Annotated in this window: 48 protein-coding genes (1 of these 48 running past the window's edge); 34 read left to right on the forward strand and 14 right to left on the reverse strand. The window is 68.1% G+C overall.

Annotated elements, in window-relative coordinates; translation table 11 throughout:
• The 9 genes from ACLSSQ_RS05220 to ACLSSQ_RS05260 form a co-directional block, all read left to right on the forward strand.
• On the forward strand, window positions 1–467 hold the 3' portion of the coding sequence (locus tag ACLSSQ_RS05220) for a FadR/GntR family transcriptional regulator (protein ID WP_130458994.1). It extends 343 nt beyond the left edge of the window; the window shows 467 of its 810 coding nt (coding positions 344–810); its start codon lies beyond the left edge, outside the window; it ends in the stop codon at window positions 465–467.
• Window positions 460–1,920 (forward strand): FAD-linked oxidase C-terminal domain-containing protein, encoded by a 1,461-nt coding sequence (locus ACLSSQ_RS05225; RefSeq protein ID WP_205230789.1) that lies wholly within the window; start codon window positions 460–462, stop codon window positions 1,918–1,920. The genes ACLSSQ_RS05220 and ACLSSQ_RS05225 overlap by 8 nt, the downstream gene beginning before the upstream one ends.
• Window positions 1,917–3,017: a glycolate oxidase subunit GlcE gene (glcE, locus tag ACLSSQ_RS05230; protein ID WP_416243980.1), complete on the forward strand. Its 1,101-nt coding sequence runs from the start codon at window positions 1,917–1,919 to the stop codon at window positions 3,015–3,017. Before ACLSSQ_RS05225 ends, glcE begins: the two co-directional genes overlap by 4 nt.
• A gap of 1 nt (window position 3,018) precedes the next feature.
• Complete coding sequence (glcF, locus tag ACLSSQ_RS05235; RefSeq protein WP_152089641.1) at window positions 3,019–4,281, forward strand: glycolate oxidase subunit GlcF; 1,263 nt, start codon at window positions 3,019–3,021, stop codon at window positions 4,279–4,281.
• A gap of 6 nt (window positions 4,282–4,287) precedes the next feature.
• Window positions 4,288–5,184 (forward strand): HDOD domain-containing protein, encoded by an 897-nt coding sequence (locus tag ACLSSQ_RS05240; protein WP_014238421.1) that lies wholly within the window; start codon window positions 4,288–4,290, stop codon window positions 5,182–5,184.
• A gap of 61 nt (window positions 5,185–5,245) precedes the next feature.
• Window positions 5,246–5,557 (forward strand): hypothetical protein, encoded by a 312-nt coding sequence (locus ACLSSQ_RS05245; RefSeq protein WP_014238420.1) that lies wholly within the window; start codon window positions 5,246–5,248, stop codon window positions 5,555–5,557.
• A 21-nt stretch (window positions 5,558–5,578) separates the two neighbouring features.
• Window positions 5,579–6,319, forward strand: a complete 741-nt coding sequence (locus tag ACLSSQ_RS05250; RefSeq protein WP_416243981.1) for a PP2C family protein-serine/threonine phosphatase — start codon at window positions 5,579–5,581, stop codon at window positions 6,317–6,319.
• 68 nt (window positions 6,320–6,387) lie between these two features.
• Window positions 6,388–6,954, forward strand: a complete 567-nt coding sequence (locus ACLSSQ_RS05255; protein ID WP_416243982.1) for a hypothetical protein — start codon at window positions 6,388–6,390, stop codon at window positions 6,952–6,954.
• A 133-nt stretch (window positions 6,955–7,087) separates the two neighbouring features.
• Window positions 7,088–7,498, forward strand: coding sequence for a hypothetical protein (locus ACLSSQ_RS05260; protein WP_014238417.1), 411 nt, complete (start codon window positions 7,088–7,090; stop codon window positions 7,496–7,498).
• Between the two features lie 83 nt (window positions 7,499–7,581).
• Here ACLSSQ_RS05260 and ACLSSQ_RS05265 read toward each other — a convergent pair whose 3' ends face one another.
• Window positions 7,582–8,730 carry a methyltransferase gene (locus tag ACLSSQ_RS05265; RefSeq protein WP_416243983.1) on the reverse strand — a complete coding sequence of 383 codons (1,149 nt, stop codon included), beginning with the start codon at window positions 8,728–8,730 and terminating at the stop codon, window positions 7,582–7,584.
• 106 nt (window positions 8,731–8,836) lie between these two features.
• Complete coding sequence (locus ACLSSQ_RS05270) at window positions 8,837–10,261, reverse strand: DEAD/DEAH box helicase (protein WP_014238415.1); 1,425 nt, start codon at window positions 10,259–10,261, stop codon at window positions 8,837–8,839.
• A gap of 487 nt (window positions 10,262–10,748) precedes the next feature.
• On the opposite strand from ACLSSQ_RS05270, the gene ACLSSQ_RS05275 reads away from it, so the two are divergent.
• From ACLSSQ_RS05275 to ACLSSQ_RS05285, 3 genes are all read left to right on the forward strand, one after another.
• Window positions 10,749–11,156, forward strand: coding sequence for a hypothetical protein (locus tag ACLSSQ_RS05275; protein WP_416243984.1), 408 nt, complete (start codon window positions 10,749–10,751; stop codon window positions 11,154–11,156).
• 86 nt (window positions 11,157–11,242) lie between these two features.
• Window positions 11,243–12,055 (forward strand): HNH endonuclease, encoded by an 813-nt coding sequence (locus ACLSSQ_RS05280; RefSeq protein WP_416243985.1) that lies wholly within the window; start codon window positions 11,243–11,245, stop codon window positions 12,053–12,055.
• A gap of 74 nt (window positions 12,056–12,129) precedes the next feature.
• On the forward strand, window positions 12,130–12,771 hold the full coding sequence (locus tag ACLSSQ_RS05285; RefSeq protein ID WP_416243986.1) for a hypothetical protein: 642 nt from the start codon (window positions 12,130–12,132) through the stop codon (window positions 12,769–12,771).
• A 139-nt stretch (window positions 12,772–12,910) separates the two neighbouring features.
• Here the strand turns inward: ACLSSQ_RS05285 and glnE are convergent, their stop codons facing one another.
• Entirely contained in the window at window positions 12,911–15,694 is a 2,784-nt protein-coding gene (gene glnE, locus ACLSSQ_RS05290; protein WP_416243987.1) for a bifunctional [glutamate--ammonia ligase]-adenylyl-L-tyrosine phosphorylase/[glutamate--ammonia-ligase] adenylyltransferase, read from the reverse strand.
• A gap of 158 nt (window positions 15,695–15,852) precedes the next feature.
• On the opposite strand from glnE, the gene ACLSSQ_RS05295 reads away from it, so the two are divergent.
• The 6 genes from ACLSSQ_RS05295 to ACLSSQ_RS05320 all read left to right on the forward strand — a co-directional run bounded on the left by ACLSSQ_RS05295 (window position 15,853) and on the right by ACLSSQ_RS05320 (window position 24,657).
• A complete protein-coding gene (locus ACLSSQ_RS05295; RefSeq protein ID WP_416243988.1) occupies window positions 15,853–19,830 on the forward strand; it encodes a YhdP family protein in 3,978 nt (1,325 codons plus the stop codon).
• Window positions 19,811–20,644, forward strand: coding sequence for a carbon-nitrogen hydrolase family protein (locus ACLSSQ_RS05300; RefSeq protein ID WP_014238411.1), 834 nt, complete (start codon window positions 19,811–19,813; stop codon window positions 20,642–20,644). Before ACLSSQ_RS05295 ends, ACLSSQ_RS05300 begins: the two co-directional genes overlap by 20 nt.
• Window positions 20,645–20,743: 99 nt before the next feature.
• Window positions 20,744–22,183, forward strand: a complete 1,440-nt coding sequence (tldD, locus tag ACLSSQ_RS05305) for a metalloprotease TldD (protein ID WP_416243989.1) — start codon at window positions 20,744–20,746, stop codon at window positions 22,181–22,183.
• 212 nt (window positions 22,184–22,395) lie between these two features.
• On the forward strand, window positions 22,396–22,899 hold the full coding sequence (locus ACLSSQ_RS05310; protein WP_014238409.1) for a hypothetical protein: 504 nt from the start codon (window positions 22,396–22,398) through the stop codon (window positions 22,897–22,899).
• A 642-nt stretch (window positions 22,900–23,541) separates the two neighbouring features.
• Window positions 23,542–24,180 (forward strand): hypothetical protein, encoded by a 639-nt coding sequence (locus tag ACLSSQ_RS05315; protein ID WP_416243990.1) that lies wholly within the window; start codon window positions 23,542–23,544, stop codon window positions 24,178–24,180.
• A gap of 84 nt (window positions 24,181–24,264) precedes the next feature.
• Window positions 24,265–24,657 carry a hypothetical protein gene (locus ACLSSQ_RS05320; RefSeq protein ID WP_416243991.1) on the forward strand — a complete coding sequence of 131 codons (393 nt, stop codon included), beginning with the start codon at window positions 24,265–24,267 and terminating at the stop codon, window positions 24,655–24,657.
• A gap of 519 nt (window positions 24,658–25,176) precedes the next feature.
• Here ACLSSQ_RS05320 and ACLSSQ_RS05325 read toward each other — a convergent pair.
• Entirely contained in the window at window positions 25,177–26,049 is an 873-nt protein-coding gene (locus ACLSSQ_RS05325) for a LysR family transcriptional regulator (RefSeq protein ID WP_014238406.1), read from the reverse strand.
• A gap of 134 nt (window positions 26,050–26,183) precedes the next feature.
• Here ACLSSQ_RS05325 and ACLSSQ_RS05330 point away from each other — a divergent pair, with 134 nt between their 5' ends.
• From ACLSSQ_RS05330 to ACLSSQ_RS05350, 5 genes are all read left to right on the forward strand, one after another.
• Entirely contained in the window at window positions 26,184–27,389 is a 1,206-nt protein-coding gene (locus ACLSSQ_RS05330; RefSeq protein ID WP_416243992.1) for an MFS transporter, read from the forward strand.
• Between the two features lie 64 nt (window positions 27,390–27,453).
• Entirely contained in the window at window positions 27,454–30,201 is a 2,748-nt protein-coding gene (locus ACLSSQ_RS05335; protein WP_416243993.1) for a cation-translocating P-type ATPase, read from the forward strand.
• Window positions 30,202–30,387: 186 nt separating this feature from the next.
• Window positions 30,388–31,632 carry a cation:proton antiporter gene (locus tag ACLSSQ_RS05340; RefSeq protein ID WP_416243994.1) on the forward strand — a complete coding sequence of 415 codons (1,245 nt, stop codon included), beginning with the start codon at window positions 30,388–30,390 and terminating at the stop codon, window positions 31,630–31,632.
• Window positions 31,625–32,749 (forward strand): YbdK family carboxylate-amine ligase, encoded by a 1,125-nt coding sequence (locus ACLSSQ_RS05345; RefSeq protein ID WP_130458975.1) that lies wholly within the window; start codon window positions 31,625–31,627, stop codon window positions 32,747–32,749. The genes ACLSSQ_RS05340 and ACLSSQ_RS05345 overlap by 8 nt, the downstream gene beginning before the upstream one ends.
• 134 nt (window positions 32,750–32,883) lie before the next feature.
• Window positions 32,884–33,663, forward strand: coding sequence for a gamma-glutamyl-gamma-aminobutyrate hydrolase family protein (locus ACLSSQ_RS05350; protein ID WP_130458974.1), 780 nt, complete (start codon window positions 32,884–32,886; stop codon window positions 33,661–33,663).
• Window positions 33,664–33,699: 36 nt separating this feature from the next.
• Here the strand turns inward: ACLSSQ_RS05350 and ACLSSQ_RS05355 are convergent, their stop codons facing one another.
• The 3 genes from ACLSSQ_RS05355 to scpB are packed head-to-tail and all read right to left on the reverse strand — an operon-like array spanning window position 33,700 to window position 35,350.
• The gene (locus ACLSSQ_RS05355) at window positions 33,700–34,098 is read right to left on the reverse strand and encodes a hypothetical protein (RefSeq protein ID WP_416243995.1); all 399 of its coding nucleotides are present in this window, start codon (window positions 34,096–34,098) and stop codon (window positions 33,700–33,702) included.
• 33 nt (window positions 34,099–34,131) lie between these two features.
• Window positions 34,132–34,524, reverse strand: coding sequence for a VOC family protein (locus tag ACLSSQ_RS05360; RefSeq protein ID WP_416243996.1), 393 nt, complete (start codon window positions 34,522–34,524; stop codon window positions 34,132–34,134).
• A 46-nt stretch (window positions 34,525–34,570) separates the two neighbouring features.
• Complete coding sequence (gene scpB / locus ACLSSQ_RS05365; protein WP_152089618.1) at window positions 34,571–35,350, reverse strand: methylmalonyl-CoA decarboxylase; 780 nt, start codon at window positions 35,348–35,350, stop codon at window positions 34,571–34,573.
• 135 nt (window positions 35,351–35,485) lie between these two features.
• Here scpB and ACLSSQ_RS05370 point away from each other — a divergent pair, with 135 nt between their 5' ends.
• From ACLSSQ_RS05370 to ACLSSQ_RS05390, 5 genes are all read left to right on the forward strand, one after another.
• Complete coding sequence (locus ACLSSQ_RS05370; RefSeq protein ID WP_130458970.1) at window positions 35,486–36,853, forward strand: citrate transporter; 1,368 nt, start codon at window positions 35,486–35,488, stop codon at window positions 36,851–36,853.
• Between the two features lie 303 nt (window positions 36,854–37,156).
• A complete protein-coding gene (locus tag ACLSSQ_RS05375) occupies window positions 37,157–38,713 on the forward strand; it encodes an ATP-binding protein (protein ID WP_416243997.1) in 1,557 nt (518 codons plus the stop codon).
• Complete coding sequence (locus tag ACLSSQ_RS05380) at window positions 38,710–39,369, forward strand: response regulator transcription factor (RefSeq protein WP_014238396.1); 660 nt, start codon at window positions 38,710–38,712, stop codon at window positions 39,367–39,369. Before ACLSSQ_RS05375 ends, ACLSSQ_RS05380 begins: the two co-directional genes overlap by 4 nt.
• Before the next feature lie 196 nt (window positions 39,370–39,565).
• Window positions 39,566–40,834 (forward strand): putative Na+/H+ antiporter, encoded by a 1,269-nt coding sequence (locus tag ACLSSQ_RS05385; protein WP_014238395.1) that lies wholly within the window; start codon window positions 39,566–39,568, stop codon window positions 40,832–40,834.
• Between the two features lie 36 nt (window positions 40,835–40,870).
• Window positions 40,871–42,835 (forward strand): monovalent cation:proton antiporter-2 (CPA2) family protein, encoded by a 1,965-nt coding sequence (locus tag ACLSSQ_RS05390; protein ID WP_014238394.1) that lies wholly within the window; start codon window positions 40,871–40,873, stop codon window positions 42,833–42,835.
• 21 nt (window positions 42,836–42,856) lie between these two features.
• Here the strand turns inward: ACLSSQ_RS05390 and ACLSSQ_RS05395 are convergent, their stop codons facing one another.
• Complete coding sequence (locus ACLSSQ_RS05395; protein ID WP_416243998.1) at window positions 42,857–43,558, reverse strand: Crp/Fnr family transcriptional regulator; 702 nt, start codon at window positions 43,556–43,558, stop codon at window positions 42,857–42,859.
• A gap of 386 nt (window positions 43,559–43,944) precedes the next feature.
• On the opposite strand from ACLSSQ_RS05395, the gene ACLSSQ_RS05400 reads away from it, so the two are divergent.
• Entirely contained in the window at window positions 43,945–44,856 is a 912-nt protein-coding gene (locus ACLSSQ_RS05400; protein WP_014238392.1) for a universal stress protein, read from the forward strand.
• A gap of 399 nt (window positions 44,857–45,255) precedes the next feature.
• Complete coding sequence (locus ACLSSQ_RS05405) at window positions 45,256–45,831, forward strand: hypothetical protein (protein ID WP_416243999.1); 576 nt, start codon at window positions 45,256–45,258, stop codon at window positions 45,829–45,831.
• A 79-nt stretch (window positions 45,832–45,910) separates the two neighbouring features.
• Here ACLSSQ_RS05405 and ACLSSQ_RS05410 read toward each other — a convergent pair whose 3' ends face one another.
• Both ACLSSQ_RS05410 and mtnA read right to left on the reverse strand, forming a co-directional pair.
• Window positions 45,911–46,561, reverse strand: a complete 651-nt coding sequence (locus ACLSSQ_RS05410) for a class II aldolase/adducin family protein (protein ID WP_416244000.1) — start codon at window positions 46,559–46,561, stop codon at window positions 45,911–45,913.
• The gene (gene mtnA / locus ACLSSQ_RS05415; protein WP_152089613.1) at window positions 46,551–47,642 is read right to left on the reverse strand and encodes an S-methyl-5-thioribose-1-phosphate isomerase; all 1,092 of its coding nucleotides are present in this window, start codon (window positions 47,640–47,642) and stop codon (window positions 46,551–46,553) included. The genes ACLSSQ_RS05410 and mtnA overlap by 11 nt, the downstream gene beginning before the upstream one ends.
• A gap of 196 nt (window positions 47,643–47,838) precedes the next feature.
• Between mtnA and ACLSSQ_RS05420 the strand changes: the two genes are divergently transcribed.
• The 4 genes from ACLSSQ_RS05420 (at window position 47,839) to ACLSSQ_RS05435 (ending at window position 51,446) form a co-directional block, all read left to right on the forward strand.
• Window positions 47,839–48,774, forward strand: a complete 936-nt coding sequence (locus ACLSSQ_RS05420) for a hypothetical protein (protein ID WP_416244001.1) — start codon at window positions 47,839–47,841, stop codon at window positions 48,772–48,774.
• A gap of 245 nt (window positions 48,775–49,019) precedes the next feature.
• A complete protein-coding gene (locus ACLSSQ_RS05425) occupies window positions 49,020–49,748 on the forward strand; it encodes a hypothetical protein (protein ID WP_416244002.1) in 729 nt (242 codons plus the stop codon).
• 186 nt (window positions 49,749–49,934) lie between these two features.
• Complete coding sequence (locus ACLSSQ_RS05430) at window positions 49,935–51,089, forward strand: pyridoxal phosphate-dependent aminotransferase (protein WP_416244003.1); 1,155 nt, start codon at window positions 49,935–49,937, stop codon at window positions 51,087–51,089.
• 180 nt (window positions 51,090–51,269) lie between these two features.
• Complete coding sequence (locus tag ACLSSQ_RS05435) at window positions 51,270–51,446, forward strand: hypothetical protein (protein WP_172974716.1); 177 nt, start codon at window positions 51,270–51,272, stop codon at window positions 51,444–51,446.
• A 144-nt stretch (window positions 51,447–51,590) separates the two neighbouring features.
• Here the strand turns inward: ACLSSQ_RS05435 and ACLSSQ_RS05440 are convergent, their stop codons facing one another.
• Genes ACLSSQ_RS05440 through ACLSSQ_RS05455 form a run of 4 tightly spaced genes read right to left on the reverse strand, consistent with a single transcriptional unit; the run spans window position 51,591 to window position 56,527 of the window.
• Window positions 51,591–52,283, reverse strand: a complete 693-nt coding sequence (locus ACLSSQ_RS05440) for a DUF2026 family protein (RefSeq protein WP_416244004.1) — start codon at window positions 52,281–52,283, stop codon at window positions 51,591–51,593.
• An 8-nt stretch (window positions 52,284–52,291) separates the two neighbouring features.
• Window positions 52,292–52,657, reverse strand: a complete 366-nt coding sequence (locus tag ACLSSQ_RS05445) for a Crp/Fnr family transcriptional regulator (RefSeq protein ID WP_416244005.1) — start codon at window positions 52,655–52,657, stop codon at window positions 52,292–52,294.
• A 20-nt stretch (window positions 52,658–52,677) separates the two neighbouring features.
• Window positions 52,678–54,366, reverse strand: a complete 1,689-nt coding sequence (locus tag ACLSSQ_RS05450) for a Na/Pi cotransporter family protein (RefSeq protein WP_416244006.1) — start codon at window positions 54,364–54,366, stop codon at window positions 52,678–52,680.
• Window positions 54,367–54,382: 16 nt separating this feature from the next.
• Window positions 54,383–56,527, reverse strand: coding sequence for a hypothetical protein (locus ACLSSQ_RS05455; RefSeq protein ID WP_416244007.1), 2,145 nt, complete (start codon window positions 56,525–56,527; stop codon window positions 54,383–54,385).
• Window positions 56,528–56,647: the final 120 nt, after the last annotated feature.

Genomic DNA, 56,647 nt, shown 5'->3' on the forward strand with positions numbered 1-56,647 from the left:
TCGAGCTGCGGGCCCTGGTGGAGACCGGGGCGGCGGAACTGGCGGCGCGGCGCCGCACCCCGGCCGACCTGGCGGCCATGTACGCGGCCCTGCAGGCCATGGGCGAGGCGGTGCGCCAGGGCGACGACGGCGCCGAGGACGACGACGTCTTCCACCAGGCCATTGCCGCCGCCACCCACAACCCGGAAATCCGCCGCTTCGTCAGCTTCCTTTCCGCCCAGTTTTCCGAAAGCCGCCGTCCCACCTGGGACGCAGCCGGCCATGCCACGGGCCGGGCCGCGGCGGCCCAGGCCGAACACGAACGGCTCTACGCCGCCATCGCCGCCGGCGATGCAGCGGCGGCGCGCCAGGCGGCGGCCGGCCATCTCTATCAGGCGGCGGCCCGGGTGGGCGCGGCGCCGCAAGCAACCTGTCTTGAAGCCAAGCTGGCCGTGGGTCCAGCGCACGAGGAGAACGACCATGGGTGACCGTCTGCCGGACAGTCCGGATTTCGCCGTGGACCAGGCGGCCCTGCTGGCCGCCCTGGGGCGCATCCTGCCCCCGGGCCGGGTCTACGGGGAGCCGGAGGACCTGCGCCCCTACGAATGCGACGGCCTCACGGCCTACCGCAACCTGCCCCTGGCGGTGGCCCTGCCGGAGACGGAGGCGGAGGTGCAGGCCATCCTGCAGCTGTGCCACCGGCTCCAGGTGCCGGTGGTGCCCCGGGGCGCCGCCACGGGCCTTTCCGGCGGCGCCATGCCGCACCACCAGGGCCTGCTGCTGTCCCTGGCCAAGTTCAAGAAAATCCTCAAGGTGGACCCGGTGGCCCGCACCGCCCTGGTCCAGCCCGGGGTGCGCAACCTGGCCGTATCCGAGGCCGCCGCGCCCTACAACCTCTACTACGCGCCGGACCCTTCTTCCCAGATCGCCTGCACCATCGGCGGCAACGTCTCGGAGAACTCGGGCGGCGTGCATTGCCTCAAGTACGGCCTCACCGTGCATAACGTGCTGCAGGTGCGGGGCTACACCATGGCCGGCGAGGCGGTGACCTTCGGCAGCGCGGCCCTGGATGCCCCCGGCTTCGACCTGCTGGCCCTGCTCAACGGCTCCGAAGGCATGCTGGCGGTGATCACCGAGGTGCTGGTGAAGCTGACGCCCAAGCCCCAGGTGGCCAAGGTGGTGCTGGCCTACTTCGATTCCGTCACCAAGGCCGGCAACGCGGTGGCCGAGGTCATCGCCGCCGGCATCATTCCCGCCGGCCTGGAGATGATGGACAAGCCCGCCACCCACGCCGTTGAGCCCTACGTCAAGGCGGGCTACGATCTCGACGCCGAGGCCGTGCTGCTGTGCGAATCCGACGGCACGCCGGAGGAGGTGGAGGAGGAAATCGCCGCCATGCGCGCCGTGCTGGAAAAGAGCGGCGCCACCTCCCTGCGGGTCTCCGCCAACGAGGCCGAGCGCCTGCGCTTCTGGGCCGGGCGCAAGGCCGCCTTTCCCGCCGTGGGCCGCATCACCCCGGACTACCTGTGCATGGACGGCACCATTCCGCGCAAGCGGGTGGCGGAGATGCTCACCGCCATCGCCGCCATGGAGAAGAAATACGGCCTGCGCTGCGCCAACGTCTTCCACGCCGGCGACGGCAACCTGCACCCCCTGATCATGTACGACGCCAACCAGCCCGGCGAACTGGAGCGGGCCACCGCCTTCGGCGCCGAGATCCTGGAGCTGTCCGTGGCCCTGGGGGGCTCCATCACCGGCGAGCACGGCGTCGGGGTGGAGAAGATCACCCAGATGTGCGCCCAGTTCACGCCGGAGGAGCTGGCCCGCTTCGAGGGCGTCAAGCAGTCCTTCGACCCGGCCGGCCTGCTCAACCCGGGCAAGGCCATCCCCACCCCGGCCCGCTGCCGGGAGTATCGCCAGACCCGTGGAGAAAAGGCATGAGCCAGGTTTTCGAACAACAGTGCCGGGAGCGCATCCTGGCCGCATCCGCCGGCGCCCCCCTGCTGCTCCGGGGTGGCGGCAGCAAGGACTTCTATGGCCGCCCGGTGCAGGGCGACATTTTCGACACCCGCAGCCATCGCGGCGTGGTGGCCTACGAGCCCACCGAACTGGTGGTCACGGTGAAGGCCGGCACGCCCCTGGCCGAACTGGAGGCGGTGCTGGCGGAAAAGGGCCAGTACCTGGCCTGCGAGCCGCCCCATTTCGGCCCTGATGCCACCGTCGGCGGCATGGTCGCCGCCGGCCTCTCCGGCCCCCGCCGGGCCCAGGCCGGGGCCGTGCGGGACTTCGTCCTCGGCGTGCGCCTGATGGACGGCCAGGGCCAGGTGCTCGACTTCGGCGGCCAGGTGATGAAGAACGTGGCCGGCTACGACGTGCCCCGGCTCCTGGCCGGCAGCCTGGGGCAGCTGGGTCTGCTGCTGGAAGTGTCCCTCAAGGTGCTGCCCCGGCCCGTGGCCGAGGCCACCATCCGCCTGGAAACCTCCCAGGCCAAGGCCCTGGCCCTGATGAACCAGTGGGGCGGCAAGCCCCTGCCCATTTCCGCCACAGTGTGGAGCGACGCCGGGCACCCGGACGGAGAGGCAATCACGGTGCGCCTTTCCGGCGCCCGTGCCGCCGTCGCCGCAGCCCAGGCCGCGCTTGGCGGCACCCTGGTGGAGGCCGGCGTCGCGTCTGCCTTCTGGGCCGGGGTGCGGGAACAGACCCATCCCTTCTTCGCTGGCGCCGGCGGTGCCAACGAGCCTGCCCTGTGGCGCCTCGCCGTGCCTTCCACGGCGCCCCAGCTGGACCTGCCGGGGCGCACCCTGGTGGAGTGGGGCGGCGCCCAGCGCTGGCTGGTGTCCGACGCCGAGGCCCGCCACGTGCGGGCGGTGGCGGAAAAGGCCGGCGGCCACGCCACCCTGTTCCGCGGCCCGGCGGCGGCCCGGGACCAGGCCTTCCACCCCCTGGCCTCGCCCCTGCTGGACATCCATCGCCGCCTGAAAGCCACTTTTGACCCCCGCGGCGTCTTCGCCGCCGGGCGCCTCTACGAGGGCCTCTGAGATGCAGACCCAACTCGCCGATTTCATCAAGGACACGCCGGCCGGCAAGGAGGCGGACGCCATCCTGCGCACCTGCGTGCACTGTGGCTTCTGTACCGCCACCTGTCCCACCTATCAGCTGCTGGGGGACGAGCTGGACGGCCCCCGGGGCCGCATCTACCTGATCAAGCAGGTGCTGGAGGGCGGCCCGGTGACCGAGCGCACCCGCCTGCACCTGGACCGCTGCCTCACCTGCCGTTCCTGCGAGACCACCTGCCCCTCCGGCGTGAAGTACCACCGCCTGCTGGACATCGGCCGCCAGGTAGTGGAGGAACGGGTGCCCCGGGGCGGTCTGGAAGCCTTGACCCGCCTGGCCCTCAAGGAGGTGCTGCCGCGGCCCTGGCTGTTCAACCCGGCGGTGGCCGTGGGCAAGGTGTTGAAGCCCTTCCTGCCCTCCGTCCTCGGCGACAAGATTCCCGCGGCCGCCGGCGGGCCGGCCAAGCCCCGGCCCACGGCGGTGCGCCAGCGCAAGGTGCTGGCCCTGGCCGGCTGCGTGCAGCCCGGCCTGGCGCCCAACATCAACGCCGCTGCGGCCCGGGTGCTGGACCGCCTGGGCATCCAGATGATCGAGGAGCAAAAGGCCGGCTGCTGCGGCGCCCTGCGCTTCCACCTCAATGCCCAGGAGGCGGCCCTGGACGACATGCGGCGCAACATCGACGCCTGGTGGCCCCATGTTGAGGCCGGCGCCGAGGCCATCCTCATGACCGCCTCCGGCTGCGGCGCCCACGTCAAGGAATACGGCCACCTGCTGCAGGACGATCCGGCCTACGCCGCCAAGGCGGCCCGCATCGCCGAGCTGACCAAGGACGCGGCCGAACTGGTGCTGGCCCAGAAGGAAGCCCTGCTGCCCCTGCTGGCCCACCAGCCGGCGGCCGGGCGCAAGGTGGCCTTCCACTCGCCCTGCACCCTGCAGCACGGCCAGGGCATCCGCGGCGTGGTGGAGGAGCTGCTGGCCGCCGCCGGCTTCACCCTCACCCCGGTGGCCGACAGCCACCTCTGCTGCGGCTCGGCGGGCACCTACTCGATCCTGCAGCCGGAACTGTCCAAGCAGCTGCGGGACAACAAGCTCTCGGCCCTCGGTGCCGGCCTGCCGGAAGTGATCGCCACCGCCAACATCGGCTGTCTCACCCACCTGCAGAGCGGCGGCGCACCTAGGGGGACTCCTAGTGCCGTGCCGGTGCGGCACTGGGTAGAATTGCTGGAAGAGCAATTACCCCAGACTTAAGGCCCCATGACCTCCTCTGCCTCCGCCGCCGCAACGGTCGAATCCGTCCCTGAAAGCCGTCTGCAAAAGGACGAGAAGACGCTGCAGCGGCTGCTGTCCCAGGGCGTCAAGCTGCCGCCCCAGCCCAAGGTGGTGGAGGAACTGGAGCGGTTGCTGCGCAGCGACGAGGCGGACCTGCGGGCCCTGGCCAGGGTCATTTCCCAGGATGCGGGCATCACCGCCATGCTCTTCAAGGCGGTGCAGTCCTCCGCCTACCGCCAGCACCAGCCCTTCGACAACCTGGAGAAAATCCTCCAGGCCATCGGCCTCAAGCAGACCCTCAACCTGGTGCAGGCCATCGCCCTCATGGGCGCCAACAAGGTTTCCAAGCACCGCAAGGCCTACGAGCGCTTCTGGAGCCGCTCCCAGACCATCGCCCAGCTGGCCATGCTGATCGCCGACGAGCGGGTCATGGTGTGCAACGTCTTCCCCGACCAGGCCTACCTGGCCGGCATCTTCCACGACTGCGGCGTGCCCCTGCTGATGGAGCGTTTCCCCTCCTACTGCCGGGCCATGCACCTGGAGGAGAACGACACCTGGATCGACCTGCTGGAAGAGGACAAGAAATACCAGGCGGACCACTGCGTCGTCGGCTATTTCGTGGCCCGCCACTGGCACCTGCCCGAGTTCATCTGCGAGGCCATCCGCTTCCACCACGACCTGCCCCAGCTGGTGCCGGGCGACTCCCGCAGCCTGGCGGCCATCATCCAGCTGGCCATCCACGCCTACCACCAGTATCTGCACCTGGACGACCCGGACTGGGGCCGGGTGGTGGAGGACGTGCAGGAGGAACTGGGCATCCATGCCGACGACCTGCCCGAATACCTGGACGTGCTGCTGGAGCGCTTTCAGCACCAATCCTGACTCGGGGCCGGCCCCGGCGCTATAATCGTCCGGAAAAACCATCCCTTGAAGGACAGCACCCTTGAATACGGCCACCTTTATCGACGCCAACGGTCAGGAACGCCCCGACCGCCGCGGCAACAGCAAACTGCGCAATGTATTCGACGCGGTGTATGTGCAGATCGAACCCTTCTTCGACCCCAAGAACACCTGGGGCGGCCACTCCCTGGAACACCTGGCCTTCCGCGTGGTGCGTGACAGCCACCCGGAACTGACCCAGCAGGAAGTGCATCAGGTCATCGTCGCCGCCACCCGGGTCTTCCACAGCCGCAATCCCCACATGGCGGGCAAGGTGCCCAGCGCCGAGGAAATCAAGGACAAGCTGCTCGGCTAGGCACGGCCCCGGGAGCCTCTCATGGCGCTGACCCTGGATGCCTGCGTCGCCCAGCATCAGGGCGACCGCAAGGAACAGCAGGACCGGGTGGGGCTGATGGCCCATCCCTGGCTCAAGGGCACGGTGCTGGCCGTGCTGGCCGACGGCATGGGCGGCCACACCGGCGGCGCTCTGGCGGCCGAGCAGGTGGTGCATACCGCCCAGAACAACTTCTCCAGCTACGCCCCCAAGGATGAGGCCGCCGGCGACCTGCTGCGCACCGCCATCCACGAGGCCCACCTGCTGATCCGCACCAGCCGCTTCCTCAACGAGAAGGACCCCCACAGCACCGCCGTCATGCTGGTGCTGGAGCCCGGCGGCGCCACCTGGGCCCACTGCGGCGACTCCCGCCTCTACCACTACCGGGGCGACCGGCTGCTGCAGCACAGCGCCGACCATTCCTACGTCGAGCATCTGGTGCGGGCCGGCAAGATCACGCCGGAGCAGGCCCTGATCCACCCCAACCGCAATGTCCTGCTCACCTCCCTGGGCGACAAGGACGATCCCAAGATCGACGTGGGCCAGGCCGAAGTCCAGCCCGGCGACAACTTCCTGCTCTGCTCCGACGGCCTCTGGGCCTATTTCTCCGACGCGGAGATCGGCGGCGTGCTGGCCGCCTTCCCGGCCCGGGAAGCGGCGGAAATCCTCATCAACCGGGCCCGCCAGCGCTGCCAGGGGGAGGGCGACAACTGCTCCCTGGCCATCCTCCGCCTGCTGCCCTGAGCCGTCCGCCGCCAGCCCTCTGGCATGGAAATCGCAAATGCATGGCCGTCATCCCCCCGGAGCCGGTCATGAACATCGCTTCCCTCAACAGACTCTACGCGACCTACAGCACCGCCTCGGCCACGCCGGTAAAGGCCGCCGCCACTGACGGCAGCAGCACTGCCACCCAGACGGCGGCCGCCAGCAACCTGCCCAAGGAGTTGCCGCCCCTGGAGTGCCCCACGCCCGCATCGGTGGCTGCCGCCAAGGAAAAGTTTGCCGCCAATGCGGCAGAGAAGTTCCGCCAGGCCGGCATCCAAGTGCCGCCCGAGCCCGTGCTGACGCCGGATCGCATGGGCTACGCCAGCGTCGCCAACGATCACCCGGACAAGGCCAGGATCGAGCAGTTGTTCCATGAAGACACGGAGCTGCGGGACCAGTTCGCCGAGGTGGCTTCCGGCGAAGAGATGCTTCATGCCGTTCAGGGTTACGAGGAATACGCCGCCCGCTATGCCGCGCTGCAGGGCAATCCCACGGCCCAGGCCGCCCTGGTGGAAGCCCGCATCGCCTACAACAACCAGAGTTTCTACATCACCCTCAAGGGCGACGGCGGTACCGAGACCTTCTTCGGCGGCCTGCAGGGCGTAACGGCCTGAGCTTTGGTCAGCCCGGGGATTCGAGGTTTATCAGCGTTTCTTGATATTGATTCTGGCGTTACGGGGTTGGACGGCCTAGATTGAGCACAGGAACAGCCGTGTCATGCCAACCTAACCGTGGAAGGATTCGATCATGAAAACTCCGACTCTCTGTGCCGTTTCCGCCCTCCTGGGCGCCCTGCTGCTGCCCGGCCTGGCCCAGGCCGCCGATACCGCTAAACAGGCGGCGCCGGCCAAGCAGGAGCAGATTTACGGCAGCCAGCTGATGACGCCCCAGGAGCGCCGGGAACACCGGGCCAAGATGCGCAGCGCCAAGACCGCCGAGGAGCGGGAAAAGGTGCGCCTGGAACACCACGAGGCCATGCAGGCCCGGGCCAAGGAAAAAGGCGTGACCCTGCCCGAGGTGCCGCCGGCCCGGGGCGGCGGCATGGGCCCGGGAGGTGGCATGGGTCCCGGTGGCGGTGGCATGGGTCCCGGCGGTGGCGGCATGGGTCCGGGCGGGGGCGGTATGGGCCCCGGCGGCATGCGCAACGCCAATCCCTGAAACAGTCTCCCCTCAAGGCAAGGGCCGCGTCACGATGCGGCCCTTTTGCGTTGACCGGCCCGGGGCGGGCCCTGCTGCCGGCGCTAAGCGGCCCGCAGGCGCCACAGGGAGGTGACTTCGGCGGCCCGGGCGGCGTGCAGGGGATCGTCGGCATCCCGGGTCTTGCCGTGGCTGGGGCGGATGTCGTGGCGGGCCGCCACTTCCAGGCCGGCGGCGGCGATCCAGTCGAGCAGCTGCTGGCGGGAGCGCAGGCCCAGGTGCTCGGCCAGGTCGGAGATGATCAGCCAGCCTTCGCCGCCGGGCGCCAGATGGTCCTTGAGGCCGGCCAGGAAGCCGCGCAGCATGCGGCTGTCCGGGTCGAAGACGGCGTATTCGATGGGGGAGCTGGGCTTGGCCGGCACCCAGGGCGGGTTGCACACCACCAGGGGCGCCCGCCCCTCGGGAAAGAGGTCCCGCTGCTGCAGTTCCACCCGGGCGGAGAGGCCCAGGCGTTCCAGGTTTTCCCGGGCGCAGGCCAGGGCCCGCGGGTCCAGATCCGTCGCCACCACCCTGGCCAGGCCCCGCTTGGCCAGCAGGGCGGCGATGACGCCGGTGCCGGTGCCGATGTCGAAGGCCAGGTCCGAGGCAGGAAGGGGGGCCTGGGCCAGCAGTTCCAGGTATTCGCCGCGCAGGGGCGAGAAGACGCCGTAATGGGGGTGGATGGTGGCGCCCAGGGCCGGGATGGAGACGCCCTTGCGGCGCCATTCGTGGGCGCCCACCAGGGCCTGCAGTTCCCGCAGGCTGACGACGAAGGGCTCACCGGCCGGGCCGTAGGCCTCAGTGCAGGCGGCGCTGAAATCCGGCGCCCGGCGCAGGTTCACCCGGTAGTCGGCGTCCACGGCGATGAGCAGCATGGCCAGGATACGGGCCCGCTGGCCCTGGGCCTGGCGGTGCAGATGGAAGGCCTGGGTCAGGGAGGCCGGCGCGGCGTCCTTGCTGGCCTTGCCTTTGCCCTTGGGCTGCTTGCGCTCGATGCGCCGGGCCAGGGCCTGCAGCAGCTGGCGGCCGTTGTGGAAGTCGCCGCGCCAGAGCAGGGCCGTGCCCTCGCAGGCCAGGCGGTAGGCCTGGTCGGCGTTGAGGGTGTCGTCGGCCACCAGCACCCGCTTCGGCGGCGGCAGCCCGGCCTCGGAGCGCCACAGGGCGGTGTGGTCGGTGCCGTCTTCGCTCCAGCGGATCATCGGTGCGTCGCTCATGCTTGCTTTCTTGGCCGGCCCCGTGGGCGGCCCGCTCGGTTGATTCGGATGCCGGGAGTAAAAAAGGCCACCGGGAGGTGGCCTTTTTGCTGCCCGCAGGCTTGCCTTACTTGCGCCCCAGGCCGCCCAGGAGGGCCGCCACCATGGGCTTCTTCGGCTTGTGGGGATCGGGCTTGCCGACCGGGGTGTGGGCCGCTTCCTCCTTGCTCGGCACCGTGGCCGGGGCGGCCTTGGGCTCGTAGGGCTTGGAGAAGTCGAAGCCGTCCTTGGCGATCATGTTGTTGCGCTTCACCGGGGGCTTGCTGCGGCCGGCCACGGGCTGGGACGGGGCGTGGGTCTCGTGGGCCCGGCGCTTCTTGCCGCTGCCGGGGGGATATTCGTAATCCATCTCCGGCTCGAAGCCGGCCACGGCCACCTGCTCGATCTGCATCTTGATCAGCTTTTCGATATCCGCCAGATAGCCGACCTCGTGGGCGCAGACCAGGGAAATGGCGTTGCCCTGGCGGCCGGCGCGGCCGGTGCGGCCGATGCGGTGCACGTAGTCTTCCGGCGTGTGGGGCAGCTCGAAGTTGATGACGTAGGGCAGGTGGTCAATGTCCAGGCCGCGGGCCGCCACGTCGGTGGCCACCAGCACCTTGCAGCCGCCGTTCTTGAAGGCGTCCAGGGCCTTGATGCGCTCGTTCTGGGACTTGTCGCCGTGGATGGAGTCGGCGGCGATGCCGGCCCGCTCCAGTTCCCGGGCCAGACGGCCGCAGCCCTGCTTGGTGCGCATGAAGACCAGGGTCTGGGTGATCTCGCCGGAGCGCAGCAGCTTGATCAGCAGGTCCTTCTTGCGCGTCTCGGCCACCGGGTGCACCCGGTGGGTGATGGTGTCGTTCACCTGGTTGCGCCGGGCCACTTCCACCAGGATCGGCGACTGCAGCATGGTGTCGGCCAGGCGCTGGATCTCGTTGGAGAAGGTGGCGGAGAAGAGCAGGCTCTGCCGGGTCTTCGGCAGCATGTTGAGGATGCGCTGGATGTCGGGGATGAAGCCCATGTCCAGCATGCGGTCAGCTTCATCCAGCACCAGGGCCTGGACCTGGTTGAAGGAGACGCTCTTCTGTTCCACGTGGTCCAGCAGGCGGCCCGGAGTGGCGACGACGAACTCCACGCCCTTCTTCATCTCGGCGATCTGGGGCTTGATATCCACGCCGCCGAAGAGGCAGATGGAGCGGAAGTGGGTGTACTTGGTGTAGGACTTCACCGACTCATACACCTGCAGCGCCAGTTCCCGGGTGGGGGCCAGCATCAGGGCGCGCACCGGGTGCTTGGCCGGCGACGGGCTGGCCGTATCGAGGTGCAGCAGGCGCTGGATCAGGGGCAGGGTGAAGGCGGCGGTCTTGCCGGTACCGGTCTGGGCGCAGGCCTTGAGGTCCTTGCCCTGCAGGACCAGGGGAATGGCCTGCTGCTGAATCGGGGTTGCTTCGGCGTAACCCATCTCGGTCACGGCCTTAAGAATTTCGGGCGCCAGGCCCAGTTCGTCAAAACGCAAAGGGGGCGTCTCCGCAGAAAAGTAAATGTGGCATCAAGGACATAGGGCCGGGATTATACACCCATGCGAGCCGGAGGCCGGAATGGGGGAAATGGGTCGTTTGCGGAGGCCGGCCTGGGAGGCAGGCGGGATGGGCTTCTCCGGCATGGCGTGGCTGGGAGGGGCGTGGGGATTGGGTTGTGGGGCAGGGGTCTGGGGCGATTCTGGCATGGCCGGTGGCCGACCTGGTGCCCAGGTTCTCAGTGGGCTGGAAGTGCAGCGTTTGGGTCTAGTCACTCGACATAAATCGAGCGGCTGATTATGCTCTCGGCCTGATGTTTTCTGGCCGCTGCCATGCTATTTTCCACCGTTTGTTATCAGTCAGGAATTATGAGTTATCTAGTCAGATGCCTTATCGGAAGCAGGATTCTGTCGTCTAGTCGGGGGCGTTCAGGATTTTCTTTTCCGGCTTATACGTCAGATATGCCGTCTACTTCACGTTAGACATATGAATCCCAAATACGCCCATCTCTACGACAAAGACATTCCGGCTGAAATATCCGTCGGTTTGGCATTGCACCTTGATCCGGACACCCTAGAAAAGGAGGGCGGCACATACACTTGCACCGCTCATCTTCGGGTTACAGATCAGCATTTTTTTGTTTGCATTAGCGTCAACGGCGATCTGTCACGCTGGCTTCCGCTATACACGGAGGACGGGCTTGGCCGAACGAAAATAACTCCAGCAGAGAAACAAGGTCACCCCAAATGGGCGGCCGGTAGTAGCTACTGGCACAAGGACCAAATTTGGGAGGTCTGCTCAAATGCGGTCTACCTAGCCGCTGGCAGGGCACATGATAAATCGCGTAAAGGCAGTCGCAATACAGTCGCGGCAGCCAGTGTGCCAAATGTCTAATATTCCGCTCCAGCGGGATGCTCCGCCGGCAAGCCGGCTACGCGCCCCTGAGTTTGCACGTTATGTTTCATCGGAGCCCGTCGCCCATGACTATCAATCAAGCTGAACGAGCCTATCGAGCATGGCCCATTCTTACAAAACGGGCGGCTGATGGAAGGACCATCACCTACGGTGAGTTGGGCACCCTTCTTGGCGTCCATCATCGAGCATTACGGTATGTACTTGGCTTGATCCAAGATTACTGCCTTGAGGAAAAGCTTCCTCCGCTGACCATTCTCATAGTCAACCAAAGCGGGAAGCCTGGCACAGGGTTCATTGCATATGATGTAGACAAATTTGAGGAAGGAGAAGCACTTGTTCGTTCCTACAACTGGAACGCTATCCCGAATCCATTCGCCTTCGCGTCTGACGGAACGACGTATGAGGAGATTGTTACCGAACTAGCTGGCAATCCCAGTAGCGCGGCCGATATCATGCGGATGGTTAAGACGCGAGGCATCGCACAGTCCCTGTTTAGAGACGCACTGCTCATGGCTTATCAATATCGCTGTGCCTTCACTGACATCTCGTTCCCGTCCGTACTCGAAGCCTGCCACATCGTCCCTTGGGCCACTTGTAAGCCCGAAGAAAGACTAGACGTCCGAAATGGATTGCTGCTGAACAGCGTACACCACAAGCTGTTTGACGAAGGACTTGTTACTGTGACGAAGGACTACCGAGTTTGGTATTTCGATCCTGAGTTGAAAGATGGCCCATACACTGAGTATGACCTTCTTCTGTCAGCAAAACTCCACGGGAAGGTGATGAAGATGCCCGTTCCAAGCTCCATGCGCCCCGCCCACGCGTACCTCGATCGAAGCCACCAGCTGCATGAATGGCAATCGCATCTACCCAAATGAAACATAACCCTGCGGTTCACTGGACGCTGCGCGATAAAGTCGCGTAGCGTTGGTGACCTCCACGTTAGCACTCAATGGAAGACGCCCGCTCGTACATGGTTAGCACAGCTCCAGCGGCGGAGGGGCTCTTCGGCCTGCTTAACAATTACGGTTGGCGCAAGATGCGGGCACTTGTAGACATAACTAAGTCACGGTCGCGTGAAGAACTCGACACGCACAAGGAGCATTTCTCTAGCACTGACGTAGCGCGCGAAGTCATCGCGGGTTCGATTCTTCAGATCGCGTACATTGCCATAGAACGCTATGCAGTCCCTAAGGGAAAATCCGAGAACGCTCGTCACTTCGAATCTGAAATTAATCGACTAATACGCGAAAGTTCCAAGGCTCGCCTAAAAGGTACCTTTTCGCTTCCGGAACAGTTCTGTGTTGGCAGAGACATTGGTCACCTACCAATGGGCATGATCGTGTATGCCGGACGAAACCAGTACAACCATTTCGCCGAAGACAGGCTGAGAGTCTTGAACGAAGTTGTCTTTAACCACCTGCACAATATCTGGCCTACCCCGAGAAACGGTCTTTCGTTCAACCTTTACGACGGCAAACACTTTCATTCGTACTCAGTTCTTGCAGCCCTCGGGTGGACCGATAGCGCAAAAGAGCTGGGGTACCTTGCATATAAGCGAGACCTATCAGATGTGCTTCAGATTGAGTGCTAACCCTTCGCTCCAGCGGACCGTCAAAAGGCGGTACCTTTTTGCCGTCAGCTGAGTTTCCACGTTAGCACTCCCCCAAAAAGCCGCCGGATTCCCGGCGGCTTTTTCATTTCAGGCCCGCGGCATCCGCCGCCCCTAGCCCTTACCCCTTGAACACTTCCTCCCACAACGCCCGTACCGCGGCGATGCGCTCGGCTACCGACTCCCTTGCCACCCGGCTCTTGGGGCTGCCGTTGAGGCGTTTGGCGTGTTGCAGGCGGCGGTAGTCGCGGTAGGCGTTTTGCACCGGCTCGGCCAGGGCGGTGGGGATCAGGCCGAGGCGGGCGGCGATGCCGAGGAGGGCGATGTTGCCCAGGTTGCCGGTGAGTTCCGGGTGCTCGTGGGCGTGGCCCAGCACCAGGTACTGGATGATGAATTCCACGTCGATGATGCCGCCCGGGTCCTGCTTGATGTCGAATTCGCCCCGGGCCACGGTTTCGGCATCCGAGGCGTTGGCGTCGATCATCTTCTGGCGCATGGCCAGCACTTCTTCCTTGAGCTTGGCCCGGTCCCGGGGCTGGCGCAGGATTTCCTCCCGGATGGCGTCGAAGCCCCGGCCCACGTCCGTATCGCCGGCGACGAAGCGGGCCCGGGTGAGGGCCTGGTGTTCCCACACCCAGGCGCTGTGCAGCTGGTATTCGCGGAAGGAGGCGAGGGAGGAGACCATGAGGCCGGAATCGCCGTTGGGGCGCAGGCGCAGGTCGGTCTCGAAGAGCAGGCCGGCGGGGGTCTGGGAGGAGAGCCAGGTGTTCACCCGCTGGGCCAGACGGGCGTAGACCTCTTCGGCCTCCTGGGCGGTGTCCTTCTTTTCGTCGAAGAGGAAGATGATGTCCAGGTCCGAGGCGTAGCCCAGCTCCTTGCCCCCCAGCTTGCCGTAGCCGATGACGGCGAAGACGGGCTCCTCCCGATGCCGGGTCTTCAGCTTGCCCCAGCACAGGCGCACCGTCTCGGCCACCATGATGTCGGCCAGCTCGGTCAGGTGGTCGGAGATTTTCTCGATGCTGTGCAGGCCGGCCAGGTCCTGGGCCAGCAGGCGGAAGACCTGGGCGTGGTGCATTTCCCGCAGCAGGTCCATTTCCCGTTCCGTGTCGCCGGCGCATTCGTCCAGGGCCCGGCGCAGTTCGCGGCGGAAGCGCTGCCAGTCGGTGGCTACTTCCAGCAGGCGCGGGTCCAGCAGTTCATCCAGCAGGATGGGGTGGCGGGTCAGGTATTCGGCGGCCCAGCTGGAGCCGCCGATGAGTTCGGCCACCTTCTTCAGGGCCTGGGGATACTGCTGCAGCAGGGCCAGATAGGCGCCGCGGCGGCCGATGGCCTCGAGGAAGGCGAGGCAGCGGGAGAGGGTCAGGTCTGGCGTCGGCGTCGCCGCGGCGGCTTCGATCAGGCGCGGGCCCAGGGCGTCCATGCGTTCCCGGTTGCTGGCGGGCAGCTGCTGGTAGCGGGCGCCGTCACGGAAGGCCTGCAGCCGTTCCAGGGAGTCCTGCACGTCGGCAAAGCCGAGGCCGGCGAATTTTTCCTGGGCGCCGTCGCATTCCAGGGCGCCCTGCCACAGGGCGGTGAGGGTTTCGCTCTGGGAGCTGGGTGCCTCCGGTTCGGCAAAGACGGCCTCGAAGTGCAGGGAGACCCGCTGGCGATGGCCGTCGAGCACGGCCAGCAGGGCAGGGTAGTCGGCAAAGCCCATGGAACGGGCGATGCGGGCCTGGCCCTCCGCATCTTCGGGCAGGCTGTGGGTCTGCTGGTCGGCCACGTATTGCAGGCGGTGTTCCAGGCGGCGCAGGAAGTCGTAGGCAGTGCTCAGCTCGTCCACCGCCTCCTGGGCCATCAGGCCCCGCTCCGGCAGCAGGGCCAGGACCTGCAGGGTGGGGCGGATCTGCAGGGCGGTGTCGCGGCCGCCGCGGATCAGTTGGAAGACCTGGGCGATGAATTCGATTTCCCGGATGCCGCCGGGGCCCAGCTTGACGTGGTTGGCCATGTCCTTGCGCGCCACCTCGCGGCGGATCTGGGCGTGCAGGTCGCGCATGGCGTTGATGGCGCCGAAGTCCAGGTACTTGCGGAAGACGAAGGGGCGGCCGGTCTGGCTCAGCACCGGGCCCCAGTTGTTCACGTCGTTGGCGCCGGCGTTCATCACCCGGGCCTTGATCCAGGCGTAGCGTTCCCACTCCCGGCCCTGGGTGATGAAGTAGTTTTCCAGGGCGTCCAGGCTGCACACCAGGGGGCCGGAATCGCCGTTGGGGCGCAGGCGCATGTCCACGCGGAAGACCTGGCCGTCGGCGGTGAGGTCCCCCAGGGCGATGATGAGGCGCTTGCCCAGGCGGTGGAAGAAGTCGTAGTTGTCCACCTGGCCGCCGCCGTCGGCGCGGCCGGCGGTCTGGCCTTCTTCCGGATAGACGAAGATGTAGTCCACATCGGAGGAGACGTTCAGCTCCCGTCCGCCCAGCTTGCCCATGCCCACCACCAGCAGGCGCTGGGGCCGGCCCTGGCTGTCCAGGGGTTCGCCGTACTGCTGCACCAGGCTGCGGTGCACGAAGTCCAGGGCGAAGTTGGTGGTGATGTCGGCCAGCAGGGTCATGGTTTCCACCACCTCCTGCAGGGGCGCGGCGGCGGCCAGGTCGCGGATGATGAGATGGGCCATGACCCGCTGGCGCAGGCGCCGCAGCACCGGTTTCAGGGCTTCCTCGTCGGCCGGGGCGGCCTGGGCGATCCACTCCTCCAGGTCGGCGGCGGTGAGGGGGCGCTGCCAGGATTCAGCCAGGATCGGCACCAGTTCGCCGCGGCAGGAGAGCAGCTGGCGCAGGTAGGCACTGTGGTCCAGGGCGGGTTGCCAGGCGGCGGGAAAAGTCGTGTCGGCGGCGGGGGCGGGAGCGGCGTTATTGTTGGAATCGTTATTCATCAGGGAATCATCCGGTTATATCCGGGGTTTCCGGGGGTGGCTGGGTTAAAATCCACCCCTTCGCCCAGAACTTGCCATTGTAGTGACCCGCCCAATACCTTTGCAAAGCGCCGCCGCCATCGTTGCCGCCGCCTCCGCCCTGTTGCCGGCCGAGGCCCATGACTGATTCCGTCCTGCGGTCGGCCCTTTACCACCGCCTGCACGCCCTCCTGCCCTTCCTCGTCAGCCCCCGGGCGCGCCAGTTCTGGCGCCGCGCCGGCCGCCTGGCCCTGGTGGCGGGGGTGGTGGTCTATTTCGTCTTCGCCTTCCTGGTGCTGGCCCTGCGCTACTGGGTGCTGCCCAACGTGGGCAACTACCGGGCCGACATCGAACAGGCAGTGAGCCAGGCCGTCGGCCTGCCGGTCACCATCGGCCACATCGACGCCGGCTGGCGCGGCCTGCGCCCCGAGCTGACCCTGGCCGACGTGCGGGTGGCCGACAAACAGGGCTATCCGGCCCTGGCCTTCGAACGGGTGGAGAGCGTGCTCTCCTGGTGGAGCGTGCCCCACCTGTCGCCCCGCCTGCACCTGCTGGAAATCAACGAGCCGACCCTGCTGGTGCGGCGCCTTACCGACGGCCGCTTCGAGGTGGCTGGAATTCCCCTGGAAGACGGCAAGAGCGACGGCAGCGCCCTGCACTGGGTGCTGAGCCAGGAGCGCATCCACATCAAGGATGCCACCATCGTCTGGGAAGACCTGCAGCGGGGCGCCCCGCCCCTGACCCTGGAGGCGGTGAATTTCCTCCTGGAAAACCGGGGCCGCCACCACCGCTTCGGCCTCTCTGCCCTGCCGCCGGCGGAGCTGGCTTCCCGCCTCGACCTGCGGGGCGACCTGCGGGGCTCCGATCCGCAGCGGCTGGAGGACTGGAGCGGCGAGCTGTACACCGAATTCGTGCACACCGACCTGGCGGCCTGGCAGGCCTGGGTCGATTACCCCGTTTCCCTGCCCCAGGGCAGCGGCGCCCTGCGCCTGTGGCTGGAGGTGGAAAAGGGCCAGCCGGTGGCGGCCACCGCCGACGTGGGCCTGCAGGACCTGCGCCTGAAGCTGGCCAAGGACCTGCCGGAACTGGACCTGCTGCGCCTGGCGGGCCGCATCAGCGGCGAGCGGCGCAACGGCGACACCCGCTTCTCCGGCAAGCGGGTCGGCCTTGCCACCCGGGACGGCACCCGCCTGGAACCCACGGATTTCGCCTTCTCCTGGCAGGAGGGCGGCCTTTTCTCCGACCGCCGCCGCGGCAGCGCCGCCGCCACCACCCTGGACCTGGGCGCCCTGGCGGCCCTGGCCGAGCACCTGCCCCTGGGCGCCGAGGTGCGCCAGTGGCTGAATGACTACGCCCCCCGGGGCCTGGTGCGGGACCTCAAGGCCAGCTGGACGGAAAACGAGGGCAAGCCCCAGGACTACAACCTCAAGGCCCGTTTCGACGGCCTCGGCATCAAGGCCAGCAGCCGCTTCCCGGGCTTTGCCGGCATGAGCGGCACGGTGGACGCCGGGGACCGGGGCGGCAGCCTCACCCTGCGCTCGGCCAAGGCCCAGCTGGAACTGCCCCAGGTCTTCCCCGATCCGCGCCTGGCGGTGGATGCCCTCAACAGCCAGGTCAGCTGGAAGATCGACGGCAGCCGCCTCGACGTCAGCCTGGACAGCCTCACCTTCAACGGCCCCGACGCCACCGGCTCGGCCCAGGGCACCTACCGCCTTAGCGGCGACGGCCCCGGCAGCATCGACCTCACCGCCGGCATCAGCAAGGCCGACGGCACTGCCGTCTGGCGCTACATGCCCAAGGTGGTGTCCCAGGATGCCCGGGACTGGCTGAAGAGCTCCATCACCGGCGGCACCGCCTCCGAGGCCAAGCTGGTGCTCAAGGGCGACCTGGCCCGCTTCCCCTTCCTCGACCCCAAGGACGGCCAGTTCCTGGTCACCGCCCGCATCAACGGCGCCACCCTGGAATACGCCTCCGGCTGGCCCCGCATCGACGACATCCAGGGCTCCCTGCGTTTCGAGGGTGCCCGCATGCTGATCGAAGCCAAGAGCGCCAAGCTGCTGGGGGCCCGCCTCTCCGGCGTCAAGGCCGAGATCGCCGACCTGGAGGCGCCGGAGGAGCTGCTCAGCATCACCGGCAAGGCCGAAGGCCCCACCGGTGAATTCCTCAAGTTCATCGACCAGAGCCCGGTGGGGGACAAGATCGACAACTTCACCGACGGCATGAAGGCTCAGGGCGAAGGCCGCCTCAACCTGCAGCTGGAACTGTTCCTGCGCCGCATGGCCGACAGCCGCATCAAGGGCGACTACGAATTCCTCAACAACCAGGTGACGGTGGAGCCGGGCCTGCCGCCCATCACCCAGGCCAACGGCCGCCTGCACTTCACCGACGCCGGCATCAGCGTCAAGGAAATCACCGGCCAGTTCCTCGGCGGCCCCATGAAGCTCTCCGCCAGCAACGAGGGCGACAAGGTGTTGGTCAATGCCTCCGGCAGCCTCACCGCTGCTGCCCTGCGCCGCCAGCTGGACCTGCCCCTGTTCGACAACGTCTCCGGCAGCGCCGCCTGGAAGGGCGAGGTGCGGGTGCGCAAGAAGACGGCGGAGCTGGTGGTGGATTCCGACCTCAAGGGCCTGGCCTCCAGCCTGCCCGAGCCCTTCAACAAGAGCGCCGCCGCCGCCCTGCCCCTGCACCTGGAGCGGGGCGCCCTGGCCGAAACCGCCCCCCGCAAGGGCGCGCCGGCGTCGGTGGCGAGGGAACAGGTGAAATTCACCCTGGGCAAACTGGCCAGCGCCCACATCATCCGCCGCCGGGAAGCCGCCGGCCCGGTCACCGAGCGCGGCGCCATCGCCATCGGCGAAGGCCTCAGCCTGCCCGAGCGGGGCCTCGCCCTGACGGTGAACCTGCCCAGCGTGGATGCGGATTTCTGGCGCAAGGCCCTGACCCCGGTCAACGGCAACGGCACTAGCGCCAGTAGTGGCGGCAGCGCCGCCGCCGGCGAGTCGGCGGCGCCCCTCTCCCTGGCGGTGCTGAAGACGCCCCTGCTGGACATCTCCGGGCGGCGCCTGCACGACGTCACCCTGAAGGCGGCGCCCGCCGGCAACAGCTGGCAGGTGGAGGTCAACGCCAAGGAAGCCGCCGGCCAGATCAACTGGGACGGCGCCGGCCAGGGCAGGGTCAAGGCCCGCCTCAAATACCTGACCCTGCCGGAAAGCACGCCCCAGCAGGAAGCCATGCAGCGCCTGGGCGAGGCCGAGAGCCAGGACGAACTGCCGGGCCTGGACATCGTTGCCGACAGCTTCACCCTGGGCAGCCGCCGCTTCGGCAAGCTCGAACTGCTGGCCCGCAACGAAGGCCGGGTATGGCGCCTGGACAAGGTGCTGCTCTCCAGCCCGGACGGTTCCATCAACGGCAAGGGCCTGTGGCGCACCGATCCCCGGGGCGCCCACCGCACCGACGTGGAATTCAAGCTGGAAGCGGGGGATGCCGGCAAGTACCTGGACCGCCTGGGCTTCCCCGGCACCCTCAAGCGGGGCAGCGCCACCCTGGCGGGCAAGCTGGCCTGGAACAACACGCCCACCACCCTGGACATTCCCAGCCTCTCCGGCGAGGTCAAGCTGACGGCGGAAAAGGGCCAGTTCGCCAAGGTGGAGCCGGGCATCGGCAAGCTCATCGGCCTGCTTTCCCTGCAGTCCCTGCCCCGGCGCATCACCCTGGATTTCCGCGATGTCTTCTCCGAAGGTTTCGCCTTCGACAACGTGGAGGGCACCTTCAAGGTGCAGAATGGTCTGATGAAGACCTCGGACCTCAGCATCGACGGTCCGGCGGCCAAGGTGGGCATCAAGGGCGACATCAACCTGGACAACGAAACCCAGAACCTGCGGGTGCGGGTGCAGCCGGCCCTGGGCAGCTCCGTGGCCCTGGGCACGGCGGCCCTGGTCAATCCGGTGGCCGGCGTGGCCGCCCTCATCGCCCAGAAAGTGCTGCAGAATCCGGTGGACCAGATTTTTGCTTTCGAATACGCCGTCACCGGCAGCTGGGAAGACCCCAAGGTGGAAAAAGTATCCGCCGCCAAAGCCGATAAATCCGAGAAGGCCAAGACCGATGAATCCGCCAAGCCCTGAGCGCCAGAAGACCGAAAATGCCCTGATCGCCGCCGTGCAGCTGGTGTCCGGCCCCCGGGTCGCCGACAACCTGGCGGCCGCCGCCCACGGTGTCGCCGAAGCGGCGGCCCAGGGCGCCCGCATCGTCGCCCTGCCCGAGTACTTCCCCATCATGGGCATGGCCGAGGGCGACAAGGTCAAGGTGCGGGAAGCCGACGGCCACGGCCCGATCCAGGAATTCCTCGCCGCCACGGCAAAGCAGCACGGCATCTGGCTCATCGGCGGCTCCATTCCCCTGGAGGCGAAGGACGCGGCCAAGGTGATGAATTCCACCGTGGTCTACGACCCGGCCGGCCAGCGCGTGGCCCGCTACGACAAGATCCACCTGTTCGGCTTCCAGAAGGGCCTGGAGCGTTACGACGAGGCCGCCTCCATCGAGGCCGGCAGCGAGCCGGTGGCCTTCGACACGCCCTATGGCCGCATCGGTCTTTCCATCTGCTACGACCTGCGCTTCCCCGAGCTGTACCGCCGCCTGGCGCCGGTGGACCTGATCGTGGTGCCCGCCGCCTTCACCGAGACCACCGGCCGCGCCCACTGGGAAATCCTGCTGCGGGCCCGGGCCATCGAGAACCAGTGCTACGTGCTGGCCGTGGGCCAGGGCGGCAAGCACGAGAACGGCCGGGAGACCCACGGCAACAGCATGATCGTGGACCCCTGGGGCACCATCGTGGACCGCAAGCTGAAAGGTCCCGGCGTGGTCCTGGGGCTGCTCGACCACGGCTGCATCGCCGAGACCCGGGCCAACCTGCCGGCCCTCAAGCACCGGGTGCTGTGACCCTTCCGTTATCCACGCAGAGCCAGGACTCGACCGCTAAAAACTCTGTGAACTCTGTGCCCTCTGTGGCAAAAGTTTTTTAAGGCTTTAGGTTTCCCCATGAGCAAGATCATCAAGCAAGCCGAATCCCTGTTGCTGACCCCCTACGGCCTGGACGACAAGCGCCTGTCCGAGGTCTTCGGCCAGATCATGAAGAACGACGTGGATTACGCCGACCTCTACTTCCAGTACAGCCGGGCCGAGGCCTGGAGCCTGGAGGAGGGCATCGTCAAATCCGGCAGCTTCAACATCGACCAGGGCGTCGGCGTGCGCGCCATCTCCGGCGAGAAGACCGCCTTCGCCTACTCCGACGACATCAGCCGCAACGCCCTCGGCGACGCTGCCGCCGCCGTGCGCGCCATCGGCGCCGCCGGCCAGTCGGGCACGGCGCCCAAGCTGAAGGGTCGCAAGGGCCACGGCCTCTATCCGGCCCAGGACCCCATTCCCTCCCTGCAGGCCGCCGACAAGGTGAAGCTGCTGGAACGCCTGGAAGGCTACGCCCGGGCCATCGATTCCCGCGTCACCCAGGTCATGGCCTCCCTCGCCAGCGAATACGACGTGGTGCTGGTGGCCGGCAGCGACGGCCGCCTGGCCGCCGACGTGCGGCCCCTGGTGCGGGTCTCCGTCACCGTCATCGTGGACGGTGGCAAGGGCAAGCGGGAACAGGGCTCCGCCGGCGGCGGCGGCCGCTACGACTACGGCTACTTCAGCGAGGAAGTGCTCAAGCGCTACGCCGCCGAAGCCGTGCATCAGGCCGTCACCAACCTGGACGCCCGGCCCGCGCCGGCCGGCACCATGACCGTGGTGCTTGGCCCCGGCTGGCCCGGCATCCTGCTGCACGAAGCCATCGGCCACGGCCTCGAGGGCGACTTCAACCGCAAGGGCTCCTCCGCCTTCTCCGGCCGCATCGGCGAGCGGGTCGCCGCCAAGGGCGTCACCGTGGTGGACGACGGCACCCTGCCGGACCGTCGCGGCTCCCTCAACATCGACGACGAGGGCAACCCCACCCGCCGCACCGTGCTGATCGAGGACGGCATCCTCAAAGGCTACATGCAGGATTCCCTCAACGCCCGCCTCATGGGCGTCGAGCCCACCGGCAACGGCCGCCGCGAATCCTTCGCCCACCTGCCCCTGCCGCGCATGACCAACACCATCATGCTGGCCGGCGACAAGTCGCCGGAGGAAATCCTCAAGTCGGTGAAGAAGGGCATCTACGCCGTCAATTTCGGCGGCGGCCAGGTGGACATCACCAGCGGCAAGTTCGTCTTCTCCATGTCCGAAGCCTACATGGTGGAAAACGGCAAGATTCTCTACCCGGTGAAGGGCGCCACCCTCATCGGCAACGGCCCGGACGCCCTGACCCGGGTGAAGATGATCGGCAACGACCTGGGCCTGGACCCGGGCGTCGGCACCTGCGGCAAGGACGGCCAGTCCGTGCCCGTGGGCGTGGGCCAGCCCACCCTGCGCATCGACGGCCTCACCGTCGGCGGCACCGCCTGAGCGTCAGGCCCGGGGTCGCGGGCGTTGTTGTGTCGCCTTGCCTTAGTTGCGTACTGTAGGCGGCAACACGCCTGGCCCGCGGCCCCGGGCCTGACGCTCAGGCTGCGTCCCCGGGGTTCCGCCGCCTGGTGTTCGCCGGGCCGCTTCCGGAACCAGGGGGCCGGCCGTGGGGTCTCTCCCTGATCCGGCCCCGTAATGGAGGAGAAAGCATCATGACCGTGCATCGCCGCCTATTCCCGCTCCTGCTGCCCCTGGCCCTGCTGGCCGGCTGCGCCAGCGCCCCTCCCGACGGCACCGCCACCCCCAAGCTGGCCCGCCTCACCCCCGAACAGATGCAGCGCCTGGCGCCCGACACGCCCAAGCTGGGCTTCCCCGAACTGGTGGCCATGGCCAAATCCGGCATGAAGGCCGACGCCATCATCGCCCGCCTCAAGGAAACCCAGACCCGCCTCGACCCCACCCCCAGCCAGGTACTGGACCTGACCCGCCAGGGCTTGCCGGTGGCGGTGCTCGACTACCTGCACGAATACCGGGAGAAGGCGCTGCGGGCCGATCTGGCCACCACCCTGACGGAAAAGGAACAGCAGAACGCCCGGGAGGTGGAGGCCGTGCGGCAGCAGGAGCGGCTGCGGGCCATGCCCTATTACGACCCCTTCTGGGGCCCGCGCTGGGGGCCCTACTACCGCCGGGGCGGGGGCGTCTATTACGGCTGGTGAGCCGGATTAACGGGGTTTGAATTGGCTGGCGCACCGGGTGCGCCAGGAGGCAGGAAGGACGGGCATTTCCGCCGGGGCATGGTGGAGATGGCTGTCCTTTTTGTTTGGTGGCGGGGTGGTTTTGGGGCTTTGTTTCTGGGGATTGGCGGGGCGTGGTTTGTCGATTTTGCGGCCGGGTTCCGCGCCGCCGCGCGTGTTCCTTTTCTTGCTTCCCCAAGAAAAGGAACCAAAAGAAGGGGAACCCTCACCCCCGGCCCTGCGGGCTCCCCTGCGCTGCTCAGTCGAGCGGGCGGCTGCGGAACTCGGCCCTTCGGGCCTCAAACAGTCCTCGCCGAAAGCCCCCCGCCCGCCTTGCGCTGCTCGGCGGGGGTGGAAGGGGATGGGGAACCGGTGGCGTAGCGAAGGTGGTCGCGCCGGTTGGGAGGGGGGGTGATTGGAATATGCAATTCGCAACTTCTGGTTGCGATTCTGGTGTCCTGTCGGTAAGTTTGAGGCTGTCCGGTTTCACGGATTTTTAGTGAGGCCAGTAAACGGAAGGTTTGCTGAATCCGTTGCGGGACAATCGATTCGGCTGTTCAGTGTTCCAGGATATTGGACAGCCCCATTTTATTGGACGTTTTTGTCGTCTACTAGCTAGACCGCATGAACCTTTATTCCGAGCTACATGACCGTCTGCGCATTACTGAAGAAGACGTTGCCCTCTTCAAAGATGACAATGTCGGTCTCTGTCGAGTGGACTGCGCCCGCCTCAGCAATCTCTTACTGGCGCAGCTAACCTCGGTTAGTAAGCACAGAACTTTCAACTACTTTTCTGTGACTGACGTTATCCAGAATTTGGAAGGAGTTGGGCGCGGGGGAAGTTGCGTAAGAGGTGAAGAGCCTTTCAAGCATCCACCGTTGAAAGGCTTCTGGAAGGCTCATTTTTTTGATGCTAGATTTTTAATGCAAAACCTCATAAATCATTGGGGTCTTGCTTATGAAAACAGCCCAAAGTTTGGCGAGTTGTATTCGCACGTAGCCCAAGCGGAAGCGCAAGAACCAACAGTTCATGGCTGGCAAGGCCGCATAGCTCATGAATTCACTATTGGCGGGTATGAGCAGAAAGCAAAAAACAAGAACCTGACAGGGGAGTGGCTGATCTTCGCCAAGCATGAAAACCTCAACTACTATCTGTGCGTCACACAACACTCCAGTACGAAGGACGGTGACGAGGCAATTTATGCTTTGCTCAAGGAGTATTGTGAAAGTGAGTACCCATTTCTGTTCGCCAATGCGGTCTAACAATTCCGTCGAGAGGGACGCCCAGCAAGCTGGGTTCCCTCCGCTGCGCACCAGCATCCCTCACGCCAAACGTTGGGCATCATCATGAGCGTGAATCCACAGGTCTCATTCCAAACTGAGTTCTTCAAGCCCGTGCACGGTGAGGAGGAAGAAACAAACTCTGGGCGCTATGGCAAAGCACTGGCTCAGTGGTTGGCCGAAAATCTCAAAGAGCGCGGTGTCGCCGTCGAGGGAGTGATTCCCGAAGACTTTGGCTGGGTGGTCATGTTGTCGCGCAAACCATTCATGCTTTGGCTCGGCTGCGGAAACACCGATGGCAGCACTACCGAATGGAACGTGTTTCCGGTCGCTGAACTTTCGACCGTCCAGCGCCTTTTCAAACGCATAAATCCCGCGCCCGAGATCGAGAAACTGAGGGCACATCTTATCGAGTTGGTGCCGTCAATTCCCGGCGTAATAAACATCACGTGGGAGTAAATGCTGCCCAACCCATCCATCAACACGGGCACTGCGCGATGAAGCCGCGCAGCACCGGTTATGTCAGACATTGAACATCTGCTTTCCCCGAGGCAATTACCGGTTGGGGTCGATAGCTGAATTCGGCAAGCGCCAATCCCGCCCTGTGCGGCGCCGAGCAACGGAGCTTTTGGCGGGAAAAGGGCGAGCACTGTTTGAGGGCCTTTAGGCCCGAGTTGCGCAGCCCCCGGCGGAAGCGAGTAGCGCAGGGGACCCCGCGTAGCGGGGCGCCAAACCGGGCTCGCCTTCTTGTTGGTTACTTATTCTTGGCGAGACAAGAACAAGTAACCCGCGCGTCAGGCGCGGAACACAGCGGTTACTGAACTCACCACGCCTGAAGATTCAGACCGGCAACCATGCGTCCGCAGTCCCAGAAACAACAGCGCCATCACCCAATAACGACGCCCCTCTCCGCCATGTCATGGCCGAAAGGTCCGTCCCTCCTACCTCCCAGACCGGATGCCCTGAGCGTCCCGCCGCTCACTCCAACGCCTGCTGCACCAGCCCAAGAAAGGCGAGGGCGGCCGGGGTGGGGTGGCGACCCCAGGCGAAGTAGACCCGGCGGCGGGGCGCGGCCTGGACCGGGATGGTGACCAGCCCCGGGTAGTGGGCGGCCGTCGCCAGGGGCACCAGGGCGATGCCGACGTTTTGCCGCACCAGGGCCTCCAGCCATTCCACGTGATTGACCTCCACCGTCACCCGGCGCTCGATGGCGGCGGCCTGGAAGGCGGCGTCGGTCTGTTGCCGGGGGCCGGTGCCGGCCTGGTAGTCCACCAGGGTTTGCCGGGCCAGTTCGGCCAGGCTGAGGCGCTTGCGCCCGGCCAGGGCATGGTCCGGGTGCAGCAGGGCCACCAGGGGCTCTTCGCTGAGGAGGCGGGCGTCCACCCCGGCCACCGGCTCGCCGGGCCAGACGCCGATGAAGGCGGCGTCGGTTTCCTGCTGCCGCAGTTCTTCCAGCAGGCGGTCGCTCATGCCGGTGTGCAGGCGGATATCCACCTGGGGGTGGCGGCGGTGGAATTCGGCGAGGAGGGCGGGCAGGTTCACCACGGTGAGGGTGGAAATGGTGCCCAGGGTCAGGGTGCCCCGGATCTCGCCGGTGGCGGCGGCCATTTCGTCTCCCAGGCGGCGGGCGGCTTCCTGCACCTGGCGGGCGTGGGTGAGAAAGGTGCGGCCGGCTGGGGTCAGGGCCACCCGACGGGAGGTGCGCTCGAAGAGGCGGGCTCCCAGCTGCTCCTCCAGGCGGGAGATCTGGTGGCTGAGGGCGGATTGCACCGTGTGGCAGCGCTCGGCGGCCCGGGTGAAGCTGCCGGTTTCGGCCACTGCCACGGCATAGTCGATCTGGCGCAGGTTCATGGCGATCAATCTGAAAAATGGATTGGTTGGATGATAACAATGCATTGGCGTCATTGATCGGCCATTCCCATACTGGCGCCACATAACGCCGCTCCGGCCGGGACCGGGGCGCCCACCTTCCCCTGGAGATTGCCGTGTCCTCTGCTGCCGCCGTTCCTGCCACCCCGGGCCTGACGCCCGGCCTGGTGCCCATCATGTCCGTCGCCACCGGCCTGGCCGTGGCCGGCAACTACTACGCCCAGCCCCTGTTGCCGGCCATCGCCCGGGAGATGGGGCTGTCCGCCGCCGGGGCCGGGGCCATCGTCACCACCGCCCAGCTGGGCTACGCCCTGGGCCTGCTGCTGATCGTGCCCCTGGGCGACCTGCTGGAACGGCGCCGCCTGATCGTGGTGATGACCCTGCTGGCGGCGGCGGGCCTGCTGGTCACCGCCCTGTCGCCCTCCATGGCCGGCGTCTTCGTCGGCACCGCCCTGGCCGGCCTGTTCTCCGTGGTGGCCCAGGTGCTGGTGCCCCTGGCGGCGACCCTGGCGGCGCCGGCCCAGCGCGGCAAGGTGGTGGGCACGGTGATGAGCGGCCTGCTGCTGGGCATCCTGCTGGCCCGTACCGTGGCCGGGGCCCTGGCCACCCTGGGCGGCTGGCGCACGGTCTATTGGGTCGGCGCCGCGGCCATGGCCCTGGCGGCCCTGGTGCTGGCCCGGCGCCTGCCCCGCTACCAGCACAGCGTCGGCCTCAGCTATCCGCGGCTGCTGCTGTCGGTGCTCGGCCTCTTCCGGGAGGAGCCGAGCCTGCGCCTGCGGGCCTTCCTCGGCGCCGCCGCCTTCGCCGCCTTCAGCGTGTTGTGGACTTCCATGGCCTTCCTCCTGGCCGGCCCCGCCTACGGCTTTTCCGAAGTGACCATCGGCCTCTTCGGCCTGGCCGGCGCCGCCGGCGCCCTGGCTGCCTCCGCCGTCGGCCATCTGGCGGACCGGGGCCACGGCGACCGGGCCACCACCCTGGGCTGGTGGCTGCTGCTGCTCTCCTGGGGCGCCCTCTATTTCGCGCCCCTGTCCCTGGTGGCCCTGATCCTCGGCGTGCTGGCCCTGGACCTGGCGGTGCAGGGCGTGCACGTGAGCAACCAGGGCGCCATCTACCGCATCCGGCCCGAGGCCCGCAACCGGCTGACGGCGGCCTACATGACCTGCTATTTCATCGGCGGCGCCGCCGGCTCCCTGGTCTCCGCCGCCGCCTACGGCGCTGCCGGCTGGAGCGGCGTCTGCCTCTGCGGCGGCATCGTCAGCCTGGCCGGGCTGGCCGCCTGGCTCGGCGGCAGCCGTTTGCACAAGGCCGTGTCGGGAGCCTGACGTACTCCACCGGAAAGGGGAAAGGGCGGACAATAAGGCTGTCGTCATTGCCTTCTCGCCCACCATGCCCCGTCCCGATGCTTCCTCCCCCGTCTGGCACCACCTCTCCGGCGACGCCGTTGCCGAGCACTGGCAGACCTCCTGCGCCGAAGGGCTGTCGGAGGCCGAGGTGGAATGCCGCCGCCAGACCCACGGCGAGAACCGGCTGACGCCCAAGCCGGGCAAGGGCCCTCTGCTGCGCTTCGCCCTGCAGTTCGCCCAGCCCCTGGTGCTGGTGCTGCTGCTGGCCGGGGCCGTCACCGCCTTTCTCGGCGAGTGGGTGGATTCGGGGGTCATCTTCGGCGTCACCCTGATCAACGCCGTCATCGGCTTCATTCAGGAAGGCAAGGCAGAGAGCGCCCTGGCGGCCCTGGCCCGTTCCGTCGCCAGCGAGGTGACGGTGCTGCGGGAAGGGGAGAAGAAGCGCCTGCCCTCCCGCGCCCTGGTGCCCGGCGACGTGGTGCTGCTGGCCGCCGGCGACAAGGTGCCGGCAGACCTGCGCCTGTTCCGGGCCAAGGAGATGAAGGCCATGGAGGCGGCCCTCACCGGCGAATCCACGGCCAGCGACAAGCACGCCGAGACCCTGCCGCCGGAAACCCTGCTGGCGGACCGGGGCAATATGGCCTACGCCGGCACCATGGTGGTGAGTGGTCAGGGAGCCGGCATCACCATCGCCACCGGCGACGCCACCGAGACCGGACGCATCTCCAAGCTGATGGGCGAGACGCCGGACCTGATGACGCCCCTCACCCGCAAGATGGCGGCCTTTTCCAACTGGCTGCTGATGGCCATCGGTGCCCTGGCCCTGTTCACCTTTGCCGTCGGCCTGTGGCGCGGCGAATCCCCCTTCGAGATGTTCATGGCGGCGGTGGCCCTGGCCGTGGGCGCCATTCCCGAAGGCCTGCCGGCGGCCATGACCATCACCCTGGCCATCGGCGTCTCGCGCATGGCCAAGCGCCGCGCCATCATCCGCAAGCTGCCGGCGGTGGAAACCCTGGGCAGCACCACGGTGATCTGCTCCGACAAGACCGGCACCCTCACCGAGAACCAGATGACGGTGCGGGAAGTGGTGGCCGGCGGCATCGCCTACCCGGTGAGCGGCAACGGCTACGCCCCGGAAGGGGAGATCGGCGGCCGCCGCCTGGGCAACGAGGCGCCGCCGGAGCCGGCCCTGCGGGAAACCCTGCTGGCCGCCGCCCTGTGCAATGACGCCGGCCTCTTCAAGGAGGGGCGCCACTGGCAGATCAGCGGCGACCCGACGGAGGCCGCCCTGCTGGTGGCGGCGCGCAAGGCCGGGCTGGACGAGCACACCCTGCTTTCCCTCTATCCGCGCCAGGATGAACTGCCCTTCGACTCGGCCCGCCAGTACATGGCCACCCTGCACCGGGGCGACGGCGGCCTGGTGGTCTATGCCAAGGGCGCCCTGGAAAAGCTGCTGCCCCACTGCCGCCGCCGCTGCAATGCGGAAGGCCTGCCGGTGCCCCTGACTGCGGCCGACGCCGCCGCCATCGAGCGCCAGGCCCGGGAGATGGCGGCCCGGGGCCTGCGGGTGCTGGCCGTGGCCCGCCGCGGCTGGGCGGCCGAGGCCGTGCTGGAGGCCGACTCCCTGATCGCCGGCGAGGGCCTGGACTACCTGGGCCTGATCGGCATGATGGACCCGCCCCGGGCCCAGGCCGTGGCTGCGGTGAAGGCCTGCCGCAACGCCGGCATCCGGGTCAAGATGATCACCGGCGACCATGCCGTCACCGCCCTGGCCATCGCCCGCCAGATCGGCATCGCCGCCGAAGGCGAGCAGGCCCTCTCCGGCGGCGAACTGGCGGCCCTGGACGATGCCGGGCTGCAGGCGGCGGTGCTGCAGATCAACGTCTTCGCCCGGGTCGAGCCGGAACAGAAGCTGCGCCTGGTGCGGGCCCTGCAGGCCCAGGGCCAGGTGGTGGCCATGACCGGCGACGGGGTGAACGACGCCCCGGCCCTGAAGCAGGCCAACATCGGCATCGCCATGGGCATCACCGGCACCGAGGTGGCCAAGGAGGCTGCCGCCATGGTCCTCACCGACGACAACTTCGCCGCCATCGAGGCGGCGGTGGAGGAGGGCAGGGGCGTCTTCGACAACCTGGTGAAGTTCATCACCTGGACCCTGCCCACCAATTTCGGCGAGGGCCTGGTCATCGTCGCCGCCATCGTTGCCGGCGCCACCCTGCCCATCACGCCCCTGCAGATCCTGTGGATCAACATGACCACGGCCGTGTTCCTCGGCCTCATGCTGGCCTTCGAACCCATCGAGAAGGGCGTCATGGCCCGCCCGCCCCGGGCGCCCCAGACGCCGGTGCTGGACGCCCCCCTGGTGGGGCGCATCCTGCTGGTGAGCCTGCTGCTGCTGCTCGGCGCCTTCGGCCTCTTCCTGAGGGAGTTGGACCAGGGCCACACCCTGGCCGAGGCCCGCACCGTGGCGGTCAATGTGTTCGTGCTGGTGGAAACGGTCTATCTCTTCAACTGCCGCTCCCTCACCCATTCCTTCTGGAGCATCGGCCTGTTCACCAACCGCTGGTTCTGGGGCGGCATCGGCACCATGGCGGCCCTGCAGCTGCTGTTCACCTACGCGCCGATCATGAACCGGCTCTTCGCCACGGCCCCCATCGGCCTCACGGAATGGCTGGAAATCGGCGCCTTCGCCCTCTTCTGCGGCCTGGTCATCGGTACCGAGAAGCGTCTGCGCCTTGGCTTTGCGCGCCGTCAGGCCGTACGGAACTTGCCGGGGTCCGGCCGACTCTGACCTGAAGTAACCTACGGCCTCCACCGTCCCCGCCCCCGGGGATGATCCCGGGGCGCCATGCCGGCGCCCGTCTTTCAATAACAAAAACAGGCTGTGCGCTGACCGCTCCTGCCCCATCGGGCAGGCCGCCCGGGCGCCGCATTGTTGAGACATTGCTGAACAGCCGTCCCATGGGAGCACCGCGCTATGGACGGAAACATCTCTTTCGCTTTTCTGCCGGCCCTGCCGCCGGCCCTGGGCCCCGCCGCCCTGTTCGGCAGCCTGCTGCTGGCCGGGCTGTTCGGCGGCGAGCTGGCCCGCCGCCTGAAACTGCCGCGCCTGCTGGGCTGGTTCCTGGCCGGCCTGCTGCTGGGCCAGGCCGGCCCCTGGCTGCCGCCGGGCTGGTCCCTGCACCCCCTGCTGGGGGAAACCCGGCTCTTCTTCGACGTGGCCGTGGGCCTGATCCTCTTCGACCTGGGCCGGCGCCTGGACCTGACCTGGTTCAAGCGGGACCGCTCCCTGCTGGCCGCGGCCCTGCTCGAATCGGCCCTGGCCTTCGCCGCCATGGCCGGGGTGCTGTGCCTGTTCGGCTTCACCCGGGTGGAGGCGGGCCTGGCGGCGGCCATCGGCCTGTCCACCTCGCCTGCCGTGGTGCTGCTGGTGGCCCGGGAATTCCGGGCCGAAGGCCAGGTGACGGAGCGCACCCTGGCCCTGGTGGCCATCAACACCCTGCTCGCCTTCCTCACCGCCACCACCCTGCTCTCGGTGGCCCATGCGGAAAATGCGGCGCCCTGGCACAAGACCCTGCTGCATCCCCTCTACCTGCTGCTGGGTTCGGTGCTGCTGGGCAGCCTGGCCGCCCGCCTGGTGCTGTGGGGCGCCCGCCTGCTGGGCAAGGGGCCTGAATCCAAGTTCTCCCAGTTCATCCTCCTGGCCGGCATGCTGCTGGCGGCGGTGGGCCTGGCCCACGCCTTCCAGCTGTCGGTGTTCCTGGCCCTGCTGGTGTTCGGCCTGGCCTGCCGCCAGTGGGACAGCCGCTACGCCCTGCTCAGCGTGGACCTGGGGGGCGCCGCCCAGCTCTTCTACATCGTCCTTTTCGTCCTCACCGGGGCCAGCCTGCCCCTGACGGCGGTGCTGGCCGCCGGCCTGCCGGTGCTGGCCTATCTGGCGGCCCGCAGCCTGGGCAAGGCGGCCGGGGTCATGCTCACCGCGCCTTTCTCCCGCATCACCTGGCGCCAGCATGCCTGGCTGAGCCTGGCTTTGCTGCCCATGTCCGGGGTGGCCATCGCCCTGGTGCACGACCTCACCAGCCTCTATCCCCAGTTCGGCGAACGGTTGGGCAACCTGGTGCTGGCGGCGGTGGTGCTGCTGGAATTCCTCGGCCCCCTGGCAGTGCAGGCGGCCTTCAAGGGCGCCGGCGAGAGCCGGCCGGAAGGAGACGAACATGCTTGAGTTCAAGTCCGTCAGTCCCTACACCCTGGGGGTGGAGCTGGAACTGCAGGTGATCAACCCCCATACCCAGGACCTGACCCGGGGCGGCCCGGACCTGCTGCGGGCCCTGGAGAAGGTGGCCCACCCGGGGGAGATCAAGCCCGAGATCACCGAGAGCATGATCGAGCTCAACAGCAGCCCCCACGCCCGCCACGACAGCCTGCTGGAGGAGCTGCACGCCATGCGCGACGCGGTGGTGCATACCGCCGGCAGTCTCAACCTGGCCATCGCCGGCGGCGGCACCCACCCTTTCCACCGCTGGCACGAGCGGCGCATCTTCCCCACGGAGCGCTTCCAGCAGCTGTCCAGCCTCTACGGCTACCTGGCCAAGCAGTTCACCGTCTTCGGCCAGCATATCCACGTGGCCTGCGAGTCGGGGGACGACGCGGTGTATCTGACGCACCAGCTGTCCCGCTACATTCCCCACTTCATCGCCCTCTCGGCGGCCTCGCCCTTTTCCCAGGGGCAGGACACCTCCTTCGAGACCTCGCGCCTGCACGCTGTTTCCGCTTTTCCCCTCTCCGGCCACATGCCGCCGGTGAGCACCTGGGCCGGCTTCGAGGAGTTTTTTGCCAAGATGCTGGGCTACGGCATCATCGGCAGCATCAAGGACTTCTACTGGGACATCCGCCCCAAGCCCGAATTCGGCACCGTGGAGGTGCGCATCTGCGACACCCCCCTGGAGGTGGATACGGCCGCCGCCCTGGCCGCCTTCGTCCAGGCCCTGGCCTTCTGGCTGCTGGTGGAGCGCCCCTATCCGGCGGACCGGGTGGAGGAGGGGCTGTACCTGGTCTACGGTTACAACCGCTTCCAGGCCACCCGCTTCGGTTTCGACGCCACCCTGGTGGACCCGCGCAGCCAGCAGAGCCTGGTGCTGCGGGACGACCTGCTGGCCACCCTGGAGCGCCTGCAGCCCTTCGCCGACATCCTCGGCAGCCGCGCGCCCCTGGCCCGGCTGGCCGCCATGGCCGGCAGCGGCGCCAACGGCAGCGCCTGGCTGCGGGCCCGGCACGAGGAAAGCGGCGCCCTGGAAGACGTGGTGCGCCACTCGGCCCGTTGCTGGGCGGGGGGCGTGTAGCGGGTGTATTGAAAATGCTATTGCCACAGAGGGCACAGCGTTCACCGAGACAGTGTCGGGGGCGTTCCCCGGTGCTTTTCCGTTCTGTCCTTGCTGCGGCAAGGCCCTGAAACCCGGATCGAAAGGAGCCAGACATGGCCAAGCGCACCGTCAAGATCGGCATTTCCGCCCGCCTTTACCATCCCCAGCCCGAGAGCGTCGGCCTGCTGGGCAAGACCCTGCAGTACCTGGAGCAGTCCGTGGCCCACTGGGTCATGTCCCGGGACGTGCTGGTGTTCATGGTGCCCTCCATCGTCCAGGACAGCCCCATGCAGCGCAGCAACATGCGCCTGGCCGACTACGTGGGCGCCCTCGACGGGCTGGTGCTGCAGGGCGGCACCGACCTCTCGCCCCTCAGCTACGGCGAGGAACCCCTCAAGCCCGAATGGGCCGGCGACCGGGTGCGGGACGCCTACGAGATGGAACTGCTGCACGAGTTCATGGAGGCGGGCAAGCCGGTGCTGGGCATCTGCCGCGGCCTGCAACTGATCAACGTGGCCCTGGGGGGCAGCCTGCACCAGGACATCCCCAGCCTGGTGGAAGACGCCATCGCCCACGAGGCTCCCGAATACGACCGTCACACCCACCCGGTGCAGTTCGCCGAGGGCGGCCTGCTGGCCAGGCTCTACCCGGAGCAGACGGGCGGCCAGGTGGTTTCCATCCACCACCAGGCAGTCAAGGTGTTGGGCAAGGACCTGACGGTGGAAGCCACCGCCGCCGACGGCCTGGTGGAAGCCGTGCGCTGGACCGGCCGCGGCTTCGTGGTGGGCCTGCAATGGCACCCGGAATTCCACACCCCGGGTAAGGGCGAACTGCTGGACGGGGAGCCGCTGCTGCAGGCGTTTCTGGACGAAGCAAGAAAGCGGCGGTGGTAGGGGGTTGATTCCGGCCTTGGCGGTTCTACTGAAGGCTTACCTGAGTTTCAAGGCGTAATAGATGCCGACGCCTGCAAGCAATGCCCAGAAATAGATGTTCTTCGATAGCAGAAGGGGCCAGTAGAAAGTGACCCATAGGCCTGTGAGCAATGTTCTTTCTACCCCCGCCGGCAGTTGGCGCGTCTTGGCCAACCACTCATGTTCCATTTCGAACCGGCAGAAAACTGGGTGGCTCCAGAAAACGATGAGGACGCCCCACCAAGTGCCCAGGAGGAGCAGGGCCGCCAGACCAATCCCCAGTCCGAGTTGCAACGAGACTGTCAAAGCAATAAAGAGAACAACCGCGGCGAACCCGTAGACAATGCAGGCATGCAGCGTCTGATATTTCTGACGTTCCACTTCGGGGGGCGGAGACTGCCTGGGATTGGTTTCCATTGGATCAGGCGATATGGATCGGGCGCTGGGGCACTAACGCTTGATGGCCGTACACAACTCCACCAGGGTCCCCTCCGGGCAGCGGACGAAGGAGACGGTCTGGCCCCAGGGCGTGGTGCGCGGTGGCGTCAGGCCGGTGGCGCCTTGGGCCAGGGCCTGGGTGTAGGCGGCCGGCACGTCTTCCGTGAAGAGGCCGATCTCGAAAGCGTGATGCTGGGGCGATGGCGGCTCCGTCACGCATTCCGGGGGCAGCAGGTCCGCCATCAGGCCGTGGCTGGCGAAGGCGATGCAGGTGGCGCCGGCCTCCAGCTCCCCGTAGACGCCCGTTGCGTCGATGAAGCGCCGTTGCAGGCCGAAGGCCCTTTCCCAGAAGGCCATGGAGGCCGGTACGTCGGCGACGTAGATGATGGTGTAACCGAATTTCACGCTTTGTCTCCCCTTCGCGGCCCGATTGCCGGAAGCCTAATCCTACCTACTGCCCCCGATAAATCGGCTTGCGCTTCTGCTTGAAGGCGTGGATGCCTTCGGCGTAGTCGGCGCTGTTGTAGACCACCCGGCGCAGGCCCTGGATGCGTTCGAAATCCTGGGGGGAGAGGGCGTGGGCGCCGGCCAGGATGCGCAGCTGTTCCTTGATCACGGAGATGGAGAGGGGGGCGTTGTGGGCCATGCCCTTGGCCAGCTCGTGCACGAAGGCGTCGATCTCGGCGGCGGGCACCAGGTGGTTGATGACGCCCTGGCGTTCCAGGCGGGCGGCGCCCATGGGGCTGCCGGTGAACAGCAGTTCCTTGGCCAGGTGCAGGGGCAGGGCGTTGAGGAAGGTGAGCAGGCCGGTGGCGTTGTAGGGCACGCCGAGCTTGGCCGGGGTGGCGGCGAAGGTGGCTTCGGGGGTGGCGACGATGAGATCGCAGGCGAACACCAGTTCGCAGGCGCCGCCCCAGACGCTGCCGCCCACCTGGGCGATGACCGGGCCGGGGAAGGCTTCGATCTCCCGGATCACCATGCGCAGCGAGTCCTTCCAGCCCAGGGGGTCGTGGCCGCCGGTGGGGAGCTCGTCCACGCTGTGGCCGGCGGACCACACCTTGGCTCCCGGCTGGCCCCGGATCACCGCGACCCGGGCCCCTTCCTGGGTGAACAGGGCGAGGGCGGCGGCGATTTCGCCGGTCATGGCTTCGGACAGGGCGTTGCGCTTGAAGTCGTAGTTGAAGGTGATGCTGCCGATGCCTTCGGCGAGGTGGGCGTTGATGAGGGACATGGGGCGGGCGGTGGAAGACGATGTCCTATTGTGCGCCACAATGCGGCGTTGCAGCATGGGGATAAGTGTTTTCCCCTAAGGGGGAGGCCGCGGGGCGAATGTTAGAATCCGGCCCACAAAAATCTGGAGGATTCCATGCTGTCGACCCTGTCCCGCCCGGGAGCGCGCTCCCTCGGCCTGCTGGCCCTGTGCCTGGCTTTTCCCCTCTCTGCCTGGGCCGACGGCCCGGTGCTGGTGGCCGGCATTCCCCTGGACTTCATCCTGTTCGGCCTGACCCTGCTGGGCGTGGCCCTGTTCCACAACTACACCCTCTACGTCGGCCTCACCGGCGTTACCGTGATCAGCCTGTACAAGATCTTCGTCACCGGCTTCAAGACCGGGGTCGGCTTTGCCGGCTTCGCTGCCCACCTGGGCCACGAGTTCGTCACCCTCTCCAACCTGCTGTGCCTGCTCATGGGCTTCGCCCTGCTTTCGCGCCACTTCGAGAAGAGCCACGTGCCGGTGATTCTGCCCAAGTACCTGCCGGGCGAGTGGAAGGGCGGTTTCGTGCTGCTGGTGATGGTCTTCGTGCTGTCCTCCTTCCTCGACAACATCGCCGCGGCCCTCATCGGCGGCGCCATGGCCCACCAGCTGTTCCGCGGCAAGGTCCACGTGGGCTACCTGGCCGGCATCGTCGCCGCCTCCAATGCCGGCGGCTCCGGCTCCGTGGTGGGGGATACCACCACCACCATGATGTGGATCGACGGCGTGCCGCCCCACATCGTGCTCGACGCCTACGTGGCGGCCATCGTCGCCCTGCTCATCGTCGCCTTCGTCGCCTCCAGACAGCAGCATGCCTACTCCCCCATCATCAAGGGCGGCCACCAGCACACCAAGATCGACTGGGCCCGGGTCGGCATCGTCGGCATGATCCTGGCCTTCGCCATCGGCGCCAACGTGCTGGTGAATATCAACTTCCCCGAAGAGGCGGACCACTTCCCCTTCATCGGCGTCGCCGTGTGGCTGGCCATCCTCATTTCCACCTCCATCCGCCGGCCCGACTGGGAAGTGCTGCCGGAAACCTTCAAGGGCTCCATCTTCCTGCTCTCCCTGGTCACCTGCGCTTCCATGATGCCGGTGGAAGAGCTGCCCGGCGCCTCCTGGCAGACCGCCCTCGGCCTGGGCTTCGTTTCCGCCGTCTTCGACAACATCCCGCTGACCGCCCTGGCCCTGAAGCAGGGCGGCTACGACTGGGGCTTCCTGGCCTATGCCGTGGGCTTTGGCGGTTCCATGGTGTGGTTTGGCTCCTCCGCCGGCGTGGCCCTCTCCAACATGTTCCCCGAGGCCAAGTCCGTGGGTAACTGGCTGCGCCACGGCTGGCACGTGGCCCTGGCCTACGTGGTCGGCTTCTTCGTCCTGCTCACCGTGCTCGGCTGGCATCCGGACGCGGACCACAAGGCGCCCGCCGCCGTCGAAGCGGCAGCCGCTGCCGCCGTTCCGGCCGAGGCTGCCGCCAAGCCCTAACTTCTGATTCAGGGCCGGTCCGGGACCAAGGTCCCGCGGCCCTCTCCGGACACCCATGCCCGACAGCGCCGTCCCGTGCGCTGCTCGGGCATGGTGCTTTTACGGGTGCGTACTGCGCCGCACGGGGGATGCGTCCGGCATTTCCGCTGGCGGTGTGTCGTGACAAATCCGTACGTACCCCGGCAGACCCAGTCCTGGCCTGTTTTCAGGCATGATCCGGGTATGACTTTTGCCCGCTTTTTCCACCTGCCCGTTCCCCCTGCGCTGAACCCGAGTCGGGTTGCGGCCGTAGGGTGCGTCTACGTGCTGCTTTACCTCCTGCTGGACTGGGTCAGCTTCATCCATCCCCTGCCGGCCTTCGAGGTGACGCCCTGGAATCCGCCCCCCGGACTGACCCTGGCCCTGCTGCTGGCCTTCGGCCTGCGTTTCTGGCCCCTGGCCTTTGCCACCGTGTGGTGCGGCAATGTGCTGGTGCACGGCATGGCCGCCCTATCCGTGGAAACCCTGCTGCTCACCGGCATCACCGCCGGCGGCTACGGCCTCATGGCGGCCCTGCTGCACCGGGTCGGCGCCGCCGACATCCGGGACCGGGGCGCGCTGCCCCGTTTTCTCGCCGTCCTCGCCGGCACTGCCCTGCTCCTGGGCGGGCTCTATCTGCTGGTGGTCAGCGCCTTCCTGCCCGACAGCCAGCGGGGCTTCCTCTACGCCCTGGTGCGCTTCTGGGTGGGGGATGCCATCGGTGTCCTGGTCAGCGCCCCCCTGATCCTGGTGCTGCTGCGCCCGGGGGACTGGAAATTCCTGGAGACCCGGGAATTCACCCTGCAGTGCCTGGCGGTGATGCTCTCCCTGTGGGTGGTGTTCGGCGTGCCGTGGACCGACGAATTCAAGTATTTCTACCTGCTGTTCCTGCCCCTCACCTGGATTTCCCTGCGCCACGGCCTGGAGGGGGCCTGCCTGACCCTGGCCATGATCCAGGTGGGCCTCATCGTCAGCGCCCAGTGGCTCGGCTACAAGGGTGGCACGGTGCAGGAGATGCAGTTCCTCATGGCCTCCCTGGCCATTACCGGCCTCACCCTGGGGGTCACCTCCAGCGCCCGCAAGGTGGCCGAGAGCGAACTGAAGCGGGCCCTGCGCCTGGCGGCGGCCGGCGAGATGGCGGCGGCCCTGGCCCACGAACTGAACCAGCCCCTCACCGCCGTGGCCAACTACGCCCGGGCCGGCCAGCTGATGCTGGAGGCGGGGCGGGGTGGCGAGCTGTCCGATGTGCTGGACAAGGTGGCGGCCGAGGCCCGCCGCGCCGGCGCCGTGGTGCGCCGCCTGCGGGACTTCTTCAAGACCGGCCACACCCGGCGCGATCCGGTGCCGATCCTGCCCCTGGTGGTGGAAACCATCGGCGAGGTGGAGGAGCGGGCCAAGCGCCAGGCCTGCCGCCTCGAATACGCCATCCCGGCCGATCTGCCGCCGGCCCGGGGCGACGGGGTGCAGCTCCAGGTGGTGCTGCGCAACCTGCTCATCAACGCCCTCGACGCCGTGTCGCCGGAAAGCTTCGGCCGCAGCACCGACGAGCCGGTGGTGAGCCTGGCCGCCCACCGGGAAGGCAACGAACTGCAACTGGTGGTGCAGGACAACGGGCCGGGCATCCTGCCCCAGTTCCGCGAACGCCTGTTCGAGCCCTTCGCCACCAGCAAGCCCACCGGCATGGGCCTAGGCCTGGCCATCAGCCGGGCCATCGTCGAGGCCCACGGCGGCCGCCTGTGGGCCGAATCGCCCAGCGCCGGCGGCAGCCGTTTCATCATCGCCCTGCCGCTGCACCATTCCGTTTATTCCGTAAAACCGCTGCCTGTGAAAGGAGCCCCATGAATCTGAGCATTCCTCCCAACGCCCCCACCGTCTATGTGGTGGACGACGACGCGGCCATCCGGGATTCCCTGGGTCTGCTGCTCAACCTCAAGGGTTACCGGGTCCAGGCCTTCGGCTCCGCCGAGGACTACCTGGCGGCCGTCGATCCCGACGCCCCCGGCTGTCTCATCGCCGACGTGCGCCTGCCCGGCATGGACGGCCTCTCCCTGCAGGCCACCCTGGCGGAGAAGGGCATCCAGCTACCGGTGATCGTCATTTCCGCCCACGGCGACGCCTCCACCGCCCGCACCGCCTTCAAGGCCCAGGCCGTGGATTTCCTGGAAAAGCCCATCGACGACAACCAGCTGTTCAACGCCGTCGCCACCGCCCTGGCCCTGGACACGGCCCGCCGCAAGGAGGCCGCCACCGGCGCCGAGATGCGCGACCGCCTGGAGCGCCTCTCCCGGCGCGAGCGGGAGGTGATGCGTCTGGCCGCCGCCGGCAAGCCCAACCGGGAAATCGGCGAGGTGCTCGGCATCAGCCCGCGCACGGTGGAGGTGTACAAGGCCCGCATGATGGAAAAGCTGCAGGCCCGCAACCTCTCCGAGCTGGTGCGCATCGTCGTCCAGTTCGACAACGAGGTGCCGCCCCCGGCGCCGGACGAAGAGGCCGCCTGATGGCCCGGCGTGTCCTAAGGGTTGGCCGCGTCGTTGGTCGGCCGTACGCTGAACGGCGAATTACCGCCGGGGGCGGTCGCGCCTATGATGCCCAGGCTGGATTCAGCAACAATCCTGTTGGACACCCACTCGTGTCGCCCGCTGCGTCGTCATCCGCAGCGGGCGTTTCTTTTGCCCCGCGCCCGGACCTGCCCTGATGTCGGCCCTCGCCCCCACGCCCGTTGAAATCGCCGCCACGCTGCTCTTTGCCGTGGCCATCCTGCATACCTTTTCCACCAAGTATTTCGAGCACCTGGCCCACACCCAGCCGGCCCATGCCGGGCTGTGGCATCTGCTGGGCGAGGTGGAGGTGGTGTTCGGTTTCTGGGCCATGGTGCTGGTACTGGTCATGGTCGGCCTGCAGGGCACCGGCGAGGCAGTGGCCTACCTGGAATCGTGCAACTACACGGAGGCCCTGTTCGTCTTCGTCATCATGGTCATCGCCGCCAGCCGGCCCATCCTGGCCCTGGCCGGCCATAGCGTCCGCGCTGCGGCGCGCCTGCTGCCCCTGCCGGACAGCGTCGCCACCTTCTTCGTCATCCTCTTCCTGGTGCCCCTGCTCGGCTCCTTCATCACCGAGCCCGCCGCCATGACCCTGGGGGCCCTGCTGCTGCGGGACCGCTATTTCGCCCGGCCCGTTTCCAGCCGCCTCAAGTACGCCACCCTGGCGGTGCTGTTCGTGAACATTTCCATCGGCGGCACCCTGACCCCCTTCGCCGCGCCGCCGGTGCTGATGGTGGCCGGCAAGTGGGGCTGGGACCTGGCCTTCATGGCCAGCACCTTCGGCTGGAAGGCTGCCATCGCCGTCGGCATCAACGCCCTGGTGGTGACCTTCGTCTATCGCCGGGAGCTGGTCAGCCTGTGCGGCGCCGTGGAAGGCGAGGCCGCCCCCGCCGTGCCGGCCGGCATGGTGCTGGTGCACCTGGCCTTCCTGGTCGGGGTGGTGGTGTTCGCCCACCATCCGGCCGTGTTCCTCGGCCTGTTCCTCTTCTTCCTCGGCTTCTGCGAGGCCTACAAGCACCACCAGGACCGCCTCATCCTGCGGGAAGGCCTGCTGGTGGCCTTCTTCCTGGCCGGCCTGGTGACCCTGGGCGGCCTGCAGAAGTGGTGGCTGCAGGACGTGCTGGCGGGCATGGCGCCCACCGTGCTGTTCTTCGGCGCCACCGCCCTCACGGCCCTCACCGACAATGCGGCCCTGACCTACCTGGGCTCCCTGGTGGAGGGCGTCACCCCGGCCTTCCAGTACGCCCTGGTGGCGGGGGCCGTCACCGGCGGCGGTCTCACGGTGATCGCCAACGCCCCCAACCCGGCGGGCTTCTCCATCCTCAAAGGCACCTTCCACGAGCAGGCCATCAGCCCCATCGGCCTGCTGCTGTGCGCGTTGCCGCCTACGTTGGTGTCCGTCCTGGCCTTCCAGCTTCTATAATCCGCCCCAACCCATTATTCGGAGCCGGAGTCCGCCGTGACCGACTCACTGTTCAGCGTCGTCCTCCTGCTCTCCCTGGCGGTGTTGTTCGTCGTCGTCGCCAAGCAGCTGCGTCTGCCCTCCCTGCTGGCCTACCTGGCCATCGGCCTCATCGTCGGCCCCTACGGCTTCGGCCTCCTGGCGGAGAGTGAGGAGGCCAGCCACTTCGCCGAGTTCGGCGTGGTCTTCCTGATGTTCTCCATCGGCCTGGAGTTCAGCCTGGCCCGGCTCAAGGCCATGCACCGCCTGGTATTCGGCCTGGGGGGCGCCCAGGTGGGGGTGACCCTGGTGGGCACCACCCTGGTCACCATCCTCTACTACGGCCAGGACTGGCGCATCGGCCTGGCCGTCGGCGCCGCCTGCGCCATGTCCTCCACCGCCATCGTCAGCAAGCTGCTCTCCGAGCGCCTGGAGCTGCATTCCCAGCCCGGGCGCCAGACCATGGCCGTGCTGCTGTTCCAGGATCTGGCGGTGGTGCCCCTGCTGATCATCATTCCCGCCCTGGCCGCCGACGCCAAGGGCATGGCCGGCGCCATTTCCATGGCCCTGGGCCAGGCCGCCCTGGCCCTGGTGGCCATGATCCTGGTGGGGCAGCGCCTGATGCGCCGCTGGTTCGATGCCGTGGCCCGGCAGAAGTCCCCCGAGCTGTTCATGCTCAGCGTACTGTGGATCGTGATCGGCCTCTCCGCCCTGACCGCCTGGGCCGGCCTCTCCCTGGCCCTGGGCGCCTTCATCGGAGGCATGCTCATTTCCGAGACCCTCTACCGGCACCAGGTGGAGGCCGATATCCGGCCCTTCCGCGATGTGCTGCTGGGCCTCTTCTTCGTCACCATCGGCATGCTGCTGGACCTGCAGTTCGTCCTGCAGAACCTGCCGGCGGTGCTGCTGGCCCTGGCCCTGCTGGTGCTGGCCAAGGGCGGCATCGTCTTCCTCATCACCCTCCTGATGCGCAATTCGCCGGAAGTGGGGGCCCGCACCGCCATCCAACTGGCTCAGGCCGGCGAGTTCGGCTTCGTGCTGCTGGAACTGGCCCGGGACAACAAGCTGCTGCCCACCGACGTGTTCCAGGTGACCATGGCGGCCATGCTGCTCTCCATGTTCATCGCCCCCCTCTTGATCGGCCAGGCCGGCCGCTGGAGCAAGCACCTGTCGCGGCAGGAATGGAGCGACCGCACCCGCATGATCCACGAGGTGGCGGTGCACGCCATGGGCATCGAGCAGCACGTGATCCTCTGCGGCTTCGGCCGTACCGGCCAGAGCGTGGCCCGCTTCCTCGACCTGGAGAGCATTCCCTTCATCGCCCTGGATGTGGACGAGGCCCGCATCCGCCAGGCGGTGGAGGCGGGGGAGAACGTGGTGTACGGCAACGCCGACCGCCGCGAGATTCTCAAGGCGGCGGGCCTGGACCGGGCCCGGGCCCTGGTGGTAACCTACGCCGACCTGCCGGCGACGGAGAAGGTGCTGCATCTGGTGCGGGAGTTGCGGCCGGACATGCCCATCATCGTCCGCGCCCAGGACGACCTGCACCTGGAACATCTGAAGAGTCTGGGGGCCACCGAAGTCATTCCCGAAGTGCTGGAAGGCAGCCTGATGCTGGCGGCCCAGACCCTGACCCAGCTCGGCGTGCCGGTGGAGCGGGCCCTGGAACAGGTGCGGGAAGTGCGGGCCCACCGCTACACCGCCCTGCGGGCCTTCTACCGGGGCGAGAGCGACCGCCTGCAGCGCATCTCCCAGGAGAAGCTGGCCTGCGTCATCGAGCAGCAGGCCTACGCCGTCGGCCGCAGCCTGGCCGAGCTGGACCTGGGCCGCTTCGGCGTCGAGCTGGAAGCCCTGCGCCGGCACCGGGTGCGGGACGAGGCGCCCCTGCCGGAGACCGTGGTGCAGCCCGAGGATGTGTTGATTCTGGTGGGAACCAGCGAGGCCCTGTCGGCCGCCATGCACTTCATTCTCGACGGCAAGTAGCCGTCGTCCCCGCCGCCGTCCCTAGGACTTGCGGCAACCCTCGCACAGGGCGCCCTCGAAGCGGCTCAGATCGCCGATCTGCAGGCCGCCATGGGTGCGCTGCACCACTCCGCTCTGCAACAGCCGCCGCGCCGCCCGGGACAGGTGGCCGGCGCTGCAGCCCAGACGCCGGGCCAGCACCTGCATGGGCAGGGGGCCGTGGCCGGGATGACGCTCGGCGCTTTCGGACTGGCAGCTCTCGCCGCAGATGAGATAGCACAACAGCCGCTCGGACACCGGGCGCGAGAGGGTGTGCTCCCGTTCCTGTTCCAGGTGGCAGATGCCCGAGGCCAGGCGGTTGGCCAGGGCGCGGCGGAAATCGGGGCAGGAGAGGATCCAGCGGTCCACCAGTTCCGGATTGACGGCGATCACCGCCGAGCGGGTCAGGGCCCGCACCTGGTAGCCGCCCGGGGCCTGGGGCAGCAGGCATTCCAGGCCGAAGATGTCGCCGGCGCCCATCAGGCGCAGGGAGCGTTCGCCGCCGTTGGCGTCCCGCACCATCAGTTCCAGGCGGCCGTGCTGGACGCAGTAGAGGCCGCCGTTGTGGCCCTGGCTGTCGAGGCCGATGGCGCCCGGCTCCCACATCTGCACGCGCACGTGACGCTCCGCCGTTTCCCTCTCCGTCTGGGCCAGTGCGGCCCCGAACAGCTCGTCGTCGATGACGGGCCGGTGGTTCTGGTGCATGGGATTCCCCTCCCTTTGCTTGTTTGACAGTCGCTATGACGGAAAGCTAGCACACCAACCATGCCAAATATATTGCGGAACGTGACGTACGTCACACTTTCATGGGTGCCTGGGGAAGCCCAAGGGACGGGCCTCTCCACCGGGGGTATCCCGAATGCCGCTATTTTGGTCGCTTCCCCGGCAGCGGGGCCGGGGAACATTCATTGTAGCCATTCCCGGGCCGATGCCAAGGACTGATCGAGCCTTGCCCCACTTTCTTGCCGGCGCCGGTTCGGGGCCGCCCCGGCTGGGGGCCTGCCGGACTGTGCAAAGGCCCGCCCGCCGCTAGAATTTTGCCGTCGGCATGTCCCCTGGGGGCTGCCTCCCTTCGCTCCGGAAACCCGCCCATGAACGCTCCCGTCAACGCCCTGCGCCACCTGCTCATCGCCACCGACTTTTCCGCCGCCGCCGACCGGGCCCTGGCCCGGGCCGCCCAGCTGGCGCGGCAGCGGGGTGCCCGCCTGACGGTGCTGCACGTCATTCCCCAGGGGCCCCTGGACCTGGCCCGGCGCTTCGCCATGCAGGCGCCGGAGGCGGCCGAGGCCGAGGCCCGCCGCGGCGCCCGTCAGGAGCTGGAGGAGCGCCTCTCCCGCCTGCCCGAGCTGCCGCCCCATCAGGTGGAACTGCGGGTCGGCCGGCCGGGGGCGGAAATCGCCAAGGCCGCCGGCGAACTGGGGGCCGACCTGATCGTCCTCGGCGCCCACGGCGAACGCTTCCTCAAGGAAGTACTGCTCGGCTCCACGGTGCACAAGGCCCTGCGCCTGGCCCCCTGCCCGGTGCTGGTGGTGAAGCAGGCCGCCGCCGGCCCCTACCGGCGGGTGCTGCTGCCCACCGACTTCTCCGCCAATGCCCGCACCGCCGCCGCCATCGCCCGGGCCTTCGCCCCCGAGGCGGACCGGGAATTCCTGCACGTCTATGAAGCCCCCTTCGAGCGCCAGATGTACTTCGCCGGCGCCCGGGACAGCACCCTGGATTTCTACCGCCACAAGGCCGAGAGCGACGCCCGGGAAGCCATGGGCCGCTTCGTCGCCGAGCTGGGCTGGCAGGACGGCCCGGCCCCGGGCACCCGCCTGCGCCACGGCTACGCCCCGGCGGAAATCGAGCGGGTGGTGCAGGACTTCAGCTTCGACCTGATCGCCCTGGCGACCCAGGACAATTCCGAACTCACCGCCGCCCTCCTGGGCAGCGTCAGCCTCCACGTCATCGAGGAAATCCAGTGCGACCTGCTGGTGGTGCGGGGCATGGGCGCTCCGGACTGAATCCCGTCCTGGCTTCTGTCGCGGTGGCGGGATGAGGGCGGCGCCGCGGGCGCCTTCGGCGTTTGCGGCGGGCACGGCGCCGCAGGCCGGCCGCTGCCGTTGCCGCGATGGCCGGCGACGGGCGCCTGTTCCGTAGCTTCCTCCCAGCCGCGGCGCTCCGCTGCCCGGCTGTCGCTGCAGCGTTCACGCTCTCGTCAGGGGCGCGCGGAGGGCCTATAGTGGCGCCTGGCGCCGCTGCCGGGTGGTTCGCGGTTCTGCCGCCGGCGAGCTTTGCCGGCGGCGTGCCCGGCCCTTACCCGGCCCGCACTCGGTCCGCATTCGGTCAATCCTGGCTGATGCCCGGCCCGCGAATTTTCCCGTTTCCCTTTTTTCCGCCCAGCTTCCACCTGAGCCCGCCCCATGAGCCTGCCCTTCAAGCCCTCCACCGCCGCTTCCCGCCGTGCCCGGGAAACTGCCGAGGCGGCACCGGCCAAGGGACCGAGCCCGGCCCTGCGCATCGCGCTCTTTCTCGGGGTTTTCTATCTCTTCGTCTGGCCGGCCCTGGCCCTCTATCTGCTCACCCTGGCGGTAAGCGGGGTCTGCCTGTTGCCGGGGGTGACGGGCTGCGAGGCTTTCCTGGCCCTGGATTCGGCCCTGCCGGCCTGGGCGGCGCGCAGCCTGGGGGGACTGCTGTTGCTGGCCCTGGCCCTGTCCTTCCTGGTGCCGGCGCCCCGGGGCAGCTGGCGCCGGCCGGCCCTGTGGTCCTTCCGCATGGTCTGCGGCCTGGCGCCGGCGGTCATCGGCGTGGCCGACATGAGCGTGCCGGTGCCGTTCCCCGTGGCCTGGCTGGTGGGCATGTTCCAGCCCGGGAGTCTGGCCCTGTCCCTGCGCCTGTGGGCGGCGAGTCTGCTGCTGGTGGGGGTGGTGCTGGCGGGCTGGCTGCTGCTGGCACGGTTGCGGCGTTCAGAACGACGCCCTGCCAGGGGCCGTTCCTAGCAAGCCTCTTCAGGCAGGGGGTCCCGAGATTGGCGTCCCTGCTGCCTTCCAGGCGATCCCGTTGTTGAGTTCCGACCCTTCAGGCCTGCTTGCCGTAGGTGGCGAATCTGGCCAGGGCCTCGGCCATCTGTTCCGTGTCGAGCAGCACCGGCGAGCCCAGCTGGCTGGCGCGCCAGAACTGCTCGCTGAGGCTTTCCAGTTCCACCCCCAGGGCCAGGGCCTCGCCCAGATCCTTGCCGCAGACGATCATGCCGTGGTTGGCCAGGAGGCAGCCCTTGCGTCCTTCCAGGGCGGTCAGGGCGGTGTCGGAGAGGGCCTGGGTGCCGAAGGTGGCGTAATCCGAGCAGCGCACCGTGTCGCCGCCGAAGCGGGCGATCATGTAGTGGAAGGGGGGAATGTCCCGGCGCAGGCAGGCCAGGGACGTGGCGAAGGGGGAATGGGCGTGCAGCACCGCGCCCGTCTCCGGCCGGGCGGCGTAGATGTCCCGGTGGAAGCGCCATTCGGAGGAGGGCAGGCGGCGCCCCACGTGGCTGCCGTCCGCCAGCTTGACGAAGGGGATGTCCTCCGCCTGCAGGCTGTCGTAGTTCATGCCGGTGGGGGTGACGTAGAAGCCGTCCACCCCGTCCAGCTTGGCCCGCAGGCTCAGGTTGCCGGCGGTGCCCCGGTTGAGGCCCTCCGCCGCCATGCGGTGGGCGGCGGTGATGAGGCTCTGGCGCGGGTCAGCGGGCATGGTCCTGTTCCTCCGGGTAGAGGCCGAAGATGCCGTCGGCGCTGGCCGGGCAGGCGCCGCGCTCGGTGATGAGGGCGGCCACCAGGCCCGCCGGGGTGACGTCGAAGGCCGGGTTGGCGACGGCCTCGGCGGCGGCGATCTGGCGGATGGAGCCGGGGCTGCCGGCGCCATCCAGGCCGTGCACCAGGCGCAGCTCGTCGCCTTCCCGCTCCTCGATGGGAATGGCGGCGCCGCCGGGGCAGGCGAAATCCAGGGTGGAACGGGGCGCCGCGACATAGAAGGGCACGCCCGCCTCCCGGGCCGCCAGGGCCTTGAGATAGGTGCCCACCTTGTTGGCCACGTCGCCGTTGGCGGCGATGCGGTCGGCGCCGACGATCACCGCATCCACCTCGCCCCGGGTCAGCAGCAGGCCGGCGGCGTTGTCGGCGATGAGGGTGTGGGGCACGCCCTTCTGGGCCAGTTCCCAGGCCGTCAGCAGGCCCTGGTTGCGGGGCCGGGTCTCGGAGACCCAGACATGCACCGGCAGGCCGGCGGCGTGGGCGGCATAGACCGGGGCGAGAGCGGTGCCGTGTTCCACAGTGGCCAGCCAGCCGGCGTTGCAGTGGGTCATGATCTGCAGCCGTCCCCGCTTTTCCGCCAGGGGCCGCAGCAGTTCCAGGCCGTGCTGGCCGATGCGGCGGTTCTGTTCCGCGTCCTCGTCGGCGATGGCGGCGGCTTCGGTCCATGCCGCTTCGGCCCGGTCTTCCTGGGGCAGCAGGCGCAGCAGGGCCTGCATGCGGTTGAGGGCCCAGTGCAGGTTGATCGCCGTCGGCCGGGTGGCGCCCAGGGTGGCCACAGCCTGGCTCAGGGCCGCGTCGGAGGCATCCCGCTGCAGGGCCAGGGCGACGCCGTAGGCGGCGGTGGCGCCGATCAGGGGCGCGCCCCGCACCTGCATGGCGCGGATGGCGTGGGCCGCCTCTTCCAGGGTGAACAGGCGCAGGGTGCGGAAATGATGGGGCAGGGCCGTCTGGTCGATGATGTCCACGGCGCAGGTGCCGGGCACGGGCCAGAGGGTGCGGGAGGGGAGGGTGGTTGGGCTCATGGGGCGATTCTAGGCCAAGGCGGCGGGCGGCCCAAGCACGGCGACGCCACGGCCCGGCCAGAGGCCCGCGGCAAGATTGGGTAAAGGCAGTTGCAACAATTCGTAAGGCCCGGGGCAACGGGTCGGCGGTGCCTGCCGCTGCCGCGTTAAAGCCGGCAACAGCGCTTTTTTTCCAACGCCCCATGAGGCAGGCACCATGAAACGCAAACTCTGGCTTTCCCTTCTCTTCGCCGCCGTGGCCGGCCTGGCCGGCTGTGCCGTCGAGCCCGTCAGCCGTCCCTACTACGGCGAACCGGTGCGCATGGCGCCGCCGCCGCTGCGGGTGGAAGTGATGGGAGCGCCGCCGGTGGTGGGCTATGTCTGGATCGGCGGCTACTGGAACTGGATCGGCGTGCGCTACGTCTGGGTCCCGGGCCGCTGGGAGGCGCCCCGCCCCGGCTATCGCTGGGTGCCGCGCCAGTGGGAGCGGGACGGCGACCGCTGGCAGCCCCGGGGCGGCCAGTGGGAACGGCATGATGAACCCATGCGCGATTCCCCCCGGGAGCATCGCTGGGAATCCCCCGCCCAGCCCCGGCCCCAGGCCGTGCCCCAGCCTGCCCGCCCCGGTTACGGCTACGGCGGCACCGACGTCTCGCCCCGGCGCGACCGGGATGGCGCCGGCGGCTGGGACGGCCGGCAGGACCGGGACCGGGACGGCATCCCCGACGGCGTCCAGGGGCGCGACCGCGATGGGCGCCGCGGCAACCAGGATGGCGGCTGGGGTGACCGCAACGACCGGGGTGACGACAGCCGCCGCGGCACCCCGGGCAACGGCGTCGCCCCCCAGGAGCGCAACCGGCCCGCTACCGACAGCAGCGTCGAGCAGCGCCGTCTGACGCCCCTGGACCGGGACAGCGGCTTCCGTCGCGAAGAGATCCGCAGCGCTCCGCTCCAGCCCCGGGGCCAGTCCGGCCAGCCGGGCGGGGAGCGCAGCATGGGCCGGGACGGCGGCGGCCGCAGCGCCGACGGCGGCAGCTCCGGCGAAAGCCGGGCGGCCCCGCCCCGGGGTGGCGATGGCGGTGAGCAGCGCCAAGGCAACTCCTGGGGCGGCGGTCGGCGCAATGATCGGCCGGGCGGTGACGGCGACCGCTGAGCCCTGGCCGCAGCCATCCGGGCGTCCCCAGGGGCGCCCTTTTTTATGCCGTGTAAAACTCTGTTGTTGCGAGTCATTCGCGTTTACATGGGGCGGCGACTGTACTAGGATGACGCCATGGCGCCTCGCCGGGCGCCCCCGCCGCCGCCGTTTGGCGGGCAGCCCAGGGCTGCCGGCGGGGGCGCAAAACGGGCTGGCGAAAGCCGCCCCGCGCCACCTTCATCCACCTTTCCTGGGAGCCGACCATGGCCCATCTGCCTGCCGACCTTCCGCCCCTGCCCGGCGCTACTGCCGACGCCGACGCCGCCATTTTTCCGGCCGGCCCCGGCCGTTCTGCCCAACCCTGCGAGCGCAGCATCCTGCTGCGCTACCTGGGCCAGGTGCAGCAGCGGGTGGGGCGGCAGTTCGAGGAGCTGCGTGCCGAAGTGCACAGCGAACTCCAGGCTGAACTGCAGGCGGAGCACGACGCCGAGCGCCGGGCCCTGGCGGCCGTGCTGGCAGCGCGGGACGACCAGCTGCTGGCCCTGCGCGGCCAGCTCATGGTGCGTGACACGGCCCTGGAACTGCTGCGGGAGGAACTGGCGGAACTGCGCCGCCAGGTGCCGGGCCTGGCCGGGCGGCAGGAGTTGGTGCGCCTGCTGGACATCCAGGCCGAGCGTATCGTCGCCCTGGAGCGGGAGCGCAACGCCGCCCTGTGGCGGGCCGAGCGGGAAAGCCTGCGGGCCAGGGAAGCGGCCGCCGGGCCGGGCACCGTGGCCATCCTCTCCGCCGACCTGGTGGCGGCCTTGCCCGACGAGGCCCAACTGACCGAGGCCCTGGCGGCGGCCGACCTGGTGCTGTGCCAGACCGGCTGCCTCAGCCACGACGACTACTGGCGGGTGCAGGACTACTGCGCCCGCAGCGGCAAGCGCTGCCTGCTGCTGGCCAAGGAGGATGCGGCGGCCCCCGCGCCGGCCCGGGCCGTGGCGGACTGAGGCGTACCGGGGCTGCCCGGCCCCAATAAGGGCGCCCGCCGCGAACCGGGAAGACGGGCCGGGTACCGCCCAAACCTCCGGCAGGCCCGCCGTCGCCTTCCCTCCGCAACCGGGGATGGCCCCAGGTGCCTATTCCGGCGAAAGGGCCTAAACTTCCGCTTCCCCAAGCCTCAAGTCCCGATTTCCATGCCCCAATCTCCCGTCGCCATCGACTCCAAGCTGCCTTGGGTCGGCACCACCATTTTCACCGTGATGAGCAAGCTGGCCGCCGAATGCGGCGCCATCAACCTGTCCCAGGGCTTCCCCGACTTCCAGGCCGACCGCAGCCTGTTCGACGCCGTGCATCAGGCCATGCTCGACGGGCGCAACCAGTACGCCCCCATGACCGGCCTGCCGGAACTGCGCCAGGCCATCGCCGCCAAGGTCCAGGCCCTCTACGGCACCGCCTACGATGCCGAGAGCGAGATTACCGTTACCGCCGGCGCCACCCAGGCCCTGTTCACCGCCATCGCCGCCTTCGCCGGCCCGGGGGACGAGGTCATCGTCTTCGCCCCGGTGTACGACTCCTACGTGCCCGCCATCGAGACCGTGGGCGCCAAGGCCGTCTACGCCAACCTCCGCTACCCGGACTACAAGCCCGACTGGAACGAGGTGCGCGCCCTGATCACGCCCCGCACCCGCATGATCATCGTCAACACCCCCCACAACCCCACCGGCAGCCTGCTCGACGCCGCCGACCTGGAGGCCCTGGCGGAACTGACCCGCAACACCAATATCGTGGTGCTGGGGGACGAGGTGTACGAACACATCTGCTTCGAAGGCGAGCACCAGTCCCTGGCCCGCCACCCGGAGCTGGCCGCCCGCAGCCTGATCGTCTCCAGCTTCGGCAAGACCTACCACATCACCGGCTGGAAGATCGGCTACTGCTACGGCGCCGCCGCCCTCATGGCCGAGTTCCGCAAGGTGCACCAGTTCAACGTGTTCACCGTGCATGCCCCCTCCCAGGTGGGCCTGGCCGCCTTCATGGCCGACCACTCCCGGCACCTGCAGCTGGCCGAGTTCTACCGGCAGAAGCGGGACTTCTTCCGCCAGCAGCTGGCCGGCACCAAGTTCGAACTGCTGCCCAGCCGCGGCACCTACTTCCAGCTGGCCCGCTACGACGCCATCTCCGATCTGCCCGACACCGAGTTCGCCCAGTGGCTGACCCGGGAAGTGGGGGTGGCGGTGATCCCCGTCTCCGTCTTCTACCCGGACGGCCGGGACGACAAGGTGGTGCGCTTCTGCTTCGCCAAGCAGGAATCCACCCTGGCCGCCGCCGGCGAAAAGCTGCGCGGCATCTGAGCCGGGCGCGGCCCGGAGCGCCATCGGCGGGCCCGCGGCAACTCCCGGCGCCAAAGAAAAAGCGCGGCAATCGCCGCGCTTTTTTCATGGCCGGGGAATTTTCCGCCGCCCCGGCGGTCTTTGCAGCGGGCCGGCGCCACAGCCGGCGTTTCGATCAACCGCAACATCAGGAGCATCCCCATGCGGGTACAGGAAAATCCGGCCGACATCGGCCGCTGCGGCTGCGGCCGCCGCGAATACTGCGACGGCAGCCATGGGCTGAGCGAAGCCCAATGGCAGGAACTGCGGGCCAGGGAACTGGCCGAAGAAGCCGCATGGAAGCGGGCCGCCGGCCAGCCGGAAGACGCCGGTAAGTGATTCCGTAATCCGCCTGTCCTGGGAGCCAGGCGGGACGCCATTCGTCGGGTGGTGTGCCTGGAGAATGGTGTGGATTGGACGTTTCCGGTGAGGCAAAGAAAAAGGGCACGGTGACGTGCCCTTTTTCTTTGAGGCCAATAAGAGTTACCAAGCCCCAACAATAGCTAGTTTTGTTAGCTGAATATTTGTTTTCTCACCCAAGTCATTCATTATGACTAATGAATTAGGAATGCTTTTAGGGGGACGCTTAAACCATTCCAAGCAGACTCTAGCTAAGTCACCTACCGCTGGAGATTGCTGGGCCTTCTTCAGGGAAACAGCGGAAAGGTGTCTATTCGGTACTACGAAATAATCACCTGAACGCCTAAGTTCTTGTTGCGAGGGGCTCATCTCTAGTTTCTGCTTCTGGAACATCTTTCTAGGAATATCGACTTTCACTCCCGCTTTTTCCAAATACTCTCTGTAAACCGGGGCAGTGAAGTCGATGATGTGATTTTCAGTTTCGATCCAACAATGGAAGTGTTCTTCTGTCCCTTCACATGTCCCGTCATCATTTATTTTTGCAAAGGATAGGCCTGTTCCAAGGTAGTCATCTAAACGGAAAAATGCGGCCCCAACAACTGGAAGGGCTCGAATACCCAAAGACTCTTCCAATAACAATGCGCCAACTGTGTTGTAGAAAAGGCAGGATGCGCCCGGCCTGTCATCAAGGCTACGCGATACCGAGTGAATGATTCGAAATGCCCGTTCGTATTCCGGTAGGGTGATTGCATGTCTTTTCTTCATTTTTAACCTTTCGCCCTTTCCTGCTTCATCAGAAATAAGCAGCAGTACCAAACTAGTGTTTAGTTTTGACTCAGCAACTGATTCGTCGCCCGCAGCCGGTGGGCCATGATGCGCATGACTTCGGTGGCGAAGTGGGGGGTCTGGGCGATGAGGATGTGGAAGCGCTTTTCGTCGATGGCGGCGAAGGTGCAGTCGCTCACGGCGAGGACGCTGGCGGAGTGGGGCAGCCGTTCCACCAGGGACATTTCGCCGAGGATGGCGCCGGCTTCCACTTCGTCCACCGCCCGCTCTCCCACCAGCACCCGGGCGTGGCCTTCGAGGAGGACGTAGAGGGCGTCGCCCGGGTCGCCGGCGCGGAAGAGGAAGTCGCCGGCGGCGATGCGGCGCTGGTTGGGTTCGTGGCGGAACAGGTCGTGGAACAGCATGGGGTTTCTCCTTGGATTGTTCAGTCTTCCGACTCGCTGTCCAGGGCCGGTTCCTTCAGCTCGGGCAGGGAGGCGAAGCGCTGGCTGGCCTTGAAGCCCTGGGCCACGGCGCGGCGCAGGTCGCTGAGGCAGGCCAGCCAGTCGTACATGGCATTGACGTCGGTGCCGCCGGCCCCGGCCTGGAGCAGGGCGGCCTTGCTGCGCTGGTAGGTGTCCTCGAAGCTGTCCCGGGCCTCTTCGGCGCGCAGGGCAATGTTCTCCGGGGCCTCGCCGCAGTCCGGGTCGGCGGCGCCGAAGAAGGCCTGGGCCGAGACCAGCACGGGGGCGACGGCGGCCAGCAGGTCGGTCTGTTCGTCCCGGTTGGGGCTGGTGAGGACCCGGGGGCCGGCCTGGCCGCTGAGAGCCACGTGGTACATGACCCGGGCCAGGGTGTCGTAGTAGTTGGCGATGCGCAGCAGCTCGGGCAGCTGTTCGGCCTGGTCCCGGTGCACCTGGCGGCGGCTGACTTCGCCGACGAAGCGGCCGATCTCGGCCTGGAGCTTTTCGATCACTTCCAGGCGGCGGGTGAATTGCACCGCGTCGGCCGGCGCCTGCTGCTGCAGGTGGCGGCAGGCCAGGTCCCCCAGTTCCAGGGCCAGGTGGGCGACCCGGGCCAGTTCCCGGCGCAGGGCCTGCAGCGCCAGCTGGGGCACGGTGGCGACGTTGCGGTCCAGGTAGCGGGGATGGGCGGCGTTGTCTTCGGTGGAGGCGAAGCGGGACAGCAGGAAGGGCACCAGCCAGCGGGAGAGCAGGCCCATCAGCACCACGCCGAGGGCGTTGAAGAGGGTGTGGAAAATCACCAGCTGGGTCACCGGGTCGTCGCCGTCGCCCAGCCCCAGGTCGATGGCCTTTGACAGCCACAGCAGGGGCACCAGCAGGGCGGCGGCCACCACCGCGGTGGCGACGTTGAAGAAGACGTGGGCGGCGGCCAGACGCTTGGCGTTGGCGGTGGCGCCGATGGCGGCGACGATGCCGGTGAGGGTGGTGCCCACGTTGGCGCCGATGACCAGGGCGGCGGCGGTGAGGGGCAGCATGCCGCCGGCCACCGCCGTCAGGGCCAGAGTCAGGGTGGCGGCGGAGGCCTGCAGGATGACGGTGAGGGCGATGCCGATGAGGATGGCCAGGGCCAGGGCGCCCGGGTCGCTGCCCAGGCGCGGCAGGGCGTCCGGCCCCAGGCCGGCGAAGCCGTCCTTGAGCAGCTCGATGCCGAGGAAGAGCAGGCCGAAGCCGGCCAGGCTCATGCCCAGGCCGCTGCGCCGGGTGCCTTCGCCGGTGAGCTTGAGGGCCATGCCGATGCCGATGAAGGGCAGGGCGAAGGCGTCGATGGAAATCTTGAAGCCGATCCAGGCCACCAGCCAGCCGGTCACCGAGGAGCCCAGGTTGGAGCCGAAGACCACCCACAGGGCGGCGGCGAAGCTGAGCAGGCCCGCATTGACGAAGCCGATGGCGGCCACGGTCATGGCGGTGGAGGACTGCACCAGGGCGGTGACGCAGATGCCGGTGATGAGGCCGTGCAGGCGGGTCCGCGTCCACGCCGCCAGGATGCGCTCCAGGGCCCGCCCGGCGGCCAGCTTGAGGCCGTCGGTGAGCATGGTCATGCCCAGCAGGAAGAGGCCGATGCCGCCCAACAGGGCGGTCAGCAGGCCGAGGAGGGAGGTGCCTGCCGTCACGGGCGGCCCGCGCCCATCAGACGTGGCCCCGCAGCACCACCCAGGCGAAGACGGCCAGCAGCACCAGGAAGGTCAGGGCCCAGGGCCACACCCGGCGCTTGTCGGCGTAGGGGTCGGTGAGGGCCCGCTCGGCGCCCTCCGGCAGCTTGGCCAGCTGGGTCAGGGCGGTGCCGAAGGGAATGTTGATGCGGGCCCGGGCATTCACCGCCCAGCCGTTGGCGTCCAGCAGAGGCCCCAGGGTGCGGCTCCTGAGCTTGAACCAGGCCAGCAGCATGGAGGGGCCGGAAACCATGAGCATGAGGCCGGCCACGGCGATGGGCATCTGCCACCAGGAGAGGCCGAGGAAGCCGGTGACCACCGAGGCGATGGCGGTGCCGATGGCGCCCACGGCCAGGCCCAGGGCGGCGAAGATGCCGGCGAACTTGCCCACGTCGAAGGGCGTCGGCGCCGGCTTGGCCGGTGCCGGGGCAGCGGGCGCGGCTTCCACCTTCTTGGCGCCGTCGGCCACCAGGGTGGCGGACTGCTGCTCCACGGCGGCGGCCTTGGCGGCGGCGAATTTCTGGAACTGCTCGCCGATCATGCGCGCCACCTTGCGGTAGGGCGACCAGAAGGCCTGGCGGATGCTGATGGGGTGGTCCACGATTTTGCTGATGGTGGCGTTCCAGTCCCGGCCCTGGCGGTCGTAGAAGACGCCGTTGCGGCCCACCAGCAGCTGGTCCGAATCGCCGGCGGTGAAGGCGGCGGCGATGGAGAGCTTTTCGCTGCCGCGCTGGCAGTCGCAATAGACCAGGCAGATGCGGGAGAGGCCGGCCAGGGCGGCGTGCTTGGCGGCGTCGTTCACCGGGATCACCAGTTCGCAGCTGCGGCCGTCCAGGTACAGGGTGCCGGCCTGGAACATGGCCTTGCCGCGGCGGGTGTAGAAGTCGCGGAAGGAGACGAAGTTGTTGGCCAGCAGGGCCAGGTCGCGCACGTAATGCACCAGCCGGTCGGCGCTGCTGATGGCCTCGAATTCGGGGGCCACGGCGGCGTCCTCGGCAATGAGGGCGAGCAGGCGCGCCGGCAGGTCGCCGGCCAGGATGGCCTGCAGCCGCTCCAGGCCCAGCTCGGCCACCGGGGTTTCGACCCGGGCGGCGAGCCAGTCCTCATGGGCCTGCAGCCTGACCAGCAGGGCCTGCCAGTCGGCCTCCGTCAGTGCTTGCCGCTGGCCCAGCAGGGGCGCCACGGCGGCGCTGGCCAGGGTGGCCACGGCGGCGCTCCAGGCCGGGTTGAGGCCGCCTTCCAGGGGCAGGGGGCGGCCGGCTTCGATACGGGCCAGGGGCAGGGCGGCGATGGCCGCATCCCCCGCTTCCAGGTTGCGCGTCGCCAGGGCCTTGAGGTCGTCCTCGGCGCCGTTCATGAGGCCGCCGGCCCGGGGGTCGAAGGCGGCCAGGCGGCAGCGGGTGAAATAGTCCTCCACCTTGGCCCGCACCGCGGCCACGGCGTCCCGGGCGGCGGCGGTGGCCTCGCCCAGGGGCAGCACGGCGCCATCCTGCCGGGCGGCGGCCTGCCATTCGCACCAGGCCTTAGCCTCGGCCAGGAAGCGCTCGGCCTGGGCCTGGGATACGCCGGGCTCGCCGCTGCGGTCGGTGTCGCTGCCGATGCGCTCCATGATGTCCTGCACCAGGGCGGCCAGGGCCTCGTCCTGGCAGTTGGCCGGGGTGACGATGCCGTCGCCGTTGAAGCGGGCGGCGGCGAAAATGGCGGCGATGTCGGAGGTGTCGGCCGGGGTGATGCTGGCGGCCTCGCCCTTGCCCAGGCTCTGCAGGATGCGCCGGGCGGCGGCCAGCACCTGGCGGCCTTCCTCGCTGCTGTCGTCGATGGCGTCCAGGGGCAGGGTGGCGGCGCCGGCGCCGAGCAGGGCCTTGTCCTTGAGCAGGGCGCCGGTCCAGTGCAGGGCGGCGATCAGTTCCGGGGCGCGGATGTGGCCGTCCCGGTCGGTGTCGATCAGCTCCAGGGTGCGGCGGTCGAACTCCAGGCCCTGGATGGGGCAGGAGAGGGCGACCCACAGCTTCTGGTCCAGCTGGTCCAGGTGCAGCAGGTCCTCGGCCCGGTCCAGGCGCACCTGGTCGAAGCCCCCGGCGCGGAAGAAGCGCCAGCGGTGGGTGTTCTGGGGAGTGGTCATGGAATGGCGGTCCTCGGTCGGTGGGCGGGAAGGCAGCGCCGGCCCTTCGTTGGCGGGGCCGTGCCTGGATATGCGCCGAGTATAGGAAACCCGACCCGCTCTGAATAGTGGGGGCGAGCC

This window comes from Azospira sp. APE16 (genome assembly GCF_047901315.1).
Classification (GTDB): Bacteria; Pseudomonadota; Gammaproteobacteria; order Burkholderiales; family Rhodocyclaceae; genus Azospira; species Azospira oryzae.

Excerpts from the sequence above, each read along its gene's own strand:
- ACLSSQ_RS05225 (WP_205230789.1), top strand. The coding sequence starts at position 460 with ATGGGTGACCGTCTGCCGGACAGTCCGGATTTCGCCGTGGACCAGGCG.
- glcE (WP_416243980.1), top strand. The coding sequence starts at position 1,917 with ATGAGCCAGGTTTTCGAACAACAGTGCCGGGAGCGCATCCTGGCCGCA.
- glcF (WP_152089641.1), top strand. The coding sequence starts at position 3,019 with ATGCAGACCCAACTCGCCGATTTCATCAAGGACACGCCGGCCGGCAAG.
- ACLSSQ_RS05240 (WP_014238421.1), top strand. The coding sequence starts at position 4,288 with ATGACCTCCTCTGCCTCCGCCGCCGCAACGGTCGAATCCGTCCCTGAA.
- ACLSSQ_RS05250 (WP_416243981.1), top strand. The coding sequence starts at position 5,579 with ATGGCGCTGACCCTGGATGCCTGCGTCGCCCAGCATCAGGGCGACCGC.
- ACLSSQ_RS05255 (WP_416243982.1), top strand. The coding sequence starts at position 6,388 with ATGAACATCGCTTCCCTCAACAGACTCTACGCGACCTACAGCACCGCC.
- ACLSSQ_RS05260 (WP_014238417.1), top strand. The coding sequence starts at position 7,088 with ATGAAAACTCCGACTCTCTGTGCCGTTTCCGCCCTCCTGGGCGCCCTG.
- ACLSSQ_RS05265 (WP_416243983.1), bottom strand. The coding sequence starts at position 8,730 with ATGAGCGACGCACCGATGATCCGCTGGAGCGAAGACGGCACCGACCAC.
- ACLSSQ_RS05275 (WP_416243984.1), top strand. The coding sequence starts at position 10,749 with ATGAATCCCAAATACGCCCATCTCTACGACAAAGACATTCCGGCTGAA.
- ACLSSQ_RS05280 (WP_416243985.1), top strand. The coding sequence starts at position 11,243 with ATGACTATCAATCAAGCTGAACGAGCCTATCGAGCATGGCCCATTCTT.
- ACLSSQ_RS05285 (WP_416243986.1), top strand. The coding sequence starts at position 12,130 with ATGGAAGACGCCCGCTCGTACATGGTTAGCACAGCTCCAGCGGCGGAG.
- glnE (WP_416243987.1), bottom strand. The coding sequence starts at position 15,694 with ATGAATAACGATTCCAACAATAACGCCGCTCCCGCCCCCGCCGCCGAC.
- ACLSSQ_RS05295 (WP_416243988.1), top strand. The coding sequence starts at position 15,853 with ATGACTGATTCCGTCCTGCGGTCGGCCCTTTACCACCGCCTGCACGCC.
- ACLSSQ_RS05300 (WP_014238411.1), top strand. The coding sequence starts at position 19,811 with ATGAATCCGCCAAGCCCTGAGCGCCAGAAGACCGAAAATGCCCTGATC.
- tldD (WP_416243989.1), top strand. The coding sequence starts at position 20,744 with ATGAGCAAGATCATCAAGCAAGCCGAATCCCTGTTGCTGACCCCCTAC.
- ACLSSQ_RS05310 (WP_014238409.1), top strand. The coding sequence starts at position 22,396 with ATGACCGTGCATCGCCGCCTATTCCCGCTCCTGCTGCCCCTGGCCCTG.
- ACLSSQ_RS05315 (WP_416243990.1), top strand. The coding sequence starts at position 23,542 with ATGAACCTTTATTCCGAGCTACATGACCGTCTGCGCATTACTGAAGAA.
- ACLSSQ_RS05320 (WP_416243991.1), top strand. The coding sequence starts at position 24,265 with ATGAGCGTGAATCCACAGGTCTCATTCCAAACTGAGTTCTTCAAGCCC.
- ACLSSQ_RS05325 (WP_014238406.1), bottom strand. The coding sequence starts at position 26,049 with ATGAACCTGCGCCAGATCGACTATGCCGTGGCAGTGGCCGAAACCGGC.
- ACLSSQ_RS05335 (WP_416243993.1), top strand. The coding sequence starts at position 27,454 with ATGCCCCGTCCCGATGCTTCCTCCCCCGTCTGGCACCACCTCTCCGGC.
- ACLSSQ_RS05340 (WP_416243994.1), top strand. The coding sequence starts at position 30,388 with ATGGACGGAAACATCTCTTTCGCTTTTCTGCCGGCCCTGCCGCCGGCC.
- ACLSSQ_RS05345 (WP_130458975.1), top strand. The coding sequence starts at position 31,625 with ATGCTTGAGTTCAAGTCCGTCAGTCCCTACACCCTGGGGGTGGAGCTG.
- ACLSSQ_RS05350 (WP_130458974.1), top strand. The coding sequence starts at position 32,884 with ATGGCCAAGCGCACCGTCAAGATCGGCATTTCCGCCCGCCTTTACCAT.
- ACLSSQ_RS05355 (WP_416243995.1), bottom strand. The coding sequence starts at position 34,098 with ATGGAAACCAATCCCAGGCAGTCTCCGCCCCCCGAAGTGGAACGTCAG.
- scpB (WP_152089618.1), bottom strand. The coding sequence starts at position 35,350 with ATGTCCCTCATCAACGCCCACCTCGCCGAAGGCATCGGCAGCATCACC.
- ACLSSQ_RS05370 (WP_130458970.1), top strand. The coding sequence starts at position 35,486 with ATGCTGTCGACCCTGTCCCGCCCGGGAGCGCGCTCCCTCGGCCTGCTG.
- ACLSSQ_RS05380 (WP_014238396.1), top strand. The coding sequence starts at position 38,710 with ATGAATCTGAGCATTCCTCCCAACGCCCCCACCGTCTATGTGGTGGAC.
- ACLSSQ_RS05385 (WP_014238395.1), top strand. The coding sequence starts at position 39,566 with ATGTCGGCCCTCGCCCCCACGCCCGTTGAAATCGCCGCCACGCTGCTC.
- ACLSSQ_RS05395 (WP_416243998.1), bottom strand. The coding sequence starts at position 43,558 with ATGCACCAGAACCACCGGCCCGTCATCGACGACGAGCTGTTCGGGGCC.
- ACLSSQ_RS05400 (WP_014238392.1), top strand. The coding sequence starts at position 43,945 with ATGAACGCTCCCGTCAACGCCCTGCGCCACCTGCTCATCGCCACCGAC.
- ACLSSQ_RS05405 (WP_416243999.1), top strand. The coding sequence starts at position 45,256 with ATGAGCCTGCCCTTCAAGCCCTCCACCGCCGCTTCCCGCCGTGCCCGG.
- ACLSSQ_RS05410 (WP_416244000.1), bottom strand. The coding sequence starts at position 46,561 with ATGCCCGCTGACCCGCGCCAGAGCCTCATCACCGCCGCCCACCGCATG.
- mtnA (WP_152089613.1), bottom strand. The coding sequence starts at position 47,642 with ATGAGCCCAACCACCCTCCCCTCCCGCACCCTCTGGCCCGTGCCCGGC.
- ACLSSQ_RS05420 (WP_416244001.1), top strand. The coding sequence starts at position 47,839 with ATGAAACGCAAACTCTGGCTTTCCCTTCTCTTCGCCGCCGTGGCCGGC.
- ACLSSQ_RS05425 (WP_416244002.1), top strand. The coding sequence starts at position 49,020 with ATGGCCCATCTGCCTGCCGACCTTCCGCCCCTGCCCGGCGCTACTGCC.
- ACLSSQ_RS05430 (WP_416244003.1), top strand. The coding sequence starts at position 49,935 with ATGCCCCAATCTCCCGTCGCCATCGACTCCAAGCTGCCTTGGGTCGGC.
- ACLSSQ_RS05435 (WP_172974716.1), top strand. The coding sequence starts at position 51,270 with ATGCGGGTACAGGAAAATCCGGCCGACATCGGCCGCTGCGGCTGCGGC.
- ACLSSQ_RS05445 (WP_416244005.1), bottom strand. The coding sequence starts at position 52,657 with ATGCTGTTCCACGACCTGTTCCGCCACGAACCCAACCAGCGCCGCATC.
- ACLSSQ_RS05455 (WP_416244007.1), bottom strand. The coding sequence starts at position 56,527 with ATGACCACTCCCCAGAACACCCACCGCTGGCGCTTCTTCCGCGCCGGG.